Source organism: Proteus genomosp. 6 (assembly GCF_040139785.1).
Lineage (GTDB): Bacteria > Pseudomonadota > Gammaproteobacteria > Enterobacterales > Enterobacteriaceae > Proteus.
This window is the reverse complement of the sequence record NZ_JBEEVJ010000005.1, coordinates 115,343-173,013: the sequence shown is the minus strand read 5'-3', so window position 1 is coordinate 173,013 and position 57,671 is coordinate 115,343. Positions and strand designations below refer to the sequence as shown.

55 protein-coding genes and 1 tRNA gene (2 of these 56 running past the window's edge) are annotated in these 57,671 nt (G+C 38.1%); 19 read left to right on the top strand and 37 right to left on the bottom strand.

The features are described from left to right. The 4 genes in view from ABN212_RS08435 to ABN212_RS08420 are tightly spaced (at most 53 nt apart) and all read right to left on the bottom strand, a layout consistent with a single transcriptional unit that may run on beyond the window. Nucleotides 1-31 carry the beginning of a YcgN family cysteine cluster protein gene (locus ABN212_RS08435; RefSeq protein ID WP_088495473.1) on the bottom strand. Its footprint begins 413 nt before the window's first position, so 31 of the gene's 444 nt are visible here — the first part of the coding sequence; the start codon lies at nt 29-31; the stop codon falls past the left edge of the window. Nucleotides 32-67: 36 nt separating this feature from the next. Then, nucleotides 68-724, bottom strand: coding sequence for a fumarylacetoacetate hydrolase family protein (locus ABN212_RS08430; protein WP_198620001.1), 657 nt, complete (start codon nt 722-724; stop codon nt 68-70). 53 nt (nt 725-777) lie between these two features. Further along, entirely contained in the window at nt 778-1,905 is a 1,128-nt protein-coding gene (locus ABN212_RS08425; protein ID WP_109372251.1) for a lytic murein transglycosylase, read from the bottom strand. A gap of 24 nt (nt 1,906-1,929) precedes the next feature. Next, nucleotides 1,930-2,217, bottom strand: coding sequence for a YcgL domain-containing protein (locus tag ABN212_RS08420; RefSeq protein WP_069369136.1), 288 nt, complete (start codon nt 2,215-2,217; stop codon nt 1,930-1,932). Between the two features lie 133 nt (nt 2,218-2,350). Here ABN212_RS08420 and minC point away from each other — a divergent pair, with 133 nt between their 5' ends. Genes minC through minE form a run of 3 tightly spaced genes read left to right on the top strand, consistent with a single transcriptional unit; the run spans nt 2,351 to nt 4,160 of the window. Further along, entirely contained in the window at nt 2,351-3,052 is a 702-nt protein-coding gene (gene minC, locus ABN212_RS08415; RefSeq protein ID WP_109372250.1) for a septum site-determining protein MinC, read from the top strand. Between the two features lie 22 nt (nt 3,053-3,074). After that, complete coding sequence (minD, locus tag ABN212_RS08410; protein WP_109372249.1) at nt 3,075-3,887, top strand: septum site-determining protein MinD; 813 nt, start codon at nt 3,075-3,077, stop codon at nt 3,885-3,887. A gap of 3 nt (nt 3,888-3,890) precedes the next feature. Next, entirely contained in the window at nt 3,891-4,160 is a 270-nt protein-coding gene (minE, locus tag ABN212_RS08405) for a cell division topological specificity factor MinE (protein WP_023582089.1), read from the top strand. A 356-nt stretch (nt 4,161-4,516) separates the two neighbouring features. On the opposite strand, the gene rnd is transcribed toward minE, so the two are convergent. The 5 genes from rnd to ABN212_RS08380 all read right to left on the bottom strand — a co-directional run bounded on the left by rnd (nt 4,517) and on the right by ABN212_RS08380 (nt 11,146). Beyond that, the gene (gene rnd, locus ABN212_RS08400; RefSeq protein WP_198619999.1) at nt 4,517-5,635 is read right to left on the bottom strand and encodes a ribonuclease D; all 1,119 of its coding nucleotides are present in this window, start codon (nt 5,633-5,635) and stop codon (nt 4,517-4,519) included. 99 nt (nt 5,636-5,734) lie between these two features. Further along, nucleotides 5,735-7,423 (bottom strand): long-chain-fatty-acid--CoA ligase FadD, encoded by a 1,689-nt coding sequence (fadD, locus tag ABN212_RS08395; RefSeq protein WP_349443102.1) that lies wholly within the window; start codon nt 7,421-7,423, stop codon nt 5,735-5,737. 301 nt (nt 7,424-7,724) lie between these two features. Next, nucleotides 7,725-8,321 carry a Slp family lipoprotein gene (locus tag ABN212_RS08390; protein ID WP_198619998.1) on the bottom strand — a complete coding sequence of 199 codons (597 nt, stop codon included), beginning with the start codon at nt 8,319-8,321 and terminating at the stop codon, nt 7,725-7,727. Nucleotides 8,322-8,408: 87 nt separating this feature from the next. Next, nucleotides 8,409-9,110 carry a tRNA (adenosine(37)-N6)-threonylcarbamoyltransferase complex dimerization subunit type 1 TsaB gene (gene tsaB, locus ABN212_RS08385; RefSeq protein WP_109372245.1) on the bottom strand — a complete coding sequence of 234 codons (702 nt, stop codon included), beginning with the start codon at nt 9,108-9,110 and terminating at the stop codon, nt 8,409-8,411. A 92-nt stretch (nt 9,111-9,202) separates the two neighbouring features. Continuing rightward, nucleotides 9,203-11,146 carry an ATP-dependent DNA helicase gene (locus tag ABN212_RS08380; RefSeq protein WP_349443101.1) on the bottom strand — a complete coding sequence of 648 codons (1,944 nt, stop codon included), beginning with the start codon at nt 11,144-11,146 and terminating at the stop codon, nt 9,203-9,205. 85 nt (nt 11,147-11,231) lie between these two features. On the opposite strand from ABN212_RS08380, the gene ABN212_RS08375 reads away from it, so the two are divergent. Continuing rightward, complete coding sequence (locus ABN212_RS08375) at nt 11,232-11,576, top strand: RidA family protein (protein ID WP_349443100.1); 345 nt, start codon at nt 11,232-11,234, stop codon at nt 11,574-11,576. Nucleotides 11,577-11,714: 138 nt separating this feature from the next. Here the strand turns inward: ABN212_RS08375 and mdtI are convergent, their stop codons facing one another. The 3 genes from mdtI to zwf all read right to left on the bottom strand — a co-directional run bounded on the left by mdtI (nt 11,715) and on the right by zwf (nt 14,533). Continuing rightward, a complete protein-coding gene (gene mdtI, locus ABN212_RS08370; protein ID WP_198619995.1) occupies nt 11,715-12,047 on the bottom strand; it encodes a multidrug/spermidine efflux SMR transporter subunit MdtI in 333 nt (110 codons plus the stop codon). A 2-nt stretch (nt 12,048-12,049) separates the two neighbouring features. Further along, entirely contained in the window at nt 12,050-12,490 is a 441-nt protein-coding gene (gene mdtJ / locus ABN212_RS08365) for a multidrug/spermidine efflux SMR transporter subunit MdtJ (protein ID WP_075671146.1), read from the bottom strand. Between the two features lie 567 nt (nt 12,491-13,057). After that, the gene (gene zwf / locus ABN212_RS08360) at nt 13,058-14,533 is read right to left on the bottom strand and encodes a glucose-6-phosphate dehydrogenase (protein ID WP_088495462.1); all 1,476 of its coding nucleotides are present in this window, start codon (nt 14,531-14,533) and stop codon (nt 13,058-13,060) included. A gap of 351 nt (nt 14,534-14,884) precedes the next feature. Between zwf and ABN212_RS08355 the strand changes: the two genes are divergently transcribed. Together ABN212_RS08355 and pyk are read left to right on the top strand one after the other, a co-directional pair. Then, nucleotides 14,885-15,727 (top strand): MurR/RpiR family transcriptional regulator, encoded by an 843-nt coding sequence (locus ABN212_RS08355; RefSeq protein WP_099075468.1) that lies wholly within the window; start codon nt 14,885-14,887, stop codon nt 15,725-15,727. Nucleotides 15,728-15,958: 231 nt separating this feature from the next. Beyond that, complete coding sequence (gene pyk / locus ABN212_RS08350) at nt 15,959-17,401, top strand: pyruvate kinase (protein WP_088495460.1); 1,443 nt, start codon at nt 15,959-15,961, stop codon at nt 17,399-17,401. A gap of 80 nt (nt 17,402-17,481) precedes the next feature. Here the strand turns inward: pyk and lpxM are convergent, their stop codons facing one another. The 3 genes from lpxM to znuA form a co-directional block, all read right to left on the bottom strand. Further along, nucleotides 17,482-18,456, bottom strand: a complete 975-nt coding sequence (gene lpxM / locus ABN212_RS08345; protein WP_198619994.1) for a lauroyl-Kdo(2)-lipid IV(A) myristoyltransferase — start codon at nt 18,454-18,456, stop codon at nt 17,482-17,484. A 105-nt stretch (nt 18,457-18,561) separates the two neighbouring features. Further along, on the bottom strand, nt 18,562-19,887 hold the full coding sequence (gene mepM / locus ABN212_RS08340) for a murein DD-endopeptidase MepM (protein WP_109372239.1): 1,326 nt from the start codon (nt 19,885-19,887) through the stop codon (nt 18,562-18,564). Between the two features lie 12 nt (nt 19,888-19,899). Then, on the bottom strand, nt 19,900-20,844 hold the full coding sequence (gene znuA / locus ABN212_RS08335; protein WP_198625671.1) for a zinc ABC transporter substrate-binding protein ZnuA: 945 nt from the start codon (nt 20,842-20,844) through the stop codon (nt 19,900-19,902). Between the two features lie 74 nt (nt 20,845-20,918). Here znuA and znuC point away from each other — a divergent pair, with 74 nt between their 5' ends. Both znuC and znuB read left to right on the top strand, forming a co-directional pair. Next, nucleotides 20,919-21,644, top strand: coding sequence for a zinc ABC transporter ATP-binding protein ZnuC (gene znuC, locus ABN212_RS08330; RefSeq protein WP_088495457.1), 726 nt, complete (start codon nt 20,919-20,921; stop codon nt 21,642-21,644). Further along, nucleotides 21,637-22,422: a zinc ABC transporter permease subunit ZnuB gene (znuB, locus tag ABN212_RS08325; protein ID WP_196532616.1), complete on the top strand. Its 786-nt coding sequence runs from the start codon at nt 21,637-21,639 to the stop codon at nt 22,420-22,422. Before znuC ends, znuB begins: the two co-directional genes overlap by 8 nt. Nucleotides 22,423-22,516: 94 nt before the next feature. Here the strand turns inward: znuB and ruvB are convergent, their stop codons facing one another. The 6 genes from ruvB to aspS all read right to left on the bottom strand — a co-directional run bounded on the left by ruvB (nt 22,517) and on the right by aspS (nt 27,912). Further along, nucleotides 22,517-23,524, bottom strand: coding sequence for a Holliday junction branch migration DNA helicase RuvB (gene ruvB / locus ABN212_RS08320; RefSeq protein WP_099075472.1), 1,008 nt, complete (start codon nt 23,522-23,524; stop codon nt 22,517-22,519). Between the two features lie 12 nt (nt 23,525-23,536). Continuing rightward, nucleotides 23,537-24,157: a Holliday junction branch migration protein RuvA gene (ruvA, locus tag ABN212_RS08315; RefSeq protein ID WP_075671063.1), complete on the bottom strand. Its 621-nt coding sequence runs from the start codon at nt 24,155-24,157 to the stop codon at nt 23,537-23,539. 103 nt (nt 24,158-24,260) lie between these two features. Continuing rightward, nucleotides 24,261-24,782: a crossover junction endodeoxyribonuclease RuvC gene (gene ruvC / locus ABN212_RS08310; RefSeq protein ID WP_006536599.1), complete on the bottom strand. Its 522-nt coding sequence runs from the start codon at nt 24,780-24,782 to the stop codon at nt 24,261-24,263. Nucleotides 24,783-24,906: 124 nt separating this feature from the next. Beyond that, entirely contained in the window at nt 24,907-25,662 is a 756-nt protein-coding gene (locus ABN212_RS08305; RefSeq protein ID WP_023582074.1) for a YebC/PmpR family DNA-binding transcriptional regulator, read from the bottom strand. A 27-nt stretch (nt 25,663-25,689) separates the two neighbouring features. Next, nucleotides 25,690-26,124 carry a dihydroneopterin triphosphate diphosphatase gene (gene nudB, locus ABN212_RS08300; RefSeq protein ID WP_196532615.1) on the bottom strand — a complete coding sequence of 145 codons (435 nt, stop codon included), beginning with the start codon at nt 26,122-26,124 and terminating at the stop codon, nt 25,690-25,692. Between the two features lie 3 nt (nt 26,125-26,127). Continuing rightward, nucleotides 26,128-27,912 carry an aspartate--tRNA ligase gene (aspS, locus tag ABN212_RS08295; RefSeq protein WP_109372234.1) on the bottom strand — a complete coding sequence of 595 codons (1,785 nt, stop codon included), beginning with the start codon at nt 27,910-27,912 and terminating at the stop codon, nt 26,128-26,130. Nucleotides 27,913-28,179: 267 nt separating this feature from the next. Between aspS and ABN212_RS08290 the strand changes: the two genes are divergently transcribed. The 5 genes from ABN212_RS08290 to ABN212_RS08270 all read left to right on the top strand — a co-directional run bounded on the left by ABN212_RS08290 (nt 28,180) and on the right by ABN212_RS08270 (nt 33,244). Continuing rightward, nucleotides 28,180-28,578: an MAPEG family protein gene (locus tag ABN212_RS08290; protein ID WP_023582071.1), complete on the top strand. Its 399-nt coding sequence runs from the start codon at nt 28,180-28,182 to the stop codon at nt 28,576-28,578. Between the two features lie 187 nt (nt 28,579-28,765). Then, nucleotides 28,766-29,518, top strand: a complete 753-nt coding sequence (gene cmoA, locus ABN212_RS08285) for a carboxy-S-adenosyl-L-methionine synthase CmoA (RefSeq protein WP_198625673.1) — start codon at nt 28,766-28,768, stop codon at nt 29,516-29,518. Then, entirely contained in the window at nt 29,518-30,492 is a 975-nt protein-coding gene (gene cmoB, locus ABN212_RS08280) for a tRNA 5-methoxyuridine(34)/uridine 5-oxyacetic acid(34) synthase CmoB (RefSeq protein WP_109372232.1), read from the top strand. The genes cmoA and cmoB overlap by 1 nt, the downstream gene beginning before the upstream one ends. 126 nt (nt 30,493-30,618) lie before the next feature. Beyond that, entirely contained in the window at nt 30,619-31,434 is an 816-nt protein-coding gene (locus ABN212_RS08275) for a hypothetical protein (protein ID WP_109372231.1), read from the top strand. A gap of 235 nt (nt 31,435-31,669) precedes the next feature. Continuing rightward, nucleotides 31,670-33,244 (top strand): ATP-binding cassette domain-containing protein, encoded by a 1,575-nt coding sequence (locus ABN212_RS08270; protein WP_349443135.1) that lies wholly within the window; start codon nt 31,670-31,672, stop codon nt 33,242-33,244. 50 nt (nt 33,245-33,294) lie between these two features. Here ABN212_RS08270 and cutC read toward each other — a convergent pair whose 3' ends face one another. Both cutC and ABN212_RS08260 read right to left on the bottom strand, forming a co-directional pair. Then, a complete protein-coding gene (gene cutC, locus ABN212_RS08265) occupies nt 33,295-34,047 on the bottom strand; it encodes a copper homeostasis protein CutC (protein WP_109372229.1) in 753 nt (250 codons plus the stop codon). 91 nt (nt 34,048-34,138) lie between these two features. Beyond that, nucleotides 34,139-34,756: a VOC family protein gene (locus ABN212_RS08260; protein ID WP_198619986.1), complete on the bottom strand. Its 618-nt coding sequence runs from the start codon at nt 34,754-34,756 to the stop codon at nt 34,139-34,141. Nucleotides 34,757-34,928: 172 nt separating this feature from the next. On the opposite strand from ABN212_RS08260, the gene argS reads away from it, so the two are divergent. Further along, nucleotides 34,929-36,659 (top strand): arginine--tRNA ligase, encoded by a 1,731-nt coding sequence (argS, locus tag ABN212_RS08255; protein ID WP_198619985.1) that lies wholly within the window; start codon nt 34,929-34,931, stop codon nt 36,657-36,659. A gap of 142 nt (nt 36,660-36,801) precedes the next feature. Here the strand turns inward: argS and ABN212_RS08250 are convergent, their stop codons facing one another. The 3 genes from ABN212_RS08250 to ABN212_RS08240 all read right to left on the bottom strand — a co-directional run bounded on the left by ABN212_RS08250 (nt 36,802) and on the right by ABN212_RS08240 (nt 40,375). Continuing rightward, nucleotides 36,802-37,074, bottom strand: a complete 273-nt coding sequence (locus ABN212_RS08250) for a hypothetical protein (RefSeq protein ID WP_198619984.1) — start codon at nt 37,072-37,074, stop codon at nt 36,802-36,804. 1,024 nt (nt 37,075-38,098) lie between these two features. Beyond that, nucleotides 38,099-39,634 (bottom strand): murein biosynthesis integral membrane protein MurJ, encoded by a 1,536-nt coding sequence (murJ, locus tag ABN212_RS08245; protein WP_198619983.1) that lies wholly within the window; start codon nt 39,632-39,634, stop codon nt 38,099-38,101. Between the two features lie 144 nt (nt 39,635-39,778). Beyond that, nucleotides 39,779-40,375, bottom strand: coding sequence for a TetR/AcrR family transcriptional regulator (locus tag ABN212_RS08240; RefSeq protein ID WP_196532607.1), 597 nt, complete (start codon nt 40,373-40,375; stop codon nt 39,779-39,781). Between the two features lie 104 nt (nt 40,376-40,479). On the opposite strand from ABN212_RS08240, the gene ABN212_RS08235 reads away from it, so the two are divergent. Beyond that, a complete protein-coding gene (locus tag ABN212_RS08235) occupies nt 40,480-41,127 on the top strand; it encodes a GNAT family N-acetyltransferase (protein WP_198632171.1) in 648 nt (215 codons plus the stop codon). A gap of 95 nt (nt 41,128-41,222) precedes the next feature. On the opposite strand, the gene rimJ is transcribed toward ABN212_RS08235, so the two are convergent. Then, on the bottom strand, nt 41,223-41,804 hold the full coding sequence (gene rimJ / locus ABN212_RS08230) for a ribosomal protein S5-alanine N-acetyltransferase (RefSeq protein ID WP_109372222.1): 582 nt from the start codon (nt 41,802-41,804) through the stop codon (nt 41,223-41,225). A gap of 197 nt (nt 41,805-42,001) precedes the next feature. Between rimJ and mdtH the strand changes: the two genes are divergently transcribed. Both mdtH and ABN212_RS08220 read left to right on the top strand, forming a co-directional pair. After that, entirely contained in the window at nt 42,002-43,204 is a 1,203-nt protein-coding gene (mdtH, locus tag ABN212_RS08225; protein ID WP_198619981.1) for a multidrug efflux MFS transporter MdtH, read from the top strand. Nucleotides 43,205-43,246: 42 nt separating this feature from the next. Further along, the gene (locus tag ABN212_RS08220; protein WP_198619980.1) at nt 43,247-43,801 is read left to right on the top strand and encodes a lipoprotein; all 555 of its coding nucleotides are present in this window, start codon (nt 43,247-43,249) and stop codon (nt 43,799-43,801) included. 109 nt (nt 43,802-43,910) lie between these two features. Here the strand turns inward: ABN212_RS08220 and ABN212_RS08215 are convergent, their stop codons facing one another. The 4 genes from ABN212_RS08215 to ghrA all read right to left on the bottom strand — a co-directional run bounded on the left by ABN212_RS08215 (nt 43,911) and on the right by ghrA (nt 49,593). Beyond that, nucleotides 43,911-44,483 carry a TorD/DmsD family molecular chaperone gene (locus ABN212_RS08215; protein WP_198629999.1) on the bottom strand — a complete coding sequence of 191 codons (573 nt, stop codon included), beginning with the start codon at nt 44,481-44,483 and terminating at the stop codon, nt 43,911-43,913. 215 nt (nt 44,484-44,698) lie between these two features. Beyond that, nucleotides 44,699-45,307 (bottom strand): 2OG-Fe(II) oxygenase, encoded by a 609-nt coding sequence (locus ABN212_RS08210; protein WP_198619978.1) that lies wholly within the window; start codon nt 45,305-45,307, stop codon nt 44,699-44,701. A gap of 237 nt (nt 45,308-45,544) precedes the next feature. Beyond that, nucleotides 45,545-48,454 carry a hypothetical protein gene (locus ABN212_RS08205; protein WP_349443099.1) on the bottom strand — a complete coding sequence of 970 codons (2,910 nt, stop codon included), beginning with the start codon at nt 48,452-48,454 and terminating at the stop codon, nt 45,545-45,547. 197 nt (nt 48,455-48,651) lie between these two features. After that, nucleotides 48,652-49,593 (bottom strand): glyoxylate/hydroxypyruvate reductase GhrA, encoded by a 942-nt coding sequence (gene ghrA, locus ABN212_RS08200; RefSeq protein ID WP_198632174.1) that lies wholly within the window; start codon nt 49,591-49,593, stop codon nt 48,652-48,654. A 317-nt stretch (nt 49,594-49,910) separates the two neighbouring features. Between ghrA and ABN212_RS08195 the strand changes: the two genes are divergently transcribed. Then, a tRNA-Ser gene (locus ABN212_RS08195) sits at nt 49,911-49,998 on the top strand. Between the two features lie 579 nt (nt 49,999-50,577). Continuing rightward, a complete protein-coding gene (dauA, locus tag ABN212_RS08190) occupies nt 50,578-52,278 on the top strand; it encodes a C4-dicarboxylic acid transporter DauA (RefSeq protein ID WP_196532601.1) in 1,701 nt (566 codons plus the stop codon). Nucleotides 52,279-52,364: 86 nt separating this feature from the next. On the opposite strand, the gene ABN212_RS08185 is transcribed toward dauA, so the two are convergent. The 6 genes in view from ABN212_RS08185 to hemA are tightly spaced (at most 57 nt apart) and all read right to left on the bottom strand, a layout consistent with a single transcriptional unit that may run on beyond the window. After that, nucleotides 52,365-53,288 carry a TIGR01212 family radical SAM protein gene (locus ABN212_RS08185; RefSeq protein WP_349443098.1) on the bottom strand — a complete coding sequence of 308 codons (924 nt, stop codon included), beginning with the start codon at nt 53,286-53,288 and terminating at the stop codon, nt 52,365-52,367. Between the two features lie 8 nt (nt 53,289-53,296). Next, nucleotides 53,297-54,151, bottom strand: a complete 855-nt coding sequence (gene kdsA, locus ABN212_RS08180) for a 3-deoxy-8-phosphooctulonate synthase (protein WP_109372214.1) — start codon at nt 54,149-54,151, stop codon at nt 53,297-53,299. 57 nt (nt 54,152-54,208) lie between these two features. Next, entirely contained in the window at nt 54,209-55,018 is an 810-nt protein-coding gene (gene sirB1 / locus ABN212_RS08175; RefSeq protein ID WP_036913468.1) for an invasion regulator SirB1, read from the bottom strand. Beyond that, nucleotides 55,002-55,850, bottom strand: coding sequence for a peptide chain release factor N(5)-glutamine methyltransferase (prmC, locus tag ABN212_RS08170; protein ID WP_349443097.1), 849 nt, complete (start codon nt 55,848-55,850; stop codon nt 55,002-55,004). Before prmC ends, sirB1 begins: the two co-directional genes overlap by 17 nt. Next, nucleotides 55,850-56,932 carry a peptide chain release factor 1 gene (gene prfA / locus ABN212_RS08165; protein WP_109372211.1) on the bottom strand — a complete coding sequence of 361 codons (1,083 nt, stop codon included), beginning with the start codon at nt 56,930-56,932 and terminating at the stop codon, nt 55,850-55,852. Before prfA ends, prmC begins: the two co-directional genes overlap by 1 nt. Before the next feature lie 28 nt (nt 56,933-56,960). Continuing rightward, a protein-coding gene (hemA, locus tag ABN212_RS08160; protein ID WP_109372210.1) for a glutamyl-tRNA reductase crosses the window boundary here: on the bottom strand, nt 56,961-57,671 show its 3' portion. The gene runs 552 nt beyond the window's last position; the window shows 711 of its 1,263 coding nt (coding positions 553-1,263); its start codon lies beyond the right edge, outside the window — the gene reads right to left on this strand; it ends in the stop codon at nt 56,961-56,963.

The window sequence follows — 57,671 nt, the reverse complement described above, 5'->3', positions numbered from 1 at the left end:
ATGTTTTAGTCTGCCAAAAAGCCTGTGTCATCTCTACGTTATTACCTTATTGCTCATCTAATACGAATTAAATAACCCGCGTTGTCAGCTGATGTTCATTAACACTTAATACCAACATATCGCCTGATTCTAGAGGACCAACACCTTCAGGTGTCCCCGTTAAAATCACATCACCAGGACGTAGAGTAAAAAAGCGAGACATATAGCTGATAAGGGGTAAAACAGGGGTTAGCATATCACGACTGTTACCCTGCTGACGAATCTCGTCATTAACACGTAACATTAAATCCGCATTTTGCGGGTCGCCAAATGAATTGACAGGGATAAAACCTGATAATGGTGCAGAGCCATCAAACGCTTTACTTTTTTCCCATGGTTGCCCTGCTTTTTTCAATTTACCTTGTAAGTCACGTAATGTGAGATCAAGACCAAGACCGAAACCCGCAATTGCACGATCAACCCTATCTTCGTTAGCTTGCTTAAGTGGCTGACCGATAAGTACCGCTAATTCAATTTCGTGATGAACCGCTCCCATATCTTTTGGGATAGAAATAGGTTGGCGAATATCACACATTGCTGTTTCTGGTTTGATAAAAATCACAGGCTCTTCTGAGCGAACGGACCCCATCTCTTTAATGTGATTTGCATAGTTACTGCCAACGCAAATCACTTTATTGACAGGAAAATCAAGTAACGCACCTTCCCAATCACGATGTTGATACATAATGTGTTCCTTTTAGGTAAATTGCTGTGTTTTATTTCACTATAAAAACGCGATTAGCTCGCGTTAGGTAGTGAATTTATTTTATTAGCAACACCATCAGCCATTGTGACAATGCTGAGGGCAAAAAAGTAAGAGCTGTTCCAATGCATAATCGTACGGAAGTTCTGTGTTACTAAATAGCTTCTGTGCAAATCATCATCAGGAATGATTAACCATACAGTCATAGCATCGTTCAATTGGCTATTTACAGGTAATTGAACACCCAACGCTTTCCATTGAGCGACCGTTTTTTTCTGTTCGGTCTTAATGCCTTCAAGCTGTTGGTTAAAATCTACCGATAAAGTAACCTGTTCTCCCCAAGGAAGTCCACTTTTCCAACCTTCAGTCGCTAAATAGTTAGCAGCCGAAGCAAATGCGTCTTCTTGAGTATTCCAAATATCGATTTTTCCATCACCATTGCCATCTGCGGCATAAGTTAGGAAGGAAGATGGCATAAACTGAGTTTGCCCCATAGCACCCGCCCAAGAGCCTTTGAGACGCTGTCCTTGAGGGATATGTCCTTCTTCAATAATCTCTAATGCTGCCATCAATTGACGAGCAAAAAGTTCTTCTCGACGGCCTTCAAACGCAAGCGTTGCAAGTGCAGAGACAACATCTTCTTTGCCTTGCACCTTACCAAAGCCACTCTCAAGTCCCCATAACGCAACAATATAGTTTGCAGGCACACCATATTTTTTGCTGATTTGTTCTAGGGTATCTTGATTCTCTTGATAAAGCTTAGCCCCTTGGTTTAAACGCCCATTGGTGACAATGCGCGGTAAATAAACATCGAGTGTGATTTTCTTTTCCGGTTGATTACGGTCTGATTTAATCACTCGTTCAATAAAATGTGCTTCTGAAAAAGCAAAATCTATTGTTTCTTGTTTATATCCCAATTGAGCTGCTTTCAATTTTAACGCTTCAACATAAGCAGGAAATTGTGCAGAAGTACGAGTTTCTTTAGGAAACGCTTGTTCTAACGATGCAACATTCACTTGTTTCCATCGAGGCATTTTTTGTGTTTCAACTGCCTTTTCCTCTGGTGCAGTAATTTGCCTTTCAGCCAATTTTTGTTGGCTATGAGTACACGCAGATAACATTAAACCGGAAACAATCACAGCGATGAATGAATATTTGAACATTTATGCTCCTTTTATCTCGATGATTTATTCAGTTTTTTCTGATTTTTTTAATTCATCTAAATAAGCATTTAACATACTTTCGACAGGGGGTGGAACTTGTAAGTAAAAACCCTGTTCAACTAATGCTTTTTTGACTTTTTCAATGTCAGCATGCGCTAAACGCTGTCTATCCGCGAGATTAAGCAACATTGAAAATTGTGGTTCGCCAAAACTTTGTAATAATTCGTCCGGAATTCGAGAGAAATCATCCTTTTTTTCGATGTATAAATAAGTTTGATCACGTTTGGTACTACGGTAAATTGCACAAATCATTTTCATTAAACTCTAATTATTAAAATAAGCGACTTGCCTGAATATTTTAGTAAATATAACATGCTTATATACTTTCGTAATATCGTCTCTGGTTTTTTGTGCCAGATTATAAAAAATTTACTGAGTCAGATAGATGTCAAACACGCCCATTGAGTTAAAAGGCAGTAATTTTACCCTTTCAGTACTCCATTTAAACGATGGAACACCGAAAGTTATTCGTCAGGCTATTTCAGAAAAAATTGCACAAGCGCCTCAATTTCTGAAAAACGCACCTGTGGTTATCAATGTCTCTGCTTTAGCAGATGAAAATATTGATTTTAAAAAACTGAGGCGAATTGTAGAAGATGCTGGCTTACGAGTCGTGGGAATTAGTGGTAGTTCAAACGCTCAACAGAAAGAAGCGATAATTGCCGCACAGTTACCTATCTTAAATGAAGGTAAAATAGTTAAGCCAAGCACTCAGGCAAATAACGATAAAACGAATGAAGCACCGACAGTTGTTCGTCAAAAAACAAAAATCATCCATACACCTGTGCGTTCAGGTCAGCGTATTTATGCTCAAAATAGCGATTTAGTCGTTATCAGTAATGTAAGTGCAGGCGCTGAATTAATTGCTGATGGTAATGTTCATGTCTACGGTGTGTTACGTGGACGTGTGCTTGCAGGAGCATCGGGTGATCAAGAGAGTCATATTTTTTGTACACATCTGTCTGCTGAACTTGTTTCTATTGCTGGTCAATATTGGCTAAGCGACCAAATTCCTACAGACTTTGTTGGTAAATCAGTACAACTGAGTTTGCAAGAGAATGAATTAACAATCGAGAACTTAATTTAGAGCATCGACAAGGAATCACTCCATGGCACGCATTATTGTTGTTACGTCAGGTAAAGGTGGGGTTGGTAAAACAACTTCCAGCGCGGCCATTTCTACCGGCCTCGCTCAAAAAGGTCATAAGACGGTTGTTATCGACTTTGACATTGGGTTGCGTAATCTAGACCTTATCATGGGTTGTGAACGTAGAGTTGTTTATGATTTTGTTAATGTTATTCAGGGTGATGCTTCTTTAAATCAAGCATTGATTAAAGATAAGCGTACAGAAAATCTATTTATTCTCCCTGCTTCACAAACAAGAGATAAAGACGCGCTCACTCGTGATGGTGTCGAACAAGTATTAGATGAACTTGATGAAATGGGTTTTGATTTTATTATCTGTGATTCACCTGCGGGTATCGAAAGTGGCGCTTTGATGGCTCTTTATTTCGCAGATGAAGCTGTTATCACCACAAACCCTGAAGTGTCATCAGTACGTGACTCCGACCGTATTTTAGGCATTCTTGCCTCGAAATCACGTCGTGCTGAACGTGGTGAAGAACCAATTAAAGAACATCTGCTATTAACACGTTATAACCCCGGTCGTGTTAACCGTGGTGATATGTTAAGTATGGAAGATGTCCTTGAAATTCTATGCATTCCACTCTTGGGTGTTATTCCAGAAGATCAATCTGTTTTACGTTCATCTAACCAAGGTGAACCTGTTATTTTAGATAGCGAGTCTGATGCGGGTAAAGCCTATTCAGATACAGTAAATCGTTTGTTAGGTGAAGAACATCCATTCCGTTTTATTGAAGAAGAGAAAAAAGGCTTTCTGAAACGCCTTTTTGGGGGGTAAAAGATGGCTTTACTAGATTTTTTCCTGTCGCGTAAAAAGTCGACAGCTAATATTGCCAAGGAGCGTCTACAAATTATCGTAGCAGAACGCCGCCGTGGTGATAGCGAGCCAGCTTATTTACCTGATATGAAAAGAGATTTATTAGGTGTCATCTGCAAATATGTGCAGATAGATCCAGAGATGCTTTCAGTTCAATTTGAACAAAAAGGTGATGATATCTCTGTATTAGAGCTAAATGTGACTTTACCTGAGAGTGAAGAACCTACAAAGTAAATCATATTTTACGCTTTATATAAGTCATTATTCACAGAGCCAGCCATGAACTATAATTAATTTGATTGGCTCTGTGTTTAATTATATACAAATTGAATACACCTGAATGCGCAAATAGCGCTATATCTCGTTGCTATTTTGATCATTGGTGATAAGTCAAAGGAGTTTTTTTATTCCGTTATAACGTTTATTTTACGCCCTGTTTATTTAGCTTATTAATCCGTATCACCTATTTTTTATAGGCGATTTTTTTGTGCGCAAAAAATAAGAGCCTCAAAAGAGACTCCTATTTATTGAACTAATGATACCGACTTCATTTCAAGTATTTGCTATTAGAAAATAAGCCGTTAACAAATTTAGGAATATTGTGCCAAAATTTCAGTGACTTTTTCTTCTAATAAGGCTTTACGCCAGCGTGAAGTAAGCTCAGGTTGCCCTTCTCTTATTTTCCAATGAACACTCAATAATTGATTTATTTGTCTTCTTGAGGCTAATAATTCAGGGTTATAACGCTTGTCTTCACTAATTTCTTGAATAACCGATTTGATTGCTTTAAACGCTTTTTTATAGTTTGGTTGTTCAATTAAATTGCCAATAGGCTCTGGGCAATCTTCATCTTTAATTTCTTTTGCCTTAGCAACAAAATCTAATAAGCGACGACCATGACAACGAATTTCTTGACCAGAAAGCGATAACGCATCTAATTCTGCTAGTGATGAAGGAAAATAACGAGCAACAGACCATAAATGTTCTTCTCTTACAACGAAGTTTAATGCCATATCACGAGATTTAGCTTGATTTAAACGCCACTGAGCAAGCATTTGTAAGCATGCTAGCTGTTGGCCTTTTAATTGCCATGCATTGCTAATATCACGATAGGCAAGCTCTGGTACAACCGTTTCTTGTCGACGTTCTGCAATCATGTTGCATTCATCTGCAATGGCATCCATATAGCCTGCTTCTTCAGCTTCTTTAATTAATTTTTCAGCTAAAGGTAGCAAATAGAAAACATCACCACTGGCATATTGGCACTGTTTTTCAGTTAAAGGTCGCGCTAGCCAATCTGTTCGAGATTCACTTTTATCGAGTGCAACATTTTCATATTTCTCAACTAATGTCGCAAAACCACAAGAAATAGGATGACCTAAGAATGCAGCAACGACTTGAGTGTCAATCATAGGTGTTGGAACACAGCCAAACTGGTGAGAAAAGACTTCGAGATCTTCACTTCCCGCATGGAGAAACTTCATAATGTCTGAGTTTGTTAGTAGCTCAACAAAAGGAGCCCAATCCTTAATTGCTAACGGATCAATAAGAGAGATCTGCTTACCGTCATACATCTGGATCAAACCAAGATGTGGGTAATAGGTTCGTATGCGGACAAACTCTGTATCTAAAGCTATTTGTGAAGCCTCAGAAGCGGCTTTACAGGCGGTATCTAATGCAGTGTCTGTCGTAATCAATTGATAATTCAAAACAGGTTTCTCTTATTTTTATGTCTAATGACTTTTTTATGTAATCACAAAAACGCCGGTATAAACCGGCGAAATTGAAAAAGGTTATTGAGTGTTGTATCAAGATTCAGTTGAGGTTTTCAACTCTTTTTCTTCATTTCTTAACTCTCTGCGTAAAATTTTACCAACATTTGATTTTGGTAATTCATCGCGGAACTCAATAATTTTAGGTACTTTATAACCTGTTAGGTAACGACGACAGTGTGTTTTTATCTCATCTTCTGTTAATGATGGATCTTTTTTCACAATGAAAACTTTAACTGCTTCACCTGAGTTTTTACTCGGTACGCCAATTGCAGCTGATTCTAAAACCTTAGGATGCGCCGTGACAACTTCTTCGACTTCATTAGGGTATACATTAAAGCCTGAAACTAAGATCATATCTTTTTTGCGATCAATGATACGAATAAAGCCTTCGTCATCCATTGTAGCAATATCACCAGTTGCAACCCAACCATCATGTAAAACTTCATCAGTTGCATCAGGACGATTCCAATAACCTTTCATTACTTGAGGACCACGAACCCACATTTCACCGCCTACAGTGCGGTCAACTTCGTTACCTTCATCATCCATAAACTTCACATCCGTTGAAGGTACAGGTAAGCCAATACTACCACTGTATTTTTTCAAATTATAAGGGTTACCAGTGACTAAAGGAGAACATTCAGTCAAACCATAACCTTCTAACAAATGTTTACCCGTTAACTCTTCCCACTCTTTAGCAACACTATTTTGAACGGGCATACCACCGCCAACAGAGAGGTTTAGTTTGGAAAAATCAAGCTGACGGAATTCTGGATTTTGTAACCAAGCATTAAATAAAGTATTTACGCCAGTAATTGCCGTGACAGGGTAACGTCCTAGCTCTTTAATTGTGCCTTTCACATCACGAGGGTTGGTAATAAGTAAATTTTTACCACCAATTTCAATAAAGAGCAGACAGTTTACGGTTAAAGCAAAAACGTGATATAGCGGTAACGCTGTAACCACCAGCTCTTTACCTACATTTAGTGCAGGTACATAAGCCGCTTTTGCTTGCTCAAGATTTGCCAACATATTGCGGTGCGTTAACATAGCACCTTTAGCAATACCTGTTGTTCCCCCTGTGTATTGCAAGAAAGCTAGGTCACTTCCTGTAATTTCAGGTTTGATATATTGCATACGATAACCAAAATGCATTGCTCTACGGAATGAAATGGCATCAGGCAAGTTATATTTAGGCACTAATCGTTTGATATATTTAACAACAAAGTCGACTAATGTTGCTTTAGGACGAGATAGCTGATCACCCATTCGGGTTAAAATAACGTGTTTAATACTGGTATTAAATACGATTTTTTCGAGCGTATGCGCAAAGTTAGAGACTATTACAATGGCATTTGCACCACTGTCATTTAATTGATGTTCAAGTTCTCTTGGTGTGTAAAGTGGGTTTACGTTTACGACAACCATGCCTGCACGAAGAATACCGAAAAGCGCGATAGGATATTGCAGTAAATTAGGCATCATTAAGGCAACACGATCACCTTTTTTTAATCCTAAGCCGTTTTGCAAGTATGCTGCAAAAGCACGGCTACGCTCTTCAAGTTTGCGATAAGTCATGACCTCGCCCATATTGATAAAGGCGGGTTGATCTGCGTAATTTGCGACAGCGTTTTCAAGCATCTCAGCAAGGGATGCAAAACGGTCCGGGTCAATTTCAGCCGGAACATCTGCCGGATAACGTTTAAGCCAGACTTTTTCCAAAGTAGTACTCCTGATTAATCGCACTTCTTGGGTTAATATTATGTTTCATTTTTAACAAAGTATTAACTCATCCTACCAGCACAAACAATTTTCTGTTGTGAAGATGCGAAGTGTGTCACTAAATATTTTATTTTTAGATTAACAAAAAAGAAGGCGGTCAAAACCGCCCTCTCTTTTATTTTTATTCAACTTTAATAACTCTATTAGATAGTTACCTAATATATTATAGATATTGATTATACACCGTTTCTCACAAATGGAGATAAAATATTATTTTGTCATGGAATCTAATACCCATTTTTTATTCTAAAACGGGCACAACCTGACCGGTTCCATATGGATATCCACCGTAACCGCCATATCCATGATGATAACCCCAATATGGGCCATCTCCATAATATCCCCATGTCATAACAGGTGCTGGCATAATGACTTGTTGTGTCAGCGTCCAACGTTTCATGCCCGTCACATCAATACGTAAAAATGGATAACTCGCTTCACCGACTTTGCCAGTTTCAACACCTTTAATAGTACCAACTACTGTTACATACTGATTTTTATAATCGGTAGGATCTAAGAAATGCATAACATTCGCATAGAGACGACCAATAGAAGGCTGTTGCAATTCGGGCGCAGCATCATATTGAGAAAGAGGCATAACAGCAATTTCTAGCTGTGTTGATGATTGAAGATTTTTAACATCAATCACACGTCCACCAAAACGCCCTTCTTGGCCAATATAAAGCTCAGGTGCAACAAAAACTCCATTTAAATCAGTAACAGGCGTTGCTGATGTACCTTTTATTGATTCAGGTATAGAGACGCATCCCGCCAGAAACAAAGCACCAGATAGAAATAGCGCTTTGCTTACCAAACGGTAGTTTAATTGTCTGTTCATAAACCACCTCATTGCAAGTCATTATTGACGTTACTCTATAGTACTATTATAGCTTTACTCTTCGATTTCTAATAGATACTCACAAATCTATTCACGACCGGGCAATTTTTTCCACGTCACTTCATTACGTAAATACACAGGCTCAGCGTCTTCAACTTTGGTTGCTTTACCTTCATGCCAAGCGGTTACAGCAAGGGGTAACATATCTTGTGCAGCAGGTAATGTAATCTCAGTTTCAACAACAGTGAAAGACAACGCTTTTTTTAAATCAGGATAAGCTTGCCAGCCTGTACCTGCCATTGCCCATGTTCCTGTTGTTGATTGTAATGCTTCAATAAACTGCTCAGGTTTCATCACCGCTTCAGTGTCTTCCCCCACCCAAGCACCTGCATCATTACGCTGATATTGAGCGCAATAGATTTCACCCATACGCGCATCGATTGCCACGAGAACTTGTTTAATACCCGTTGTTCTAAAGACACCTTCAGCCATTGTGGCAAGTGATGAAATACCAATCATGGGCAACTCAGCACCTAACGCAATACCTTGTGCAACACCAACACCAATACGAACGCCAGTAAAGCTCCCTGGGCCTCGTCCAAAAGCAAGTGCATCTAATGATTGCAATGTGATGTTTGCTTCTTCTAAGGCGCTTTTCACCATAGGTAAAATCTTTTGTGTATGTTCACGAGGTGAGATTTCAAAACGTGAAGCAACAACGCCTTCATTCCAAACTGCAACTGAACAAGATTCTGTTGCAGTATCAATTGCTAAAATTCGCAGTGACACGCCATAACTCCGGCAAATTCGATAATTAAAAGAGGAATAATAATATCATAATAGTGTTCAACAGAATAAACACACATTCTGTGCGATCGCTATTATGAATCCGATATTTCTTGTATTTCATTCTGCTGTGCGCGTTGGCTCAAAAATTTCATTGTTTTTTCGAGTGAACGCGTTCGTGGTGATGGTGGCAGACTACTTAAAAAAACCTCGCCATATGCACGAGAAACCAATCTATCATCACAAACTATAATTGCACCATAATCGTGTACATCACGAATTAATCGCCCGACACCTTGTTTTAAACTAATAACAGCATCAGGAATTTGGACATCTTTAAAGGCATCTCCGCCCCGCAACTCACAATCTTCAATACGTGCTCTTAATAAAGGATCATCAGGTGCTGTAAAGGGTAATTTATCAATAATCACACAAGACAATGTATCTCCACGCACATCAACACCTTCCCAAAAACTTTGAGTCGCCACTAAAAGCGCATTTCCTGATGAGATAAATTTTTGCAGTAATTGCGTTTTACTCATCTCTCCTTGCATCAATACGGGTAATGGCAAACTGGCTTTGAATTCTTCGGCAAGTCCACGCATCATGGCATGTGAAGTACAGAGGAAAAAACAGCGACCTTGGTTTTTTAAAATAACAGGCGTGAGCATAGTGGCTAAACGTTTCGCCGTATAAGATTGATTTAATGGTGGCAAATAACGTGGTACACAGAGTAATGTTTGACGTTGATAATCAAACGGACTGTTTAAAATCAGTGTTGTCGCATTTTCTAAACCGAGCCTGTCTGTGTAATAAGACATCTGTTCATTTACAGAAAGTGTTGCAGAGGTAAACACCCAACTACTTTTATGTGATTTGATAAGCTCACGAAATTTATCGGCCACAGAAAGTGGCGTAATGGCCAGTAAAAAATGGCGACCATAACTTTCAAACCAGTAGCTATAACCCGGAATTGTGGTATCAATCAGGCGTTTTAAGCGATTGCGATAAACGGTGGCGCGTTCAAAAGCACTATCAAGTAATTGGCTTCGCCCTAACGAAAGTTTCATTACGTCATAGCTCAGTTCTAAGGCATCATCCAGTAACGTAAGAAAACGTTTTGTTTCACCACCTTGCAATAGCTCACGTAAATTTCCACGATACCCCGTATCACCTAACGCTAAGCGAAAATCCATCACCATTTGCGTTAATCTATCAGCGCTTTTTTGCAACTGAACTTGATCACGGACTTCTGTGCGATAAGCAACTGTCATGTCTCTGGCGAGATCAAAAAGCTGTCTACTGGTAAGTTGTTGACCAAAATAGTGACTAGCGATATCTGGAATTTGATGGGCTTCATCAAAGATCATAATTTCAGCTTCCGGAATTAGCTCACCAAAACCAGTATCTTTAACGACAGTATCCGCCATAAATAAATGGTGATTAACCACCACAATATCCGCATCCATTGCTTTTTTACGTGCACTTAAAACATAACACTCTTTATAGCGAGGGCAATCACTGCCTAAACAGTTATCGTTAGTACTTGTGACTAAAGGCCAAACACGACTGTCTTCAGCCACGCTATGACAACGGCTCACATCACCATCTTCTGTCTGCGTTGACCATTGACGCACATACATTACATCAGACAAAACTTCGGCCTCGAGATCACCACCACTCAGCATTTGCTGATCAAGCCTTTCCAAGCAGAGATAGTTAGAACGCCCTTTTAATAACGCCGTATTACCATCATAATTAATCGCTTCAATGATCGTGGGTAAATCTCGACTATATAATTGATCTTGCAAGGCTTTAGAGCCTGTTGAGATAATCGTTTTTTTACCCGAACGCAACGCGGGCACAAGATAAGCATACGTTTTTCCTGTCCCTGTACCCGCTTCAGCGATAAGTACACCTTGCTTATCAATAGTTTCCTCTATTGATTTCGCCATTTGTCGTTGAGCTTCACGGGGATGAAATCCTGGAATAGTTCGGGTTAAAATCCCGTTTTCTGCAAAATCGTCTGACACAGGCATACTCTTTTTATAAAATAAGACGTAAATTATGCCAGTGGATAACCAAAAGTACCACCTATGCCGTTAATACAAAGGAGAACTCATAATGACAATTAAACGTATCGACCCTGAAGATCGCTGGTCTGAAGCTGTTATTCATAACGACACAATTTATTACACTGCGGTGCCAGAAAATTTATCGGGCGATATTATTGAACAAACAGCAAACACATTAGCGGCAATTGACGTTTTGTTACAACGTGTAGGTTCTGATAAAACTAAAATTCTTGATGCAACCATTTTTTTAGCTAATAAAGAGGATTTTGCAGGAATGAATCAAGCGTGGGATGCATGGGTTGCCAAAGGTAGCGCACCAGTGCGTTGTACTGTACAAGCACAATTAATGCACCCTGAATATAAAGTTGAAATTAAGATTATTGCGGCTATATAAATAGGTATTATTTATTGACCTGTTACGTTTATATAAAAAAGCTGAATTCATAAGAACTCAGCTTTTTAATGTCACTTATTTGCTGTAATAATTAGATTTTTTGTTTTATCAATATCTCATTTATTAAGTTAATTAGATTTAGGCAAATTTAATCATTATCATACCAACCAGTAATAATATAATTCCACCCCATCCTTTATAATTGAGTCGTTGATTAAATAAGATCCAACCCGCGGCAATGGTTGCAATAATTCCGAATGCTCCCCAAAGTGCATAAGCAACAGAAAGCTCTATCCCTTTGACTGCCATTGCCAGTGCACTAAAGGCACCTAATACACAAAACAGTGATAATATTCCTAATCCCATTCGGCTAAAACCGTTAGACATTTTTAAGAATATATTCGCGACAATCTCGAGCACTACGGCAAGTATCAGAAACGCACCATGCCACCATTCAAATTGAGCTAACATAATTAAGCCTCCTTGATATTGGCAGGAATTGGCTTATTCGCTCCTTTTACAGCACTGGCAACGTGCTTGGCTTTACCGGCAATACTTTTTACCGATTCTGTTGTTTTCTTAGCAACAGCCGATTTTTTAGTACCTGATTTTATAAGCGTGATCCCTGCAATTAACATTGCTAGACCACCTAATTTTAATGGTGAAAGTGATTCACCAAACCACAGAACGCTGAATGTCGTAATAATGACAATTCCAATACCTTCCCACAGTGCATATGCTACACCTAATGCCACTTTTTTAACGGCTATGGCTAAAAAGATATAGGAAGTGGCAATCATTAACCACATCACTATCATACCGGTGTAACCACCGCTTACACTGGCGTACTTCATCGATAAAGTACCGATAACTTCACAAACAATAGCTAATGCTAAAAATATCCAATAAATCATTTTTTCATCTCTCATACACATTTGAAATACGCCGAAACGTTTCTTGCGCAGAAGATAGAGAATATGTAGATAGTCTTTCTGGCGGCAATAGTAGCCAAACGTTAAGGCAACGTCATTTCCTGATAACTCAGGAATTAAGATGAGAGATTTCTATAATGCGCCACACCAGTAGTGTTCGCTGGATAAAATAGCAGAAAGGAATAACTTATAGGTAGAACGTTTAACTTTGACGCTTTTGGCGCTAGTCATGATTATTTATTCTTTCATCGCACAGACCATCCGCACGATATACTCCGAACCCTCATATAAGATGGTTAAATGTTACATGATATTTCTATCACGCCAAATTATTTAAAGCAATGCTTTTGAGGAAAATTTTTTAGTTAATTGGTTGGTTTTGTTTAAGTTTTAATTTCCAACTTAAATTAGATTGCATAGTTAATCAGTAGTTTTACGATCCTTCAGCGGTTTTATTCATCTAAAGCGCTGTATCTATGCTTAGAGGTAAAAAATACCCAGCAAAGCTGGGTATCTTAATCGTCGAATAAACAATAAAGACGTTATTGATTATTCAATTTCATTCCAAGAACGACCATCACGAGTGATCATTGCAACAGATGCAACAGGCCCCCATGTACCAGCTTGATAGGGTTTAGGTAGCTCATTATCGCATTCCCATGCATTGATAATTGAATCAACCCATTTCCATGCTTCTTCCACTTCGTCACGACGCACGAATAGCGCTTGAATGCCACGCATGGCTTCTAACAATAAACGCTCATAAGCATCCGCTAAATGCGTTTGGTTGAATGTTTCAGAGAAACTCAAGTCCAGCTTAGTTGTTTGTAAACGGTGTTTATGATCAAGACCAGGTGCTTTGTTTAGCACTTCAATATCGATACCTTCATCTGGCTGTAAACGGATAGTCAGCTTATTTTGAGGTAACTCTTGATAAGTCTCACTGAAAATATTCAGCGCAGGCTTTTTAAAATAAACCACAACTTCTGAACATTTACTTGGTAGGCGTTTACCTGTTCTTAAATAGAACGGAACACCTGCCCAACGCCAGTTATCGATATCAGCGCGGATTGCCACAAATGTTTCTGTATTGCTGGTTTTATTGGCACCTTCTTCATCAAGATAACCAGGTACTTTTTTACCTTGTACAAAACCACCCGTATATTGTCCACGAACTGTTTTTTCGCGAATATTTGTGTTATCAATACGACGCAGTGAACGTAAAACTTTCACTTTTTCTTGACGAATGCTGTCAGCTGTTAAGTCAGCTGGCGGGGACATTGCAATCATAGTCAGGATTTGTAATAGGTGATTTTGCACCATATCTCGCATTTGACCTGCTTGATCGAAGTATCCCCAACGCCCTTCAATGCCCACTTCTTCCGCAACCGTAATTTGGACATGATCAATCGTTTTATTGTCCCAGTTGTTAACAAACAGTGAGTTTGCAAAGCGCAATGCTAATAGGTTTAAAACGGTTTCTTTACCTAAATAGTGGTCAATACGATAAATTTGAGTCTCTTTAAAGTATTTCGCCACGCTATCGTTAATAGAAACAGAAGACGCTAAATCTGTCCCTAATGGTTTTTCCATTACGACACGATTAGGCTCTTTATTTAATTTTGCATGACCTAGTCCCTGACACATTGCGCTAAAGGTACTTGGAGGCATAGCAAAATAATAGATAGCGGGTAATTTATCTTGTTTTAGATGCTTTGATAACTCAATGAAATGGTCGGTTTCATTAACATCAAGATTACAAAAATCTAAGCGATCACTTAAACGCTGCCAAATTTCAGGGTTAATTTCTTCTTTTAAAAAGGTTTTTAACGCTTCATGAGCGACATTTTTATATGCCTCAACATCCCAATCAGCACGACCGACACCAATAATGCGAGAGTCAGGGTGAATATATCCTGCTTTCTCCAATTGATATAATGATGGAATGAGCTTACGGCGTGCTAGATCCCCTTTCGTACCGAAGATAACCAGATCACAGGCCTGAGCAGTCGATATCGCTGCCATAGAACGTCTCCTCATGATGAGATTTTGTAATTTTGTTACAGAATTTTGTATTAATGTACTCTTTTGGATGTATTCAGTAAATACACTTGCACATATTAGTCTTTAACTTACCACACATATTGTAATGCTTCATTTTATGCCTAGCGTTTTATCCTTTCTTGTAACTTTACAACAGTTTTGTTTCTTGTTTTCAGCTTTGAAAGTTAGACACACGTCATACTTTAACGAAAAAAGCCCTGTTTACCGATGGTTTACACTGCAAGCCTTGTTCTTTGCGTAGTATATTTTCATAAAACCGTTATAGATTTCTCCTTTTATTGAAATTGGCAAAGCCAAGGATCTGTATATTTAATGAATATATTGGAAAGGGTTCAGTCTAATCTGGACATCTTGAGTAAATCAGAAAAAAAAGTCGCAGAGGCTGTTTTAACTGCGCCACAAACAGTTATCCATTCAAGCATTGCCTTAATGGCTAAAACGGCTGATGTCAGTGAGCCGACTGTTAATCGATTTTGCCGACGTATGGCAACAAAAGGATTTCCTGATTTCAAATTACAATTAGCACAAAGCATTGCCAACGGTACGCCTTATGTAAATCGTAATATTGATGATTCCGATACTGTCTCTTCTTATACCAATAAAATTTTTGAATCAGCAATGGCAGGACTTGAAAACGTTAAAAACAATATTGATATCGCAGCGATCAATCGTGCAGTTGATATTTTGACGCAAGCTAAAAAAATCTCTTTTTTTGGTTTAGGTGCATCAGCAGCCGTTGCTCACGATGCCATGAATAAGTTTTCTCGTTTTAATATTCCTGTCACTTATTTTGATGATGTTGTTATGCAACGTATGAGTTGCATAAATAGTACTGATGGTGATGTGGTCGTTATTATTTCACATACAGGACGTACTAAAAATTTAGTTGAAATTGCCAAAATCGCACGCGAAAACGATGCAGCGGTTATTGCTATTACAACCCCAGGCTCTCTTTTAGCCTCTGAAGCAACCCTTCCCATCTTGCTTGATGTACCTGAAGATACTGATATTTACATGCCAATGATCTCCCGCCTTGCACAACTCACTATTATTGATGTTCTTGCAACAGGATTTATTTTACGCCGAGGACCAAAATTCAGAGATAACTTGAAGCGCGTCAAAGAAGCTTTACGTGATTCACGGTTTGATAAGTAATCGTTTTTAATTATTCTGTTAGTATAGTCACACTTCCAATTGTGCCCCTGACTAGATAAGTTTTTGAAAAATGGTAGCATATCTGCGAGCTAACTCTCGCATATAATGAAAACAGTAGTGTATGTTGCAATTAGCTTGAAACGTTTCACTTAACATATTGGGTAAAACACAGTCTGATTTCTGTTTTATCCAATTGCCAACACCTTTCGTTCAAGGTCAACGGAGTAATACATGTCCAGACGGCTCAGAAGAACAAAAATTGTTACCACCTTAGGCCCAGCAACAGATCGTGATAATAACTTAGAAAAAATTATTATTGCTGGCGCGAATGTTGTTCGATTAAATTTCTCTCATGGTTCTGCGGAAGATCATCTTGCTCGTGCTAATCGTACGCGTGAAATTGCAGCAAGATTAGGTCGCCATGTTGCTATTCTCGGGGATTTACAAGGCCCTAAAATCCGTGTATCGACCTTTAAAGACGGAAAAGTTTTCCTGAATGTCGGTGATAAATTCTTGCTTGATGCGGCGCTAGAAAAAGGCGAAGGCAATCAAAATCAAGTGGGTATTGATTATAAAGGCTTACCAGCCGATGTGGTTCCAGGCGATATTTTACTTCTTGATGATGGTCGCGTTCAGTTAAAAGTCCTTAAAGTGGATGGTTTAAAAGTCTTTACTGAAGTGACTGTGGGCGGTCCTTTATCTAACAATAAAGGGATTAACAAACTGGGTGGTGGTCTCTCCGCTGATGCGTTAACAGAAAAAGATAAGCAAGATATCATCACTGCTGCAAAAATTGGTGTTGATTACCTTGCCGTTTCATTCCCAAGAACTGGCGAAGATCTTAACCTTGCCCGCCGTTTAGCCCGTGATGCTGGCTGTGAATGCCAAATCGTTTCAAAAGTAGAACGAGCTGAAGCGGTTGCTAATGATGAAATCATTGATGAAATCATTCTAGCTTCAGATGTGGTGATGGTTGCTCGTGGCGATTTAGGCGTTGAAATTGGTGATCCTGAGTTGGTTGGCGTACAGAAAAAATTAATTCGTCGTGCTCGTCAGCTTAATCGTGTCGTTATCACTGCGACTCAAATGATGGAGTCCATGATAACAAATCCAATGCCAACTCGTGCCGAAGTAATGGACGTTGCTAACGCCGTATTAGATGGTACTGATGCTGTTATGCTTTCAGCAGAAACAGCTGCTGGACAATATCCAGCAGAAACAGTCGCTTCAATGGCGCAAGTCTGCTTAGGTGCTGAGAAAATGCCAGCTGCCAATGTTTCTAAGCACCGTTTAGATATGGTGTTTGATACAGTGGAAGAAGCCATTGCAATGTCTACAATGTATGCAGCTAACCATATGAAAGGCGTTAATGCGATTATTGCGATGACTGAATCAGGTCGTACTGCACGCATGATGTCTCGTATCAGTACAGGCTTACCTATTTTCTCAATGTCTCGTCATGAGAAAACATTGAATCAGACTGCACTTTATCGTGGCGTAACCCCCGTTTATTGCAGTACTCACACTGACGGTATTGCCGCTGCTAATGAAGCAATTGGTCGTTTGCGCGATAAAGGTTTCTTAGTTTCAGGTGATTTAGTGCTAGTCACTCAAGGTGACCAAATGGGCACAGTCGGTAGCACCAATACATGCCGTATTTTGACTGTTGAATAACTCAGAGTCTTAAATATTAATAACAAAATGGGCACTTTATTAAGTGCCCATTTTTTATTTGGTTATTTCTTGTGCAAGAACTAGTCTAGGATATTCTCACGTGCATAAGGCTCTATTTCACCCTCTTTACGTGTCTTAAGTAATTTTAAGATCCACGTATATTGCTCTGGCGTTGGTGTCACTAGTGCTTCTAACTCTTCATTCATTCTGCGTGCAATGTACGCATCATCTTTATCTTCAATATCATCCATTGGTTCACGAACAATAATACTAAGCTGATGTGTTTTATGACAATACACTGGGAACAACGGTACGATAGCAGCTCGGCATACTTTCATTAACCGCCCAATCGCGGGTAATGTCGCTTTATAAGTACCGAAAAAATCGACAAATTGGCTATGCTCTGCACCGTGATCTTGGTCGGGCAGATAATAGCCCCAGTAACCTTGTCGCACAGAAGAAATAAAAGGCTTAATACCTGCTTCGCGTGAATGTAATCGACCATCAAAATGATGACGTGCTTTATTCCATAAATAATCAGCAACAGGATCTTTTTGGTGGTGAAACATCGCGGCCATCTTCTGACCTGTTGATGCTAATAGCATTGCAGGGATATCAACTGCCCAGCCATGAGGCACCATAAAAATGACATTACGGCCTTGCGCTTTAAAACGCTCAATAATTTCTAGCCCCTGCCAAGATGTGCGTTTTAATATACGCTCAGGGCCTCTTAAACAAAGCTCTGCTAACATCACAAAGGATTGGGGGGCAGTTTCAAACATACTGTCGAGTACATTTTCACGTTGCGTTTTATTCCATGTTGGAAAACAGTATCTCAAGTTGATATCTGCACGACGTCTTGCGCTTTTCGCTTTACGTCCAACAAAACGGCCAATAGAAGCAAGAAAGGGATCACGCCATTTTACTGGCATATAAGCCAATACACTTAATACACCTGCACCTAGCCAAGTTCCCCAATGACGAGGATGCAAATACGCACGGTGAAAAGTGGGCACATAACCCGCTTTGCTATCTGTATCTTTTTCTTTATTCATCAGATAATTCTCTGAATTGATACCCCTAATAGGCGTAAAAAACATTAAAACAAAAACGGATGATATCAATCATCCGCTTTTATGTCTTTAAAATCGTGTTTATTGTCAATCGGCTAGCACTAACTGAGGTTTAATCTCTTTTACTTTAGCAAGATATTCTTGTTTATCTTTACCTGTTAAACCGTCAGCGCGAGGCAATGTTGCCGTTAATGGATTGACTGCTTGTTGGTTGATCCACATTTCATAATGTAAATGAGGCCCCGTAGAACGCCCTGTATTTCCTGATAACGCAATTCTATCGCCACGCTTAACACGCTGTCCTGGTTTTACCAATAATTGACGTAAGTGCATATAACGTGTTGTGTATTGGCTACCATGACGAATAGCGATAAAGTTACCTGCGGCACCACTGTATTTAGCCACAATAACTTCACCATCTCCTGTTGCTAATACTGGAGTACCTACTGGCATCGCAAAATCAACACCTTTATGTGCAGCTAAACGCCCCGTAACAGGGTTAATACGACGAGGGTTAAATTGAGAGGAAACTCTAAATTGCTTCACAGTTGGGAAACGCATAAATCCACGTTCTAATCCACCCGCTTGGCTATCGTAGAAACGACCATCTTCAGCAAGGAACGCATAATAATCTTTACCCGCACTACGTAAACGGACACCAACTAGCTCACTTTGCTCGGTACGCCCATCAAGCACTTCACGAGAAAATAGTGCCGCAAATTGGTCACCACTTTGTAATTTTTTAAAGTCCACTTGCCACTGTAATGCTTTGGTAACGGCGCGTGCTTCAGCATTGGTTAAACCTGCATTTGTTGCACTGACAGAAAAACTCCCACGAATAACACCTGTGGTTACACTGTTCTTCCATTCACCTTTTTGAAACTCTTTTGTTTCTTTAAAACCCGTTTCGGTACGGGTATAAACGCGAGTTTCGCGACGAGAAACACCCCAGCTTAATTCTTGAAGCAATCCATTATCATCAAGTTCCCAGCTAATAGGTTGCCCTATTTTGAGGTTTCTAAGATCTTTATTTTGATTAGAGATAGTCGCGATATCCGCAGAATCAATACCAAACTGAGTCAGAATTGAACTTAATGAATCGCCACTAGAAACAATATAAGTATGGGGAACTTGCGCAACCGCAGTGCTTGTATCAGTGCCATCATCAGTATCAACTAATCCTTCATTGGTAAGCTGATCACTACTATCAGTGATAATGTCATCGGTATTTTCGCCTTGATTGGCAAGAGGCATTTGAATGCTGACTGGAACTTCTCGGCTTTGCTCATTTTGAAGTACCACAGGCCGCCAAATTGCGACGGCCAAGGTTGCTGCAGTTAACGAACCAAGCATGATCTTATGTGGGAGTGGTAAACTTAAATATACCTGTGCAATGGATTTCTTCTGCTGCACGCTCTTAATTCCTTATTGTGTTTCATTCAGGCAGCTCGCATATTGGTTAGCTAGTTGGGTAAGGAATTTTACATAGCTCTCTTGAGTTAGAGCAATCCCACTTCCTAGGGGGTCTAATACACCCATTTTAACCCCAGTGCCTTTCGCCACTGTTTCTATTACTGTCGGCCTAAATTGTGGCTCAGCAAAAATGCAGGTTGCTTTTTGCTCAACCAACTGTGTTCGTATTTGATGTAATTTCTGCGCACCTGGCTGTATTTCAGGGTTGATCGTAAAATGACCTAACGGCTTTAAATTATAATGTTTTTCGAAGTAGCCATAAGCATCATGAAAGACAAAATAACCCTTATTTCTCACAGGCGACAGAATATTAACAAGATTCTTATCAGTTTGCTTGAGTTGTTCGCTGAATTTACCTAGGTTTACGTCCAGAAGTTCTTTTTTATCTGGATAGAGTGTAATTAACCTTTGGTGGATCTGTTTTGCAGACGACAACGCAATTTCTGGTGATAACCAGATGTGCATATTATAATCACCATGAGAATGATGTTCGTGATTTTCCTCATGTTTATGCACATTGTCATCATCATCTTTCAATAAAAGTGACTTTATTTCGTCAGTTTCCGCTAAAGCCAACTTATGATTGTCAGTAAGTCTGTTTAATGGCTTATCTAAAAATACTTCCATATCAGGCCCCACCCATACCATCAGGTCTGCGGAAGTAATTTTTTTCAAATCAGAGGGTTTTAATGCATAATCGTGTGGAGATGCCCCATCTGGTAATAAAACCTCCGTTGGTGTTACTCCATCAGCGATAGCCGCAGCAATAAATCCTAGTGGTCTGATGGAAACGACAACATCAGCCTGCACTGAAGCACTGAATGAGCTTATCATCGCTGTCGTTAAAAATGATTTCAATAAAAAACGATGCGCAAATTTGTTGTTTTTATGTAACATAGGAAGAATTCTCGTGAATCATCATTGGAAATGTTATATTATAACGTTTCAATGATTCTGCAAGTGCTAATTTTATGTCTGACTTGATTTGTTTAAAATCGGTTTGTGTTTCTTTTGGTGAAAGAGAAATTTTAAAAGATATCTCTTTTGATCTAAAAGCAGGCCGTATTCTTACTTTACTTGGCCCTAATGGTGCAGGTAAATCTACGGTTATCCGTTTAGTTCTTGGTTTATTAAATCCAACCTCAGGAAAAGTTGAGCGTCAAAACGCGCTACGAGTGGGCTATGTACCACAAAAACTCTATCTTGATCCCACAATGCCACTCACCGTTAAACGGTTTATGACACTAAAACCGGGTGTTCATGATAAAGATATTCTCCCTGCTTTAGAACGCGTTAATGCGGCTAAATTAATCGATCAACCTATGCAGAAACTTTCTGGTGGTGAGTCTCAACGTGTATTGTTAGCAAGAGCGTTGCTTAATCAGCCCCAACTTTTAGTTTTAGATGAACCCACTCAAGGTGTTGATGTTAATGGTCAATTAGCACTTTATGATTTAATTAATCAGCTTCGTCATGAATTAGGTTGTGCCATATTGATGGTTTCTCATGATCTTCATCTTGTGATGGCAAAAACAGACGAAGTCCTCTGTTTAAATGGTCATATTTGCTGTTCGGGTACACCTGACGTTGTTTCTTCTCACCCTGAATTTATTGCCATGTTTGGAAGCCGTGGTGCTGAACAACTTGGTATTTATCGTCATCATCACCAGCATAGTAAGGAGTGTCGTCATGATTGAGTTGCTGTTACCGGGTTGGATTGCCGGTATGCTCTTAGCAATGGCGGCGGGCCCTTTGGGCTCTTTTGTCGTTTGGCGTCGTATGTCTTATTTTGGTGATACTTTAGCTCACGCCTCACTACTTGGTGTTGCTTTTGGTTTGCTGTTTAACATCGAGCCTTTTTATGCTGTGATTGCAGTCACGCTTCTCCTCGCTATTTTGTTGGTCTGGTTAGAATTAAAACCTCAACTTTCTGTTGATACTCTTTTAGGGATCATGGCACACAGTGCGCTTTCTTTAGGGCTTGTGGTTGTTAGTTTAATGTCGAATGTACGTGTTGATTTAATGGCTTATCTGTTTGGTGATTTGCTGTCTGTAAACTATCAAGACGTTATCAGTATTTTTATTGGTGTTGTGATTGTTTTATTTGTGATTATTCGCTCATGGCGTCCACTACTTTCCATGACAATTAATCAAGATATGGCATTTGTTGATGGTGTGAATATTCAACGAGAACGCTTAAAGCTAATGATGATCACCGCATTAACCATTGGTTTAGCCATGAAGTTTGTCGGTGCGCTGATCATTACCTCGTTACTGATCATCCCTGCTGCAACAGCACGTCGTTTTGCTCGTTCTCCAGAACAAATGGCTCTGATTGCAATCGCGGTTGGTATGTTAGCCATTACAGGCGGTTTAACCTTCTCAGCTTTCTATGACACTCCAGCTGGCCCGTCTGTAGTTTTAGCTGCGAGTTGCCTATTTATCTTGAGTTTATTTTCACCTACTAAACAGTAAGATAACAAATTAAGTTTGGATAAAAAAATACCCCTCGTTGTTAATTATTTCACCGAGGGGTATTTTTTATCTATTTTCTAATGATGATAAAAAATTAATCTTCCATAATTCGATTAAAATGACGATAGGCATGATTAGTGGCAACACGGCCTCGTGGTGTGCGCTGAATAAAACCTTGCTGAATTAAATAAGGCTCTAATACATCTTCTATGGTTTCACGCTCTTCACCAATAGCTGCTGCAAGGTTATCTAATCCTACGGGGCCACCCATAAATTTATCAATGATGGCAAAAAGGAGTTTACGATCTAAATAATCAAAGCCTGCCGCATCCACATTCAACATATCAAGCGCTTTAGAAGCAATCTCTTCATCAATGGCACCATTACCCTTTACTTGGGCAAAGTCTCTCACACGGCGCAATAATCGGTTAGTAATACGCGGTGTGCCTCGTGAACGCATCGCAATTTGACGAGCACCTTCGTCTGTCATCTCTAATCCCATAAAACTGGCACTACGAGAAACAATATGTTGAAGATCGTCAACATTATAAAACTCAAGACGTTGAACAATACCAAAACGGTCACGCAATGGCGATGTTAAAGAGCCAGCTCTTGTGGTTGCACCCACTAAGGTAAATGGAGGTAGGTCAATTTTAATTGAACGAGCCGCAGGCCCTTCACCAATCATGATATCAAGTTGATAATCTTCCATTGCTGGATAAAGAATTTCTTCAACAACGGGTGAAAGACGATGAATTTCATCAATAAATAATACGTCGTGAGGCTCAAGATTAGTTAGCATTGCAGCTAGATCACCCGCTTTTTCAAGCACAGGACCTGATGTCGTGCGTAAATTAACCCCCATTTCATTAGCAATGATATTTGCCAATGTGGTTTTACCTAATCCAGGAGGTCCAAAGATAAGCAAATGATCGAGCGCATCATGACGCAATTTAGCCGCCTGAATAAAAATCTCCATTTGTTCACGAACTTGCGGTTGCCCAACATATTCGGCAAGAGATTTAGGACGTATCGCCCTATCAATAATTTCTTCTTCAGGTTGTTGAATTTCTGCTGAAATCAGGCGATCTGCTTCAATCACAATGTGTTACTCCTAAATAGCCGCGCGCAACGCTTCTTTGATAAGCGTCTCGCTATCTGTACCCAGTTTTGCCACTTTGCTGATCATTTTTGCAGCTTCTTGTGGTTTATAGCCTAATGCGATTAATGCAGCAGAGGCTTCGGCTTCAATATCTGCCGCTTTTGGTGCTTTAGGTGAAGTACTTTCTGGTAATTCGATGTCACTATTTTCGAATAAATCACCATTAAGACCTTTAAAGCGATCTTTCATTTCAACAACTAAACGCTCAGCTGTTTTCTTACCTACACCCGGTAATTTCACTAGTGAAGTGATAGATTCATTTTCAATCGCGGTTACAAATTGGCGAGCAGACATGCCAGATAGAATGGCTAATGCGAGTTTAGGCCCTACACCATTCACTTTAATTAATTCACGAAAGAGTGCGCGCTCTTGTTTTTGGTTAAAACCATAGAGTAATTGAGCATCTTCACGTACGATAAATTGCGTGTAGATAATGGCTTCTTGACCAATATCAGGCAATTCATAAAAACAGGTCATTGGCATATTGATTTCATAACCCACACCATTACCTGCCTCGATCAGCACCACTGGTGGCTGTTTTTCAAGAATAATTCCTCTGATACGACCTATCACCCTAACGCCTCCGCAAATATAATTACGTCAAGTTTATAACATAAAAAAAGCTGGACGTATATCCAGCCTGTAAAAAACCAAAGACATTTACCAAGATAACAACTTATCTTAACCGACCTCGTGTTAACACTAATCGAGGATCACCCACACGTAATAAATTTTGGTTAAAATGACAATGCGTGATAGCAATCGCCAAAGCATCAGCAGCATCTGATTGTGGTGCCGCAGATAGTTTTAGTATTGAGCGCACCATATGTTGTACTTGGCTTTTTTCAGCGGCACCCGTACCCACAACGGTTTGTTTAACTTGGCGAGCCGCATATTCAAAAACAGGTAAATCATTGTTTACGGCTGCGAGTATCGCTACACCTCGCGCTTGCCCCAGTTTTAATGCGGAGTCAGCATTTTTAGCCATAAACACTTGTTCAACGGCAAACACATCCGGCGAAAACTGAGTAATAATTTCGCTAACACCAGCATAAATACGCTTAAGTCGATTGGGGAGATCGGGAACTTGTGTACGAATACAACCGCTTCCCAAATAGATAAGTTGACGCCCTTGCTGTCGAATTACGCCATAGCCTGTAACACGCGAACCGGGGTCTATACCTAGAATGATAGCCATATCAATTCCTGTTGCCGATATGGTCGATGGCGAGAGAAAAGAGCAAAAAAATCTGCTCTGCTCTTCTCTTCGCACTTTTAATAACAGCGTTAAACACCGTTATTTTCGATAATCGTTAGAACGATTACAGGATATCTTCCAGTTGTTTTGCAACTTCGTCTGAGATATCACCGTTGTGATATACTTCTTGCACGTCATCACTGTCTTCTAACATATCGATAAGACGCATTAATTTTGGTGCTGTTTCAATATCTAATTCAGCTTTAGTCGATGGGATCATTGAAACTTCTGCTGATTCAGCAACAAAACCTGCTGCATCCATTGCATCTTTTACTTCACCAAAAGATTCTGGTGTAGTGTAAACATCAATAGCGCCATCATCAAAGGTTTCAACGTCGTCAGCACCTGCTTCTAACGCAGCTTCCATAACGGCATCTTCATCAACACCTGGTGCGTATGAAATTACACCTTTTTTGGTAAACAGATAAGATACAGAACCATCAGTTCCTAAGTTACCACCTGTTTTGGTAAATGCATGGCGAACATCGGAAACAGTACGGTTACGATTATCACTTAAGCATTCAACCATCACAGCAGTACCTGCTGGGCCATAGCCTTCATAAATGATGGTTTCCATATTATCGTTTTCATCATTACCCACACCTCGTGCAATTGCACGATTTAAGGTGTCACGAGTCATGTTGTTCGATAATGCTTTATCAACTGCCGCACGTAAACGCGGGTTAGTTGCAGGATCACCACCACCTAAACGTGCTGCTGTAACTAGTTCACGGATGATTTTAGTGAAAATTTTACCGCGTTTCGCATCTTGCGCTGCTTTACGGTGTTTTGTATTGGCCCATTTACTATGACCTGCCATGAAATATCTCCAAACGTGGTCTAATCATTAAATAACAAATTCTTCAATCGCTTGCTGATTACTGGCGGATTTTGTTAATTTTGCCGCCAGTGACGCGTCTAACCATTGGTATTGCGAATGCTCAGTTAGCACAATATCTCGCTCTGCGGGCAGTGCTAACGTAAACCAATGTTCCTGACAATGAGTAACATCTGGTGCATAACGATGCCGAAAATGTGCAAAAATTTCAAAAAGAATTGAGCGATGGCAATCCACCAGCTCAAGATTTTCTTTTATGATATCAATTCCAACTTCTTCTTGCACTTCACGCAACGCCGTTTGAAAAGGCGTTTCACCCTCTTCTAAACTGCCAGTCACAGATTGCCAGAAATCAGGATCATCTCGACGCTTTAGCATAAGCACCCGTTTGGTCTTTTTTGCATAAATAACAACTAAAACGGATATCGGGCGCTTATATTTCATCATTTACTCTTTATCTTCGCTAACTTCTTTTTGAGTGACTGCAATCGCTAACTCTTTTAAAGAATCTTCATTAGCAAAGCTTGGTGCATTAGTCATTAAACACGCAGCGGCTGTTGTTTTAGGGAAAGCAATAACATCACGGATGTTATCAGTACCTGTCAGCAACATCACTAAACGGTCTAAACCAAATGCTAAACCTGCATGTGGTGGAGTACCAAATTTAAGTGCATCTAATAAGAAACCAAATTTCTCTTGTTGCTCATTCGGTGTAATACCTAAAATGCTAAATACCGCTTGCTGCATTTCATTACGGTGAATACGCACTGAACCGCCACCCACTTCATAACCATTAATCACCATATCATAAGCATTTGCCACAGCACCTACCGGATGTGCAGTCAATTCAGCTGGTGATAAGTCTTTTGGTGAAGTAAATGGATGGTGCATCGCACTTAAGCTACCAGTTTCTTCATCTTCTTCAAACATTGGGAAGTCGATAACCCACAATGGTTTCCATGCATTTAAATCAGTCAGTTCAAGATCACGACCGACTTTTAGACGCAGAGCGCCCATCGCATCACTCATTGTGCCTTTACGACCCGCACCAAAGAAGATTAAATCGCCATCTGTTGCGCCAGTTGTTTCCAAAATAGCGTTAACAACATCGTTAGTCAGGAATTTAGCGATAGGGCTTTGTACACCTTCAATGCCTTTCGCGCTTTCGTTGACTTTCATCCACGCAAGACCTTTAGCGCCGTAAATACCAACAAACTGTGTATATTCGTCAATATTTTTACGGGTTAATGCTGCACCACCCGGTACACGCAATGCGATAACACGGCATTTTTCATCGTTGGCAGCTTGTGCAAATACGCTAAACTCAACATCTTTGACTAAATCAGCGATGTCTTTAAGTTCCATTGGGTTACGTAAATCTGGTTTGTCTGAACCATAACGACGCATTGCTTCAGCAAAAGTCATTACTGGGAACGCACCTAAATCGACATTAAGAATATCTAACCATAATGCATGGATCATACGCTCCATCACTTCGCGCACTTGATCTGCACTCATGAAAGAGGTTTCAACATCGATCTGGGTAAATTCAGGCTGACGGTCAGCACGTAAGTCTTCATCGCGGAAGCATTTTACGATTTGATAGTAACGATCAAAGCCAGACATCATTAACAGCTGTTTAAAAAGCTGTGGTGATTGAGGTAATGCGTAGAATTTACCTTTATGTACACGACTTGGCACTAAATAGTCACGCGCACCTTCTGGTGTCGCTTTAGTCAGCATAGGGGTTTCAACATCAAGGAAACCTTCACCATCCATAAAACGGCGAACAAAGCTTGTGATTTTAGCACGGGTTTTTAAGCGATCTGACATTTCAGGGCGACGCAGGTCTAAATAACGATATGTTAAACGACGCTCTTCGGTATTTGTTTGATTGCTATCTAACGGTAATGGCTCTGAACGGTTAAAAATAGACAGAGATTCTGCCGCTAACTCAATTTCACCTGTTGCCATATTTTTATTAACTTGGCTATCAGGACGAGCGCGTACTGTTCCTGTGACTTGAATACAAAATTCATTACGCAGTTCTGAAGCCTGAGAAAATGCCTCTTTCTGCTCTGGGTCAAAGAAGACTTGAACAATACCTTCGCGATCTCGCATATCAATAAAGATAAGTCCACCTAAGTCACGGCGACGGTTAACCCAACCACAAAGAGTCACTTTTTGGCCCACATGGGCGCTATTCAACTGCCCACAATAATTAGTACGCATACAATATCCTTTTACTCAGCTTGTTGTGCTTTCTGCTGCGGAAATTTTGGCAATAGTCTTTTTCGAGTAGTGTCAAAAAAAAAGGCAGACATTATAACGAAAATTCTTCCTGGAGATAAGAGTATAGACCTAGTTTATATGATACATCTTTTCAAGGATTTGCTAATCCCCAAACAATTAATTAATAATAATTATTTATAGCGACAGAAGTCGCTTTGAGGTTTATCATTAAATTCGCCGTTTTTTGGCTTTGGCAATGGAGAAAAGATGGTTAGCTCGCTTTACATCGTACTGGGCGCACTATTATTGATTAAATTGTCCCTCAATGTCGTAAAACTCAGAACACAATATCGGGTTGCTTATGGCGATGGTGGCTTTTATGAATTACAAACAGCCATCCGTGTTCACGGCAATGCGGTAGAATATATTCCGATTTCCATGATCTTATTACTGGTCATGGAAATGAATGGTGCTTTTGTTTGGATGGTGCACATCTGTGGCTCAATTTTAATCGCAGGTCGCTTTTTACACTCTTATGGATTAAAACACCGTGAACTTCGCTGGCGCCGTTCAGGTATGGCAGCCACTTATTTATCGATGGTATTGATGATCATTGCTAATATTTATTTCCTTCCTTGGATACAAATCTTTTCCTTTTATTACTAAGTCCTCGCGGGAATAACATGATCATCCATGATCAAAACCGACATCCTTGCTGTTGTGTCTAATAACGGCAAGGTATCAAAAAGGTTTATTTATTTTTTCCAATTTCTTTCTAAATAATGCAACTTTGTGAGCACCGTCGCTTCTGGTAGAATGCTTGCTTCTTTTATTCCTTAAACCTATTTTAGTTATGTCGAATTCAAAATCATCACAACAAGACAGCTTATTTGCGACACCTATTGCTAACCTTGGTGACTGGCGCTTTGATGAAAAAGTCGCTGAAGTGTTTCCTGATATGATAAAACGCTCAGTACCAGGTTATTCTAATATCATCTCCATGATTGGTATGCTTGCAGGTCGCTTTGTTACGCCCAATAGCCAAGTCTATGATTTAGGCTGTTCTTTAGGTGCAGCAACCCTTTCCATGCGTCGTAATATTGATGCTGCTGGCTGTAAAATTATTGGTGTTGATAATTCACCTGCCATGGTAGAACGCTGTCAGCGCCATATTGATGCCTATAAAGCAGATACACCCGTTGATATTATTGAAGGTGATATTCTTGATATCGAAATTAATAATGCCTCAATGGTAGTGCTTAATTTCACCTTACAATTCTTAGCGCCGAACGATCGCCAAATATTATTAAACCGAATTTACCAAGGTCTTAATCCCGGTGGCGTGTTAGTGCTTTCTGAAAAATTCAGTTTTGAAGATAAAGAAATTGGTGAGTTGTTGTTTAATATGCACCATGATTTCAAACGTGCTAACGGTTACAGCGAATTAGAAATTAGCCAAAAACGTAGCATGTTAGAAAATGTTATGCTGACCGATTCTGTTGAAACGCATAAAGCTCGCTTACATAATGCAGGTTTTCCACATACAGAAGTTTGGTTCCAATGTTTTAATTTCGGCTCTCTTTTAGCGATTAAAGGCAATAATTAATGATTAATTTTGGCTCGTTTTATCAACTTATTGCGCAAGATGAGCGCTTATTTCATTGGTTAGATACATTACCGGCTCAATTATCAGAATGGCGATCAAATGCGTTACACGGTCACTTTTCTTCTTGGGAAAGAATGCTCGATGGTTTGCCAGAAATTACGCCTACTGAGATTGATTTGAAAAATGGTGTGATTGCTCAACACACTCCAGCATTAAGTGCTGGCGAGCAACTAGGATTAAGTAACGTTTTAAAAAATTTAATGCCGTGGCGTAAAGGTCCATTTTCACTTTATGGCGTCAATATCGATACAGAATGGCGCTCTGATTGGAAATGGGATCGTGTTTTACCCCATCTTTCACCGCTTGAGGGTCGTTTAGTATTAGATGTTGGTTGTGGCAGTGGCTATCATATGTGGCGGATGTTAGGTGAAGGCGCAGAATTTGTTGTAGGGATCGATCCTACTCAACTTTTCTTATGCCAATTTGAAGCTGTCAGAAAATTATTAGGTAATGACCAACGCGCACATTTAATTCCTGTTGGTATTGAGCAAATGCCAGAATTAAATGCCTTCGATACTGTATTCTCAATGGGTGTACTTTATCATCGCCGTTCACCACTTGATCATTTATGGCAATTAAAAAACCAATTAGTTTCTGGTGGCGAATTAGTGTTAGAAAGCCTTGTTGTTGATGGTGATGAATTTCAATGCCTGATCCCTGGTGAGCGTTATGCACAAATGCGTAACGTGTACTTTATTCCATCTGCAAAAATGCTAAAGGTTTGGCTAGAAAAATGTGGTTTTAAAGATGTGCGTATTGTTGATGAAAATACGACATCACTTGATGAGCAACGTAAAACAGATTGGATGGTAACAGATTCATTAGATGCTTTTTTAGATGCTGATGATAAAACAAAAACTGTTGAAGGTTATCCCGCACCAAAACGTGCCATATTAATTGCCACTAAGCCTTAATTTTTTATCTAAATTTAAAGGGGTATCAAGTTATTAAATATCCCTTTCTTTCATAATATTCATCTTGTTTTTTATTAAAGACACTTTATACGCCCCTTATTTGCAGATGAACGATTAAAGAAAATTATGGCAAAGACACCAAAGAGCAAAGTTGCTACCCAAAAGGAAATAACACAAAAAAAACAACACGCTCTTTTGCAAAAAAATAAGCGTCAGCAATATGATGATCCTATTTTTTCGTCCTTTATAGAAACCACATCAGCAAAACGCCCTCCACTAACGCCATTACAACAAGGGGTACAACTCTTTTTTTCATTATTTGACTATGCCACACAGCTTTTATATATCGCTTTTATTATTACCGTTTGGTGGTTTCCTGAACATTTCTCAGTTCAAACAATTTATAATCTAACCGTTTTATTTTTATTTGAATTTATTCTCGTGCATTCAGGTGTTTTTATGGCTGCATTTGCTCGTACTAAGCTTGTTTTTGCTCTTATTCCTTTTTATGGGATATTCGCTCTTATTATCAATAGTATGATTATGGGTGATGAAAACCTGATTATTTGGCTTTATGCTGTAATTGTTGCTAATCGAATTATCAGTGGTTATCAAGTGAAAACTAAAGAAGAAATGGGAAAGAATTTATTCTATTCTGCACTATTAGTTTTAAATTTTATGCTGTGCCTTTTTTCTGTCATGATTTTTAAGTTTCTAGTCCCTTACGGTGGATTAACGCCCCAATATTTAAATGAAATTAACTATCTCTATTTAATTCCACAGCACAGCGATTATTTTAATGTTCCACATATTGGTATGGCTTACGGCACATTATTCTACGGTATTCCTTTAGCTTGCATTGCCTATATTAATATATCATCGATTTATAAACGTATAATGTTTAGAATAAAAGCACATAAAATAAGAACCACACAAAGATAACCTTATTCGGCGCTTGTTGTTTATCTTTATTCATGTTTAAATACGCGCGTTATCACTCCAATTATTTCTCTTTTTAAGAAGGCACTTCCCTACGATGAACTAAATTCTGCCAGAAAATTATTTCAAATACCTTTTAGGTATTCATTTTCTGTTACTGGCAGACAATAATTTATTTCGTCGCATCTAGAAAAAAGATCTCGGCTGTCTGCCACCTATTTCTCTTAGGAGGTCGATGATGACAATAGCCTGTCATTTTTCACAACTTACTGTCGAATTTAATCAACAAGCTCTTTTTCCACCATTAACTCGCTCACTGACTTGTCAGCAAAATGCATTAATTGGCCATAACGGTAAAGGAAAGTCTGTACTATTAAGATTATTAGCACAAAAAATATTACCGACTTCGGGTCAAATTAATTGGAATATGCCTTTTGTTCACGTTGATCAATTAACGCGATTACAGGGTGATACACTTGCTCAAGCGTTAGATGTTCATGAAATTTATCAAGCATTCCAACGCGTTGATGACGGTATTGCCACATTAGAAGATATTGAGTTACTCGATGGCAAATGGCAACTCCCTGTCATGTGGCAGAATTTATTAGATTCAGCACAACTTCCCGTCGCATTAGATACCCCTATTGCGCATCTAAGTGGTGGAGAACAAACACGTTTAGCACTTTGTCGCGCTTTTTTATGTGAAGAGAGCTTTCTACTGTTAGATGAGCCAGATAACCATCTTGATTATCAAGGACAACAATGGCTAATAAAACAATTAGCTCAGCACAAAGCTGGCTCTCTTATTGTTAGCCACAATCGAAACCTGCTTTCGTATGCTGATACCATTCTTGAGTTAAGTGAGAAAGGCTTATCAGAATATGGTGGAAATTATACGTTATATGAGGCACAAAAAAGTGCGGAAATAACATCATTGGAAGCCGCAAGTGATCGACTAAACAGCCAAATTAAAAATGAGAAACGCCAGCAACAAGCAACATTGCAAAAAGCAGCACAACGGAAACGACAAGGCGAATCAATTAGGCAAAGTGGCTCTCAGTGCCTACTTTTACTGGATATGCAAAAAAACAGAGCAGAACAACGCCAATCTGCCGTAGCAAAACGACATCAACGCGTAATTGATGATATGCAATCTCAAAAGCAAGGTATCGATGAGGAAAAAGCACATGTTCATCAGCAAAAAATGGTATTGAATTATCAAAGTGATGGCCATCGTTTAAATGTATTTGTTAATAATCTTCAACTTCCATATGGTTATCAGCACCCTATTTCATTTTCAGCTTACGGCAATGAGCATTGGCATATTAAAGGTAAAAATGGCTGTGGAAAATCAACATTACTAAAATGCTTGATCGAACAATTTGTACCACTTTCTGGTGAGTTTCGTCTCAACAAAGACTATTGTTACCTTGACCAACATCTTGCTTTACTTGATAAAACATTGCCAGTTGCACAAGCACTACACCAATATCAACCCGCGATTTCTGTCGAGCAATGGCGAACTCGTCTTGGAATGTTGAGAATTAGAGGTGATAAATCTTTACTACCACTTGAAAAACTCAGTGGTGGCGAGCAATTAAAAGCAACGTTATTGGCTTTAACACACAGCCCAAAACCACCAGCAGTATTATTACTTGATGAGCCAGATAATCACCTTGATATCGAATCCAAACAACTATTGGAAAATCTACTTGTTGAATATCAAGGCACATTGTTACTGGTTTCGCATGATGAAGCCTTTGTTGAACGCTGTGGTATTACACATACGCTGTTATTAGGCGAACTTATATAAAAAAACTGCGCCATAAAAGGCGCAGTTTTAAAATATTTAATCCGTATCAATCAAGATGCTAATGGCGCATAAATACTCATAATATCTTTCATCGCTTCAACTGTATCTTCATCCACACAGTAATGCGTAAACTCATCAACCTCACTGTCAGAGCTCATAGTTACCCCCGCTTTTCGATAAATCATGGTTGAAGGTGCCACTTTTCCTGCTGAGCTATGAATTTCTTTCAATCCTGCATCTAGGAATTTTTGGATATTGCTGAGTCTTACACCAGCGCCCGCCATAATTATAGGGCCTTGTGTTTTTTCATTTAACGTGCGTAATAATGGCAAACCTAATTCTGCATTCGCCTGCTGTCCTGAGGTTAAAATACGAGCAACACCTAGCTGAGTCAGTTGTTCTAGCGCTAATAATGGATTAATGCACATATCAAAAGCACGATGAAAAGTAATGGCTAATGGACCTGCAAGCTCCATTAAAATTTCCATTTTAGGCAAATCAATATGCCCTTCTTCATTTAAAAGACCAACAACGGCACCTGAAAATCCCATATCACGGATCAAACTAATATCATTTTTCATTGCTGAAAAATCAGCTTGTGTATAACAAAAATCACCACCACGCGGGCGAACGATAGGATGAACGGGAATACGAACCAGATCCCTGACTTGTCGTAGCATTCCAAAGCTTGGTGTAATACCACCTTCTGCTGGACTCGTGCACAGCTCTATTCTGTCTGCGCCTGCTCGTTCTGCTACCAACGCACATTCAGCGCCAAAACAACAAATCTCCAATGTAGCCATATCATCCCTCTCCATCCTTAATAAAGAAAGTAATCAGAAAATAAATATCATTTCTTAGCGATTACTAACAATAGTTGTCGAATCTTGTAATTCATTCAATTCTGCCATCAGAATTTTGTGCTGACACAAGCAAACTATTTTCTGAAAGTGTCGAACAACACTCACTTTCAACGATTTCAAGTAACGAATAAGGATGATACTTCACGGTGACTTTTCCATTAGAAATAGCCACCGTTGGATTGGGTAAACGTTCTTTCTCACCTTTAGGTTCGCTGATTTTTAAGCTAACACTCTCAGGTAACGTTTCGGGTAAAAAAGACATCACTTTATCCACTAAAAAAGCGGGTTCAACGGAGATCACTTGCTCAATATGCTCCCAACCTTGGTATTCATATTTTTTATTTGTGGGGAAAGGCAATTCAACAATCGAAACAGATTGATTTAGAATAGTTAGCGGTATTTCTAATTGAAATAGATATATTGGGCGCCCATTAATCACATTATCAGAAATACACTTTCCACACTGGCTTAATCCTGTTCGCCACTGCTCCGCTAATGCTAAATCGTGACAACGTAACGATACGTGATCAGTGTGATAGATGGATAAATCTATGCCCAAACTATTGACAAATAGTGTCATATTTTCTTCAAACAAAGAAAGCTCGTGAGTTAAATCATTTAATTGAGGAATTGAAGAAAATAACACCATTTTGAATAACCTTAATGAAAAAACAGAGAAAAAACCTTAAAGATAAGGCCTAGATGGTAGCATGTTCTAGCCGGAATATGTTATAAATTCAAGGTTAATCCTAATTCTTTATAAGAAACCTGTCAGACTTTTGTCGTCAGGTTTTATTTTCTCAATAATTTAAGGTAACCCGGTGAATATTCAGGCTTTTCTTTCAGAAAAAATCAGTGTGGCAATGTGTGCTGCTGGCGCACCCGCTGATAGCGAACCTCTTGTCCGTCAGTCAGCCAAAGTACAATTTGGTGACTATCAGGCAAATGGTGTCATGGGAGCTGCAAAAAAAATGGGGATCCCACCCCGACAACTCGCAGAAAAGATCCTAGAAAAGCTCGATATTACAGATGTTGCAGATAAAGTTGAAATCGCAGGCCCAGGTTTCATCAATATCTTTTTATCTCCACAATGGGTTGCAAAGCAAGCTGAAGACGCATTAGCAGATGAACATCTAAACGTAACACCCGTCGAACCTCAAACTATTGTTATCGACTATTCATCTCCGAACGTTGCAAAACAGATGCACGTTGGTCACTTACGCTCAACCATTATTGGTGATGCAAGTGCGCGTACTTTATCTTTCTTAGGTCATAATGTTATTCGTGCTAATCACCTTGGTGATTGGGGTACGCAATTTGGTATGTTGATTGCGTATTTAGAGAAAAAACAGAATGAAAATGCCGCTGATATGGCGTTATCTGATCTCGAAGAGTTCTATCGTGAAGCGAAAAAACACTATGATGAAGATGAAGTATTCGCAGAGCGTGCCCGTAATTACGTAGTGAAATTACAAAGTGGTGATGAATACTGCCGTACAATGTGGCGTAAATTAGTTGATATCACCATGCAACAAAACCAAGTGACTTATCAACGTCTTAACGTCACATTAACCGAAGACGACATTATGGGTGAAAGTCTTTATAACCCAATGTTGGCAGGTATTGTTGCCGATTTAAAAGCAAAAGGTCTTGCAGTAGAAAGTGAAGGCGCAACGGTTGTTTTCCTTGACGAATATAAAAACAAGGAAGGCGAACCTATGGGTGTTATCGTTCAGAAAAAAGACGGTGGCTACCTATATACAACGACAGATATTGCTTGTGCAAAATACCGTCACGATACATTACATGCTGACCGTGTGCTTTATTATATCGACTCTCGTCAGCACCAGCATTTAATGCAAGCTTGGACAATCGTTCGTAAAGCAGGCTACATCCCTGATTCAATGTCACTCGAACACCATATGTTCGGTATGATGTTAGGTAAAGATGGTCGTCCGTTTAAAACTCGTTCTGGCGGCACTATTCGTTTAACCGACTTGCTGGACGAAGCTCAAGAAAGAGCCCGCGCATTAATCGCTGAAAAAAATCCAGATATGGATAAAGACGAATTAAATAATGTTGCTCGCGTTGTGGGTATTGGTGCTGTTAAATACGCTGATTTATCTAAAAACCGTACCACAGATTACATCTTTGATTGGGATCTGATGTTAAGTTTTGAAGGTAACACAGCACCGTATATGCAATATGCTTATACTCGTGTTGCTTCAATCTTCAAACGTGCAGAAATTGATGAAAATGCGTTAACTCAACCTATCGCACTAACCCAATCTCATGAAAGACAGCTTGCATTACGTTTAGTCCAGTTTGATGAGACGATTATGCAAGTTTCTCGTGAAGGAACGCCTCACGTTATGTGTGCTTATCTTTACGATCTGGCACAAGCTTTCTCTGGCTTTTATGAAAACTGCCCTATCTTATCTGCTGAAGATGAAAACACTCGCCAAAGTCGTCTAAAACTAGCTCGTTTAACCGCAAGAACCTTAAAACAAGGTTTGGATACTTTAGGTATTGAAACAGTAGATAGAATGTAATTTATCTCTATTTTCAAATAGTAGTGATAAAAAAACCGATGGTATTAACCATCGGTTTTTTATTATGCGTTAAATTTTAATTCAAGATAGCTAAAAACATTACAAACAATGGTTTAATAAAACTTCCAATGCTATTTAATCATTAATCTTCGTTAGCAGTTATAACATCCTGACACAATAGCCCTCTAATATCTTTTACCTCAATCCAACCATCGACACTGTCTATTGGCTTACTAGGGCTGTATAAGCGGTCATTGACGTCTTTAGCGGTGAAAGCAAGCTTCTCATTAGTTTTGTCGAATACGCCAATACAGTTAACTGGAGTGAGTCTTGAGGTATTAATTTTTCCGTCAGCAGTACAACCTGCAAGAAATAACGTAGCTAGTGATACAGAAATGATAATTGCTTTTTTCATAGTAGCTCCTTGACACTCTTATTTTTATTTTTACCAAAAATCACGCAGTGATTATTTAGTGGTCTTTAAACTAGAAATACCTAATGATTTATAACTACTTTGAGTATAACGAATAAATAGAGAAATATTTGAGTTATTGAGCTATTAATAAAAAAATAAGAGATATTGAGAAGGACTAGAAAAGAGAGGGAAAAACAGAAAACAACGGCGGATAAATGAAAATAATAATTAGTGTACCATACTGAATTTTCAGTAATCTAATTATCTATTAATAATAGATTTAGCATTAATTTCATTATTCACGCGACTTATTGTTTACTGCTTATCCCCAGCAATCGTGTTACCTATTTGAAGCGCAGACAAAATAGATATGATCACTTTCAGTAGTACTGAACGATAACAAGCAAATAACTTTACAGTCACGGTTAATCTACCTGAATAAAGAAATAATAATATGTCTTAAATCAAAAAAATTAAATGTTTTAAAATATACTGCAATATTTTGAAATATTTGCAATATCTCATCATTAAGTAAGAAATATTTAACAGATGTGTCAATTTTTAAACCTATACGACATAAGAGAGTTTATCTAAAAAAAGATAATTCGTCAAACCGTAAGTGCTTAGAATATAGTGTCTATTTTTTTACTTTATGTAGAATCCCACTGCTAGTAAACAAATTGTCTAAAGATATTCGATATGATTAATGTTTAGATAAACTTATCAATAACGATTAAAAAACACTTTCAGATGCCGAAAAACTGTATAAATCATTTAGAAATTGGAAAAAAAATTTAATAAAAAAAATAGTGAGAAAAAAGATTTTTGCTTTTTTTCTCACTATTTTTTCTTTCTAAGGGTAGCCAGATCCGCGTAACTAAATGCGAGAAGTGTGATCTATATAACATTATAAATAGTCTAAAAATAGAGAAAGGATCTAAATGAAGAGAATTACATTGATAAAAATATTGTTAATTTTGCAACTCCTCGCTTTTATACAAAAACGAGGAGTCCATGTTATCAGTTATAAAGCACGTAGTGAGAAATGGCGAGGTCTAAACCCTAGTGCATACAGCGCAACAAAATAACTTCCTGCTCCAGCTACTACAACTAACAACAAGCGTAAGATGCGCATTAGCATATTGCCAGTATCCCAACTTGGCATGATCCACAACATTCCAACTAATACTGCCCCCATTACGGCAAGCGCAATAACAAGTTTTAATAAGAACACTGGCCAGCCAGCCAAAGGCTGATAGATATTTTTCTTACGGATCTGCCAAAACAACATAGAGGCATTAAAACAAGCCGCAATACCTATTGAAAGTGCAAGCCCCACATGTTTCAAGCTACCAATGAATGCAAGGTTCATTAATTGTGTGAGAATTAATGTCGCAATCGCAATTTTTACTGGTGTTTTAATATCCTGACGAGAATAAAACCCTGGTGCTAAGATTTTTATGATAATCAGTCCCATTAACCCAACACAGTAAGCGATTAGCGCTTGTTGTGTCATTAGTGCATCATGAGCATTGAAATTACCATACTGGAATAAAGACGCTGTTAAAGGCCCAGATAATATCGCTAAACCAATAGTACAAGGCAGTGCTAATAAGAAGCACAGTCTTAATCCCCAATCCATTAATTTTCTATATTCTTCAGTATTACCACTGGCAAAACTCTTAGATAATGAAGGAAGTAAAATTGTACCTAATGCAACGCCTAATACCCCTGTCGGTAGTTCCATCAAACGATCTGCGTAATACATCCAAGAAACTGAACCAGAGACTAAGAAGGAAGCGAAAATAGTATTGATAATTAACGATATTTGGCTAACCGAAACCCCTAAAATAGCAGGTCCCATCAGTTTCATCACACGCCAAACACCGCTATTTTTAAATGAAATACGTGGCAAAACAAGCATACCGATTTTTTTCAAATGCGGTAATTGATAACCCAGTTGTAATATTCCCCCAGCAACAACCGCCCACGCCAATGCCATAATAGGAGGATTACAATAAGGTGCGACCACTAAAGCGAAAAAGATCATGCTGACATTGAGTAGCGTTGGTGCAAAAGCGGGTACTGAAAAACGATTCCAAGTATTTAAAATAGAGCCCGTCAATGAAGCCAGTGAAATAAGAAAAATATAAGGAAAGGTGATCCGTAATAGATCGGTCGTTAATTGAAATTTATCAGGTGAACTACTAAAACCCGGTGCTGTAACATAAATCACCCAAGGCGCAGCAATAATACCAATCACGGTGACCACGGCTAAAATAAGCGTCAGCATACCCGAAACGTAAGCAATAAAGGTACGCGTTGCCTCCTCACCTTGCTGATTTTTATATTCTGCCAAGATTGGAACAAATGCTTGAGAAAATGCCCCTTCTGCAAAAATACGCCGCAATAAGTTTGGCAATTTAAAAGCAACAAAAAAGGCATCTGTTGCCATACCTGCGCCAAAAATACGCGCAATAATTGCATCACGAATAAATCCCAGTACCCGTGAAAATAAGGTCATAGAACTCACCGCAGCAAGTGATTTAAGTAAATTCATAAAGTCATTCTAATTTTTGTTGAATGGAATAAAAAGAAAGGGACTATACTCCGTCTCTAACATCGAAAAATCAATCTTCAATTAGCTAAGAATATGCTGACTCTGCTTATCTTCGACTAATCCAAGCGATTAAAAAATAGCTATTTATGGCTTTGTCAGCATTTTTCTCAACATCGATTCCAACATAACGTGATCCTCACCCTCATTAAATTCAGGATCGATAATATTTCTTCCCATAGAGCCATCTGCGATGACTAACAGCCATGTTGCAATTTTCTCTGGCTCAAGTGTTGAGTCTATCTGCCCTTTTTTAATACCGTTTTTCAGCATCGCAATCAAACGCTGTTTGTTGTTTCTTTCATTTTCAATAAAAATCTCGTGAATGCTCGCATTACGCGATGCTTCAGCAAAAATTTCAATACTAATGCGCGCATATTCGGGGTGATTATAAAGCGCTATAATTTCCTTCATTAAATCGATGATTGCTTGAATACACTCTTCTTCGGCTTCATAGCGACAAAAGATATCGTCAAACAGTTGTGCATCTTCTAATGCAATCGCCTCAATAATCGAATTCTTATTCGGAAAGTAATGAAATACATTCCCAGGGCTCATACCTGCTTCATGACAGATTTCTGCTGTTGATGTGGAGTGAAAACCTTTTACAGCAAAGCAACGTATTGCAGCATCAATAATATGCTTCATTTTCGCTTTTTGTTTTTCAGTAACAGTCTTGTTCATAACATTAAAAATCTCTGGACAAAATAAATTAGACTGATTAGTCTACAATAAACTAGACCAAACAGTCTAAAAAGTTAACCCTATTATTGCAGAGTAACGATATCATGCAATTACTTAATGAACACTATCAGCTTCGTGTTGCAGAACCTTCAGATACTCCTGAAATTATTCAATTATTTACACAAGCATTTCGTTTTAAATTGAACGCATTTAATATTGATAGCACTAATCCTAACCAACGTCGGCAATTAGAGGCTATTTGGAATTCATTAGCATGTAAAAAAAATAGCCAACAATTTGTTGTCATTGATGATGGAAAGATAATTGCCACATTTTGTGTGGTGATAAAAGAAAACGACTTTATTTCAAATCCCTTTATTAAAACACCTTTCTTGGATCATTGGCGTTTTGGTATCGCTCATTATATTAAGCAAAAGATTTTCTTTTCTTTATTTGATTATATACCAAATGAAAATGAGGCTTATTTGGCTCATATTGCCGTTTTATCATCATATCAAGGACATGGTATTGCTTACGCTATACTTGATTGGATAACCCAATATAGTAAAGATGTTCTGAGAAAAGCGTTTTTATCACTTTATGTCGATATTCATCATGAAGGTGCACTTTATTTGTATCAAAAGAATGGGTTTTATATTGAAAAAGAGGAATCATCACGCTTAACACAGTCTATTTTCCATATTCAACATTGGTACTATATGTTGAAAAAAACCGACTTAATGACCTATTAAATATCTCTATTATCATTAAAGAGTGGCTAAAAGCACTGACATAAGGCATTTTTAATATAATTATAAACAGTGCTTTTCTTCCATGATGACCAATATTAACGTTTAAAATAAGTTCGCGTTGTTAATGCAGTTAGTACGTGATCTCGCCACTCTTGATTAATTTGTAGATAGTTTTTGGCGTACCCTTCCCGTTCAAAACCATGTTTAGCTAATAGGTTTCCACTGCGTAAATTATGAGGCATATAATTCGCCATAATACGATGCATCCCTTGCTGTCGTTGCATATAACGAAGTGTTTCCGTTAAGGCTTCCGACATATAGCCCTGACCTTGCCATTTTTCACCCACTGAATACCCTAGAAAACAAGCATTAAAAGCGCCGCGCATAACATTGCTGTAATTAGCAACACCAATAATTTCATCTTCATTTTGTGTTAATAGCAGAAAATGAAAAGCACTTTCTTGTCGGTGCAGTTCGTTCATATATTGTAAGCGGTGTTCCCAACCAGAGGGTAGGTAATGTGTTTTATCTCTTACGGGTTCCCACGGAATTAAAAAGCGACGATTTAATGTATAATAATCGGCCAATCTTTCAGCATCTCTCTCATATGCTAAACGAATTACCATTCTTTGTGTTTCAAAACGAATTTTAGGAATTCCGCCACGATAACCAAACATTACGATCTCATTATCCTTTGATATAAATAAGCCTAATTCTGAAGCAACTCTTCTTATTCTGCCACTAACCTTAATAAAAAAATATCATCTTTAATTTACTAGGAATTATGTACATTTAGAGACAGAATAGTCGAAGAAATAAATTATTTCATTCCCCCCTTATTTTATTTAAATTATTTGCTTATTGATGGTGAGTAATGGCGCTGGTAACACAAGCCCGTACTTTGGGTAAATACTTTCTCCTCGTTGACAATATGTTAGTTGTCTTAGGTTTTTTCGTCGTTTTTCCGCTTATTTCTATTCGTTTCGTCGAACAATTAGGTTGGGCTGGTGTTATTGTCGGCTTTGCTTTAGGGCTTAGACAATTAGTACAACAAGGCCTTGGTATTTTTGGTGGTGCTATTGCAGACCGTTTTGGTGCAAAACCAATGATAATAACAGGCATGTTATTACGAGCTTCAGGTTTTGCTTTAATGGCAATGGCAGATCAACCTTGGATACTTTGGTTATCTTGCATTTTATCTGCATTAGGTGGGACTTTATTTGATCCACCTCGCACAGCGCTAGTTATCAAATTAACCCGTCCTTATGAACGCGGTCGTTTTTACTCTTTATTATTAATGCAAGATAGCGCCGGTGCCGTTATTGGTGCACTCATTGGTAGCTGGTTATTACAGTATGATTTTCATTTAGTCTGCTGGGTCGGTGCTGGTGTTTTTGTTATCGCCGCCTTATTTAATGCTTGGTTATTACCCGCTTACCGTATATCCACAACCCGAACACCAATTAAAGAAGGATTAAAACGCGTATTTCTTGATAAGCGCTTTGTCAGTTATGTCTTAACGCTGACAGGTTATTTTGTATTATCTGTTCAAGTCATGTTGATGTTTCCTATTATCGTCAATGATATTGCGGGTACGCCAACTGCCGTAAAATGGATGTATGCTATTGAAGCCCTGCTTTCTTTAACATTGCTTTATCCTATTGCGCGCTGGAGTGAGAAACGCTTTAAATTAGAACAACGTTTAATGGCGGGCTTATTTTTAATGAGCATCAGCATGTTCCCTGTTGGTATGATCCATTCATTACAAAGCATCTTCTTGATTATTGGCCTGTTCTATCTTGGTACTATTACCGCAGAGCCTGCTCGCGAAACATTAAGTGCATCACTTGCTGATCCTCGCGCTCGTGGTAGTTATATGGGCTTTAGCCGATTAGGCTTAGCATTTGGTGGTGCAATTGGATATACCGGTGGTGGATGGATGTATGATTTAGGTAATCAATTTGATATGCCTGAATTACCTTGGTTCTTACTAGGAACCGTAGGTTTAATAACACTTTATGCATTACATCGCCAATTTAATCGTAAAAAAATAGAAACAGCCATGCTTACTCCCTAAAGATCGGTTAAACTCTTAGTTATCAATGATCAAGGAGTGTTTATGAAAGTAATTTTTCTAACAGCTATATTAGTATTAACAAGCTTAGTCACAGGGTGTGATCAGCTCAAGCAATTTGATGTAAGTGAAAATCTTATTAATGACTATATCAGCCAAAAAATAAATCTCCAGAAACATATTGGTGAAGATGAAGTTGTATCCGCTGATATTAAATTGAGCAATCTTTCCATTCAAATTGGTCGTACTGAACCGGGTAAAATTAGTCTTTCTGGTACAACTGACCTAACAATTAATTCATTCTTTGGCAAGACAAACGCTAAAGTTGAGCTTACGTTATCAGGCCAACCTTCTTATCAAGCTGATAAAGGAGCGATATACATAAAATCAATGGCTATTGATAGTTACAAAGTCTCTCCAGAAAAAATGGATGCAGTGGTTGTAGCATTAAAACCTTATTTAGAGACAACCATCGCAACTTACTTTGATAATCAACCTGTTTATGTTCTTAATCCAGAAAAAAACAGTGCTGAAGCAGCCGCGTTTAAACTGGCTAAAGGAATTGAAGTTAAACCAGGTAAATTTGTGATCCAACTCTAATAGTTACGCGAGTTGATTAAAAATATTTATCGTGATTAATGAGAAAGGCAAACCTAATGGTTTGCCTTTTTTATGAATAATAAAATACTTTTACAAAGAAATATTTATATTACTCTGCATCTATCTCATCACTATCTTCATCATCAGAGAGTTCTTCGCGTAATGCTGATAATGCACCACGCGCAATACCTGCTAATGTGCGATAAAAACCACTTGTTGCATGAGCTTCTACTTTACCTAAAAATGTTCCAGCCCAAGGTAGCAGGTATTCATCAAATAATTGTATTTGTGCTAATACTTCATCTTCCGCAGAGTTATCTTCAAGCCATGAAGCAGCAAGCAATAAAGCGCCAAAACTGTCTGTTGCACTTTCAGCAACAGGCATCCCTCTTGTGACTAAGAATTGGCGAATATCGTCTTCTTTGATCTCTTCATAATCATGGGCATAAACAGACACCGTTGGTGCTTCACCACCAAAAAGAGATTGATAATCAGCTTCAACAATAGCCAAATCTTTGACACTATTTTTTAACGTATTAAAGAGTTCATCTTGCTCTAATGGCCACAGCTGACTCAGTTTCCCTTCACTAATCATTTTTATAATTGGCGCTAAGATTGGATCATTGGGTTCACGTTGAAATAATGTACCTAAAAGACGACAAACAATCGAAAACTCATTCATTTTATTTTTACCCCATAAAGTTTGGCGTTATTGTGCTTTTAATAGTAAGAAAATCAACTTTTTTCGTCATATCTCTTTTATTGTTAATATTAATCTTACTATCTCTAATCACTTAAAACAGAAAAAGCGCGCTCTTATTATTAAGTCTTTTACTTAATATAAGAAACGCGCCTAATCCCATGCTATTTTCCAACAGCAATTATTTTGCCAATTAATTAGCTGGCGATATCTAAAAAGTTATCTCGCACGCCATTTACTCTAAACCAACCAGCAATACTGACTCTCTCTTTATTAGTAGGAAGGACTTCATGAGGAAACTGCTCCGAAAGAAAAACAACCAAACGCCCACCCTTTGGTGCCACAGTTGCCAGTTCTTTATCTTCCAAATCATAAATAACTAACTCACCACCGTCTTCTTTTGTCCAAGCCTCATTAAGATACAACACGGTAGTTAAACGGCGAGTGACATTTTCTTTAAATGCATCGAGGTGTTTTTTATAAAAAGCGCCTTTCTCATAACAGGCAAAATGTGCTTCGTATTCAAAAAGACCTAAATAAAACTCTCGGTTAACGGCACGCTGAATAGACTCCATTTGCATTAAGTAATGCTGAACGGGTATTCCCATTTCAGGTTCTAGCCAACGTATTTTATCACTTCGAATTGTTGTTTCTGCAAGTCGATTCTCATGACGACCAATACGCGCTTGTTGTGCATTGCCATCAAAACAAGCGCGCAATTGTTGAACAGCCTCTGGTGTGAGGAAATCATCCCATACACACCATCCTTTCTCTGCTATTTGCTCAAGAAGTTCTGCTATATTCATTAAGTATATTGTCTGATAAACATGGGAAACTACCTTATATCACCAAGTTAAGCAAAATGACAATTTAATAAACTTATCTTTTCGATAACATCAATTAATTAGAGATAAATCTCATAAAAATCAAAAATAATAGATCAAACAAAACTTAACACTGCTTATCTTTTTCAAACCCTCATTTTTTCAAGGGTGATTTTATAAGTTACATTACACTAATAATAAACAAAATGAATGATTTACTTAGTAATAATAACTAGTTGATATTTTATCCATTCGCTCTTCATCTTCATTATAAATATAATTAATATTACCTTTAACTTGAGTATGTATAATCGCTTTTTTATTTCCTAATCGCACAAACCCTGTCGGCAATGTCTTCTTTTTGTACGAAAGTTCACTAACAGACATAATATCTGTAGAGGCAATTTGATATTCAACCTGAGTAAACTGCTGTTTATATCTAGTATATAAATCATCCAGTTTTTCTTTGATTTTATTTAAATCAATCTGTTCAGAATTTCTACTCTCTTCAACAAATTGATTTATTTCATTTTGTAAATCAGAACGCAGTGAGCGCCCCTGTCTATTTAGCTGATAATTTGCTGTAAAATAAGGCTTAAATTTTTCATTCATATTATCTTTTGTTTGAGATGACAATGTCTCTTTTCTTTCCTTTAATGAGGATAAAAAACGATCAATGTTATATTGTCTATTTTCTTTTGTTATTTGATCCTGAAAAATATCTTCTTTACTTTGAGATAGAACAGTAATAGGTTTTTTATTACTATCATCTTTTAATTTATTAATTGCTTTTTTATCTGATGATAAATTTAAATAGATGCTATCCAATTTAGATATACTATTAGAAAGATGATATCCCTCTGGATATTTTTCTAATAATCTATTTATTTTTAATACTCTTTTATAAATTCCTTTTATATCTTTTTTATCTTGATCCAATTTTTCTGCACTTATTAATTTTTCGCTTTTAAAAAGCGTAAAACTTAATAAGCTATTTATTCTTTTTTTCACCATTAATTCGAAATCTTTTACGGACGTTAATGGATACCACTGAATAACATTATCAGCATTCGTTGTAGAAGGCGTAAACTTCAAATCACGATAAATATCAACACCAAGTTCTAATAAGTTGAGATCAAGCCTTTTTGTTTTTTTTGTAATATCTGTTTTACCATAATCGATAAATTTATTAATATTTAAATTTAACTTTAATAAATTGAAAATAAAGTTTATACCAATAGCATTTCTGGGCACGGTTAGTTCCATATTGGGATTAACCATGACATCAACATCAAAACTCACTTCACTTCTTCCCTCAACTCCCATTGAGATGCTTATGCCTTGATCAATTTCAAGGGTAGATTTATCGATTAATTCATTTTCACTTTGATTTAACCCTTGATTAATAAATTCTGAAATATTATTAATATCAAGACTAAATGAAAAATTAGATTTTTTAGTATAAGTGGCACTTAATAAAGCACTTGCCATGACTGGAGTAACAAAGCCATAGTCAACATTTTCTAAATCCCATCTTTTTTCATACCCACCAATGCCCGCAGATAAGCCTGCAACAAAAAGATTCTTATTATTATTAATAAAAGAAAAAGTGATCTTATTATCTTCACTTTTTGATAATGTGATAGAGTGCGACTTTACATAAGAAGCTAATAGAAAGGCGTTAATCCCTATATTATTTGGCAGTTGAAAAGCATTAATACCAAAAAAAGCTTTAACATCATTATGGTGGTTAATTGTAATATTTTCTTTCTCTTTAAGGTCTTTTACTAATGAATAAATCACATCACCTTGTGTTACACCATTTTTGACACCTTTAACTATACGATTTAACACATCATAGCTTTTTCCTATATTTTCTTTAATACCATATAATGCCATTGGCTTGCTGTTATATGCAGAGGTTGAAGAATTAATAAGCTGTTTTATATTACAAAATAATCCTCTAAAACCAGGATCAACAGCTTTTGCAATATTTTTCATCATTGCTTTATATTTTTTTAATGCATATTGCTCTTTAGCTTTACTAATATGTAATCTAGAATTATCAATAAAAGAAGAGAAAAAAGGAATATGTTGGCTACTGAAATTACCTATTGTTTGAGTAGCAAATGGCTGCCCAGAATGATAATTATTATAATTATTTTCACCTACCATTGAGTAAAATGATAAGGGTGGATCCTGTTTTAAACGAGTAACCTCATACTGATAATCTTTAACCGCAAAAATATTCAAAGGGTCAAGGTAGTATATTTTTATTTTATTACCTTTATCCACAACGAGTTGGATTTGATTTAATATTGGTTTTATTGCTAATATTTTATCTGTATTCTTTAATGGAATTTTTATTTTATGCTTTTCAATTTTAATATCATGTTCAGTTTTAGCACTGTCAGTTTGATCATCTGTTAATTTTAATATCGCAGGCAATCCAGATGTAAAAAGTTGGTTATCTTTAACTTCAATTGTAATATTTAGACCTTCACGATTAATTTTTAATATATTATTCTCTTTTGATTCCGCAATATTATTTATACTTGATAATTCTGGCTGTAGGTTATCGTCAACTATATATTTTTCATATTCAACGATAAAGTTACTCCCAATAGTATTTGATGAGACATCATTTAAACTATATTCATTTTCGACTCTGTTAAATTTAATTTTATAAAGATCACTACTATTATCTATATTGCTATATTTATTTCCAATCAAAAACCCATTATGATCAACATAAAGCTCTTTGAACTTCATATTATCACCACTTTGAGACTCTATATTAAAAACATTATATTTAAACCCTCCTTTAAAGTGTTTTTGATATAATCCTGTAAATAAGTCATGTGTTTTACCTTTAATTAAAATTAAGGAACCATCATCTGAAAGTGTGATCCCCATATTATTAAATAAAGGTGTATTTGTTGATCCTAAATATACATAGTTATTAGCATTATTTAAGCTAAATTGCTTTCCTCTTTTTTGTTTATCATGATTTTTATGGTAGGTACTATTACTATTAGCTAGCCCTTTTATTGAAGGTTTCTCTTTTTTCCCATAAAAAGTACCCATTGGCATTAATTTACTGGGTATCGCATTTATTTTATTAATCATGTCGACCTCATTACATTCAAATCATGAGGTAATAATTAATAAGATAATCTGCAAACGATATCTTTTTACAACCAGATTTTTATGACATTATATAATAATCAAAAAAAGTACTTTTTTTGAAAGCTCAGACAAAAAAATAGGCAACAAACTAAAGTTTGCTGCCTATTATCTAAAATTAAAATATAAATAAAATAGACTTAGTAACCACTCTTCATATCAACAACACCAAAAGGTGCTTCTCCATTTTCAATTCTCTGAATATTTTCAACAATCGTATCCATAGCAATATTCGGAATGGTGAAAGCCGCAATATGTGGCGTAATAGAAATACGAGGATGAGTCCAGAATGGGTGCATACCCGCTAAAGGCTCCTGAGCAAAAACATCAAGTGTTGCATCAGCAATATAGCCTTGATCTATGGCTTCTAATAAATCTTGATCGACTAAATGCGCACCACGAGCAAGATTAATTAAATAAGAAGACGGTTTTAATTGCTCAAAGAGTGAAAAATTCAAGATACCATGCGTTTCAGGCGTATAAGGCAATAAGTTAATCAGCAAATTACACTCTTTGAGAAAATTACTGAGTTGCTCTTTGCCATAAAAACTTTCAACATTTTTAATTTGTTTTTCACTGCGACTCCAGCAACGAACTTTAAAACCTAATTCCGCAAGTTTAGTTGCGACACTACCGCCTAAAGCGCCAGCACCTAAAACACCAATCACAAAATTATCATAAGAGTGTGCAGGAAGCTGTTTCCATAAACGTTGTGATTGTTGGCGTTTATAATCATCCATACGGCGAAAGTAATACATCACTTTAGCAATGGCATATTCTTGCATTTGAAGCCCCATACCAGTGTCTTCTAAACGCATAACAGGAACACCTGTTGGCAATGTGCCGGGCTTTTGCTGTTCTTGTTTTAAAATAGCATCAACACCTGCCCCTAACGCAAAAATACCTTTAAGGTGATTACGACTTGCAAGCATTTCATAAGGAGGAAGCCAAACCATGGCGTAATCAGCAGGTTGATTATCGCTAGGTTCCCAAATGCGTATATTGGCATCAGGCAAACGCGCCTTCATACCGTTGATCCATGTTTCTGCGTCAAAAAAAGGATGATAATAAATAATATTCATTTTGCCTTCCTCCAGCATTTTTATCATAGGGTGCGAGGGTTGCGTTCTTATTTCAAGTCTCTTTGTATAAGTTGTTAATAAAAATGTTGAGAATGTTAACCAGTTAACGAAAATATCCATTCTTTTTTCAATACGCCAATCTATACGTGTATTGGTTTACTGTATAATTTGTCTAGCATTTGTGCATATTGTTTTTTATTTGACTGCTTAATAGAAAAGTTAAAGGAAAAATGCATTTAGCTGTTGACGCTTATGCTCCTTTTCCCTATAGTAGCGCCCCGTTGAGAGATGTTAAGTACATATCCAACAAACAATACGGTGAGATGTCCGAGAGGCTGAAGGAGCACGCCTGGAAAGTGTGTATACGGCAACGTATCGAGGGTTCGAATCCCTCTCTCACCGCCATATTCTAAGATAGAGCCTAGTTTTTTAGCTAGGCTCTATTTTTTTGTTCTAAAAACATACACTTTTAGTCTCGTTTTTCTTCACTGAGTTATTTATATCCATCACTCTTCTTTTTTTGATTAGATTATGGTTAGTATACAAAGCATTTTTTATTTTACTTTTTTGCTTAATCGTTTTATTTAATAATTCCTTATCACTTAATAATCTCTGATAATTAATTTTAATGAATCAAAACAACTTATCTAGTTGTTATTTATGTCTATCCGATTTTTATGACATAAAAAGGTTTTTATTATCCTATCTATAAACGACATTTATTCTAAAATAAAACGCTTTTTATAGTTTTAAAATAAATTTAAACTTTATTTTCAAGCAAGCAACAGAATAAATACAATAAGATACATTACATTATCTATTTATGTTAACTTATTAGTTTAATTGATTTTATTTCTACTAAGCCTTAAGATATGCATTAATAATTTGATGTATCACATTATTATCAGCGAATAAAAGCGATATCCTCTCTTTTCCTTATCGCCGTTATTCGGCATCTGACTTCTTATTTTGGTTTAATCCTAAATGAAAACTCATAAAGTTAACCGGGTTCGCCCCTTTAGTGCATTTATTGATGCATGTGTAAAAGAGCCTTACTCTTTTGCGCGTTTATTAAAAGATATTATTGCAGGGATCACCGTCGGAATTATCGCGATACCTTTAGCCATGGCTCTGGCAATTGGTAGCGGTGTTCCTCCGCAATACGGTCTTTATACCGCAGCTATTGCCGGTATAGTTATTGCTGTTTCTGGTGGCTCACGATACAGCGTTTCAGGCCCTACTGCCGCATTTGTTGTGATCCTTTATCCTGTATCACAACAATTTGGTTTAAGTGGCTTATTGATTGCTACGCTTATGTCTGGCGTGATCTTAGTGGTTATGGGATTAGCTCGTTTTGGTAAGCTTATCGAGTATATTCCTGTTTCTGTAACACTTGGATTTACCTCAGGGATTGCTATTACAATTGCCACGATGCAAGTAAAAGACTTTTTTGGTCTTGAATTAGCACATGTGCCAGAAACCTATATAGATAAAGTTATTGCTTTAGGCTCTGCATTACCGACTATTCATATTGGTGATACGCTTATTGGTCTGACAACTCTGTTTGTTTTAATTTATTGGCCTAAGCTGAATTTACGTTTACCTGGGCACCTACCTGCTTTAATCGCAGGTACTGCGGTAATGGGTATTGTGAATATGTTCGGTCATGACGTTGCAACAATTGGCTCGCAATTTAGCTATATGCTTCCTAATGGTACAACAGGGCAAGGTATTCCACCTATTTTGCCCCAATTTGTTTTACCTTGGAATTTACCAAGCTCAGGTTCATCACTTGAATTAAATTGGAGCACTGTCTCTGCTTTATTACCCGCAGCCTTTTCAATGGCAATGTTAGGTGCAATTGAATCGTTATTATGTGCGGTTGTACTTGATGGCATGACAGGCAAAAAACATCACTCTAATGGTGAATTAGTGGGACAAGGGATTGGTAATATTGTCGCACCTTTCTTTGGTGGTATTACAGCGACTGCCGCTATTGCTCGTTCAGCAGCTAACGTGCGTGCGGGCGCAACATCGCCAGTTTCTGCTATTGTTCACTCGTTGTTGGTGTTGCTAACTTTACTTGTATTAGCTCCTTTTCTTTCTTATTTACCTTTAGCCGCAATGTCAGCATTGCTGTTAATTGTTGCATGGAATATGAGCGAAGCACGTAAAGTTATTGATCTTATTCGACATGCCCCTAAAGACGATATTATTGTCTTAGTATTATGCTTATCGCTCACCGTTCTCTTTGATATGGTGATTGCAATTACTATCGGTATTGTGTTGGCGTCACTGTTATTTATGCGTCGTATTGCCAATATGACCAAAATAACTGAATCCCCTTATACTGATGATGATAAGCAGTTATTAGTTGTGCGTGTTAATGGTCCATTATTCTTTGCCGCCGCTGAACGTATCTTTAATGAGTTACGTGAACGTAGTAAAGGTTATAAAACCGTTATTATGCAATGGGATGCTGTTCCTGTATTAGATGCAGGGGGATTACATGCGTTCCAGCATTTCGTTACTGATGTAAAACACGATACCCATGTGATTGTGTGTGATATACCTTTCCAGCCATTAAAGACACTGGCTAGAGCAAGAGTCACGCCAATTGAAGGTACACTGAATTTTTATCCTTCATTGCAAAAAGCATTGGATGATCTGGAATTAATTCAGTAGTTGTTTATATTTTTAAGATAAAAAATTAACGCCTTTAATCAATATTAAATAAAGATTAAGGGCGTTTTTAATTATGAGTAATTCACTTAATAAGGAATAAATGCTTTACCTATTCCACTTCCTTGCACACCTTTTTTTAATAAATCTTGATAAAGTGCATTCATACCCAACCAATGGTTTTCACACCACTCTGGGGCTAATAAAGTGGGTTTTCTGGCACTGGCACATACGCGGTGATAAATAATCTCAGGAGGAGTATGGCGGATCATCTCACCCGCGGTATAGACATATTGTTCTTGTGTTAATGCGTTTATTCGCCCCGCTTTCCACGCTTTAGCTATCGTACTGCCTTCGACAATATGTAAAGGATGCAATTTAAGCCCATCAGTGCCTGTCTCAACCACACGCTCTAATGTTTGCATATTAAGCAGATGATCTTCTCGTGGCAGTCCAACAATAAGATGTGTGCATACTGTTAAACCACGACGGCGAGCTTCGCGAGTCGTCGCTTGATAACATTGAAAATCATGTCCACGATTAATATGCTTTAATGTTTTATCATGAGCCGTTTGTAAACCGAGTTCTAACCATACTTCATAGCCTTTATCACGATAACCTTGTAATAAATCTAATACGCTAACAGGAACACAATCTGGTCGAGTTCCCACACATAACCCCACCATATCTGCTTGTAATAATGCGGTTTCATATAAGGTACGTAAGTATTCTACTTCGGCATAAGTACTGGTATAGGCTTGAAAATAAGCAAGATAACGGTGCGCGCGGTTAATATTTTTAGCTTGTAATGCAATTTGTTCTTCAATGGAGTGATATTGCGTTTGCTCATCAGCAAAAGAAGAGACATTACAAAAAGTACAGCCACCTCGCCCCAATGTGCCATCTCGATTAGGACAGTTGAAACCGCCATGAAGGGTGATTTTATGAATTTTTTCGTGATAACGGCGCTGAAGATCAGCGCCGAACATATTAACAACCGTATGAAGTTGCATAATGCATTTTATTTGCTGGTATCTAGCTCTGGGAAACTTTTTACCACTTCATCAATCGCTTTAATTTGCGCTAGGAAAGGCTCTAATTTAGCCAGTGGTAACGCTGATGGGCCATCACAACGAGCATTATCTGGATCTGGATGAGCTTCAAGGAATAGACCTGCAAGACCAACCGCCATACCTGCACGAGCTAATTCTGCAACTTGTGCACGGCGTCCACCTGATGCTGCACCAAATGGGTCACGGCATTGCAGTGAATGTGTTACGTCAAAAATAACGGGTGCGCCTTGAGAAGCCTGCATCATAACGTGGAAACCTAACATATCAACTACTAAGTTATCGTAGCCAAAGTTACTGCCGCGATCACATAGAATAACTTGGTCGTTGCCGCCTTCTTTAAATTTATCGACGATATTCCCCATTTGACCAGGGCTTACAAACTGAGGTTTTTTCACGTTGATCACAGCACCCGTTTTTGCCATCGCTTCAACAAGATCAGTTTGACGAGCTAAAAATGCAGGTAATTGAATAACATCGACAACTTCTGATACAGGCTGAGCTTGTGCCGCTTCATGAACGTCAGTAATAATTTTAACGCCAAAAGTTTCTTTTAACTCTTGGAAAATTTTCATCCCTTCTTCTAAGCCCGGACCACGGTAAGAGTGGATTGAAGAACGGTTTGCTTTATCAAAAGAGGCTTTGAATACATAAGGAATATTCAGTTTTTGAGTGACAGTGACGTAATGCTCACAAATACGCATGGCTAAATCGCGCGATTCTAATACATTCATGCCACCAAAAAGCACAAATGGCAGGTCGTTTGCTACCTTGATATCACCAATATTCACCACTTTATGTTGCATATTTATCCCTATACTGTTTGTAATGTACTGTGTTAATTAAGTACGTTTCTTAAATTTTTAATGGAGAACAATAGGATTTTGTTCTATCGAATGAATTTGGATTTTGATCATCTCTGAAATAGGATCTTCAGGGCATTGCTCAACAAAATAGTTTAGGTCAGATATTGCCACATGGTTGCACTCTAACTGAGCAAAAATAAGTCCGCGATCACGTATTTCGTAAGGATCTTCAGGATCAAACATTAATACCGTTTCACTGGCTTTTAATGCTTGCTCCATATTCTTTTCTTCCATTAAAGAAACTTTCAATGTATCCAAAAGTTTACGAATAATAGAACTGTATTCTGATTCTTCTAAATCTGCCTCTAATAGTACAGAAGAGCTACCTACATTCCCTTTTAACCAAACTTCTAAGGTATGTTGCGATAGATATTCACCATTTATTGGGTTTAAAAATAGCGGTTGTTCATTAGGAATATCTATTCTGATAATAAGTTGTGTAGGAAAGATAACTGGTACTAACGGTAAATTTAACGCTTGTGCGATATAAATAAGAATCGAACCCAGTGAAACAGGAGAGCCTACATGAGTCGCTAATACTTTATCTAACCATAAAGTATCAGAAAGGCAATATTTGCCACTTGCACCACTAAAGTGCCACTGCTTATAAAACAGTTTTAGCAGTGCTTCTATCTGCTCTTTAGTATTTCCTTGTTGAGGAATTTCAGCTTCTGCTTGTTCAACTAACTGCGCCAGTTGATAACCAACAGAAGTGGTTGGAAAATCAGGTCGAATAGCCTGAGAGATAAGGATCATGCCCTTAACTAAAGGGGCTTTATTAAATTCGTAATCAGCTATGGTTTCTATCATAATTCCAACGACCTACTGTCACTCGCTCATTACCGCCATAATCACGGAAAGTTTCCACACAGCAGTAACCCTTATCAATAAAAATATTGCGTACACCTTCGCCTTGTTGCCAACCGTGTTCCAGTAATACCCATCCATTATCAGTTAAAAACTGTCGAGCAGTTTCAATGATAATTTCGATATCAGCAAACCCATTTTTGCCAGCAACTAATGCAGTTAAAGGTTCAAAACGAACATCCCCTTGATGAATATGCTCATCATTTTCATCTATGTAAGGAGGATTACTGATTATCATACCAAATTGATACCCAGAGAGTGAACTAAACCAACAACTTTCCATAAATTCTGTGTTGGTTAATGCTAAATTGGTCGCATTCTCTTGTGCTAATGCCACGGCTTCAGTTTGAAAATCCACACCAATAATATGACAATCTGGGCGCTCAGATGCCATTGCGAGCGCAATAGCACCTGTTCCTGTTCCTAAATCAAGAATTTTTGTTGGTTCCAATGGGAGTTTTTCTAACGCTTTTTCAACAAGACATTCGGTATCAGGACGGGGGATTAATGTTGCGGGTGACACTTTTAACGGCAATGACCAAAACTCCCTTTCACCCACTAAATACGCGATGGGCTCACCTTTAATGCGTCGAGCAAGTAATTGTGACAATTGCGCTAACTCGTCTGACGAAAGTGCCGTTTCATTAAAGGCAATTAAATAAGTACGGGTACGTTGTGTTACGTACCCAAGTAAAATCTCAGCATCGCGTTTAGGGCTGTCACTTTCAATTAATTGCAAGGCTGCTTCACGCAGCCATTGTTCATAATTCATTAATTCAACTCAGAAAGTGCAGAAAGCTGATCCGCTTGATATTCGGTCACGATAGGCTGAATTAATGGATCTAACTTTCCTTCCATCACTTCATCTAAGCGATAAAATGTGAGGTTGATACGGTGATCAGTTACACGACCTTGCGGGAAGTTGTACGTTCTGATTCGGTCAGAACGGTCACCAGAACCCAATAAGTTACGACGTTCAGAAGCTTCTGCTTCTTGGCGTTTTTGCATTTCAGCCGCACGAATACGTGCACCTAATACAGACATCGCTTTAGCTTTATTTTTGTGCTGTGAACGTTCATCCTGACATTCCACCACAATTCCTGTTGGAATATGCGTAATACGGATAGCAGAATCAGTGGTGTTAACGTGCTGCCCCCCCGCCCCTGAAGAACGGAATGTATCTATACGTAAGTCACTTGGACTGATTTCAGGTAATTCAGCTTCTGGCACTTCAGCTAATACGGCAACCGTACAAGCAGAAGTATGAATACGGCCTTGAGATTCTGTTTCTGGTACACGTTGAACACGGTGACCGCCTGATTCAAATTTCAATACACCATAAGCGCCATCACCCACGACTTTTGCAATAACTTCTTTATAGCCACCATGCTCACCTTCGTTAGCATTCATGACTTCAATACGCCAGCGACGTGATTCTGCATAACGGCTATACATACGGAATAAATCACCCGCAAATAATGCAGCTTCATCGCCGCCTGTTCCTGCACGAATTTCAAGGAAACAGTTAAATTCATCATCAGGATCTTTAGGTAACAACAGTACTTGTAACTGTTGTTCTAAATCATCATTTAATGCTCGCGCTTCTTTCAGCTCTTCTTGTGCCATCTCTTTCATTTCAGGATCATCAAGCATCATTTCTGCTGCTTCGATGTCGTCTTGCACTTGTCGCCATTGGCTAAAACAAGCCGTGACGTCTGTTAATTGAGAGTATTCTTTTGAAAGCGCACGAAAACGCTCCTGAGAGGCAATAACATCAGCTTCTGACAGAAGTGCCTGAATTTCTTCATAACGCTCTTGTAGAGCTTCCAACTTAGCGACAATAGAAGGCTTCATTCGTAGATTAAGATCCTGTTAGACAAAGTTAATTATGGGTAATACCCAAACTTTCACGTAATAGATTCAGGCGTTCAATATCACCATCACTGGCAGCCTGTTGAAGAGATTTTGTTGGTGTGTGAATAAGGCGATTCATCAATTGATGAGAGAGCTGTTGGATAACTTTTTCTGCATCCGCTCCGTTTTGTATCAATGTGATAGCTTTTTCTGTCATTTCTGCACGTAACATTTCAGCGCTGTCTCGATATTCTCGAATCGCACCCACAGCACCTTGTGCCCGTAGCCAATCCATAAATTGCCCACTTTCTTGCTGGACAATATGTTCTGCTTGAATTGCTGCTGCTTGGCGTTGTTCTCGGTTATGTTGAATAATCGCTTCTAAATCATCAACGCTATAAAGATAAACGTTATTTAGCTTTTCAACATCTTGTTCAATATCACGAGGAACTGCAATATCCACCAGCAACATTGGCTGATTACGACGTTTTTTAAGCGCCCTTTCAACCATTCCTTTACCAATAATGGGTAATGGGCTTGCCGTAGAACTAATGACAATATCCGCTTGTGAAAGACATTCATCAATCTCTGATAATGTAATCACTTCGGCATCAACTTCATTAGCTAAACGTTGAGCACGCTCTTTTGTTCGATTCGCAATGATGATTTTTTTGACTTGATGTTCACGCAGATGACGAGCGACTAACTCTATTGTCTCGCCAGCGCCCACTAACAAAAT

Excerpts from the sequence above, each read along its gene's own strand:
- lpxM (WP_198619994.1), bottom strand. The coding sequence starts at position 18,456 with ATGAATAAAGAAAAAGATACAGATAGCAAAGCGGGTTATGTGCCCACT.
- ABN212_RS08270 (WP_349443135.1), top strand. The coding sequence starts at position 31,670 with ATGACAATAGCCTGTCATTTTTCACAACTTACTGTCGAATTTAATCAA.
- dauA (WP_196532601.1), top strand. The coding sequence starts at position 50,578 with ATGAAAACTCATAAAGTTAACCGGGTTCGCCCCTTTAGTGCATTTATT.
- ABN212_RS08390 (WP_198619998.1), bottom strand. The coding sequence starts at position 8,321 with ATGAACAGACAATTAAACTACCGTTTGGTAAGCAAAGCGCTATTTCTA.
- murJ (WP_198619983.1), bottom strand. The coding sequence starts at position 39,634 with ATGAATTTACTTAAATCACTTGCTGCGGTGAGTTCTATGACCTTATTT.
- mdtH (WP_198619981.1), top strand. The coding sequence starts at position 42,002 with ATGGCGCTGGTAACACAAGCCCGTACTTTGGGTAAATACTTTCTCCTC.
- ABN212_RS08205 (WP_349443099.1), bottom strand. The coding sequence starts at position 48,454 with ATGATTAATAAAATAAATGCGATACCCAGTAAATTAATGCCAATGGGT.
- mdtJ (WP_075671146.1), bottom strand. The coding sequence starts at position 12,490 with ATGATTTATTGGATATTTTTAGCATTAGCTATTGTTTGTGAAGTTATC.
- nudB (WP_196532615.1), bottom strand. The coding sequence starts at position 26,124 with ATGAAATATAAGCGCCCGATATCCGTTTTAGTTGTTATTTATGCAAAA.
- kdsA (WP_109372214.1), bottom strand. The coding sequence starts at position 54,151 with ATGCAACATAAAGTGGTGAATATTGGTGATATCAAGGTAGCAAACGAC.
- aspS (WP_109372234.1), bottom strand. The coding sequence starts at position 27,912 with ATGCGTACTAATTATTGTGGGCAGTTGAATAGCGCCCATGTGGGCCAA.
- minE (WP_023582089.1), top strand. The coding sequence starts at position 3,891 with ATGGCTTTACTAGATTTTTTCCTGTCGCGTAAAAAGTCGACAGCTAAT.
- ABN212_RS08275 (WP_109372231.1), top strand. The coding sequence starts at position 30,619 with ATGGCAAAGACACCAAAGAGCAAAGTTGCTACCCAAAAGGAAATAACA.
- ABN212_RS08240 (WP_196532607.1), bottom strand. The coding sequence starts at position 40,375 with ATGAACAAGACTGTTACTGAAAAACAAAAAGCGAAAATGAAGCATATT.
- ruvC (WP_006536599.1), bottom strand. The coding sequence starts at position 24,782 with ATGGCTATCATTCTAGGTATAGACCCCGGTTCGCGTGTTACAGGCTAT.
- ABN212_RS08355 (WP_099075468.1), top strand. The coding sequence starts at position 14,885 with ATGAATATATTGGAAAGGGTTCAGTCTAATCTGGACATCTTGAGTAAA.
- prfA (WP_109372211.1), bottom strand. The coding sequence starts at position 56,932 with ATGAAGCCTTCTATTGTCGCTAAGTTGGAAGCTCTACAAGAGCGTTAT.
- cutC (WP_109372229.1), bottom strand. The coding sequence starts at position 34,047 with ATGGCTACATTGGAGATTTGTTGTTTTGGCGCTGAATGTGCGTTGGTA.
- ABN212_RS08290 (WP_023582071.1), top strand. The coding sequence starts at position 28,180 with ATGGTTAGCTCGCTTTACATCGTACTGGGCGCACTATTATTGATTAAA.
- ABN212_RS08380 (WP_349443101.1), bottom strand. The coding sequence starts at position 11,146 with ATGCCTGTGTCAGACGATTTTGCAGAAAACGGGATTTTAACCCGAACT.
- ABN212_RS08305 (WP_023582074.1), bottom strand. The coding sequence starts at position 25,662 with ATGGCAGGTCATAGTAAATGGGCCAATACAAAACACCGTAAAGCAGCG.
- minD (WP_109372249.1), top strand. The coding sequence starts at position 3,075 with ATGGCACGCATTATTGTTGTTACGTCAGGTAAAGGTGGGGTTGGTAAA.
- zwf (WP_088495462.1), bottom strand. The coding sequence starts at position 14,533 with ATGGCAGCGATATCGACTGCTCAGGCCTGTGATCTGGTTATCTTCGGT.
- ABN212_RS08210 (WP_198619978.1), bottom strand. The coding sequence starts at position 45,307 with ATGAATATAGCAGAACTTCTTGAGCAAATAGCAGAGAAAGGATGGTGT.
- pyk (WP_088495460.1), top strand. The coding sequence starts at position 15,959 with ATGTCCAGACGGCTCAGAAGAACAAAAATTGTTACCACCTTAGGCCCA.
- mdtI (WP_198619995.1), bottom strand. The coding sequence starts at position 12,047 with ATGTTAGCTCAATTTGAATGGTGGCATGGTGCGTTTCTGATACTTGCC.
- ABN212_RS08430 (WP_198620001.1), bottom strand. The coding sequence starts at position 724 with ATGTATCAACATCGTGATTGGGAAGGTGCGTTACTTGATTTTCCTGTC.
- ABN212_RS08220 (WP_198619980.1), top strand. The coding sequence starts at position 43,247 with ATGAAAGTAATTTTTCTAACAGCTATATTAGTATTAACAAGCTTAGTC.
- ABN212_RS08235 (WP_198632171.1), top strand. The coding sequence starts at position 40,480 with ATGCAATTACTTAATGAACACTATCAGCTTCGTGTTGCAGAACCTTCA.
- znuC (WP_088495457.1), top strand. The coding sequence starts at position 20,919 with ATGTCTGACTTGATTTGTTTAAAATCGGTTTGTGTTTCTTTTGGTGAA.
- ghrA (WP_198632174.1), bottom strand. The coding sequence starts at position 49,593 with ATGAATATTATTTATTATCATCCTTTTTTTGACGCAGAAACATGGATC.
- ABN212_RS08215 (WP_198629999.1), bottom strand. The coding sequence starts at position 44,483 with ATGAATGAGTTTTCGATTGTTTGTCGTCTTTTAGGTACATTATTTCAA.
- rimJ (WP_109372222.1), bottom strand. The coding sequence starts at position 41,804 with ATGTTTGGTTATCGTGGCGGAATTCCTAAAATTCGTTTTGAAACACAA.
- ABN212_RS08185 (WP_349443098.1), bottom strand. The coding sequence starts at position 53,288 with ATGCAACTTCATACGGTTGTTAATATGTTCGGCGCTGATCTTCAGCGC.
- znuB (WP_196532616.1), top strand. The coding sequence starts at position 21,637 with ATGATTGAGTTGCTGTTACCGGGTTGGATTGCCGGTATGCTCTTAGCA.
- minC (WP_109372250.1), top strand. The coding sequence starts at position 2,351 with ATGTCAAACACGCCCATTGAGTTAAAAGGCAGTAATTTTACCCTTTCA.
- cmoA (WP_198625673.1), top strand. The coding sequence starts at position 28,766 with ATGTCGAATTCAAAATCATCACAACAAGACAGCTTATTTGCGACACCT.
- ABN212_RS08375 (WP_349443100.1), top strand. The coding sequence starts at position 11,232 with ATGACAATTAAACGTATCGACCCTGAAGATCGCTGGTCTGAAGCTGTT.
- ABN212_RS08425 (WP_109372251.1), bottom strand. The coding sequence starts at position 1,905 with ATGTTCAAATATTCATTCATCGCTGTGATTGTTTCCGGTTTAATGTTA.
- cmoB (WP_109372232.1), top strand. The coding sequence starts at position 29,518 with ATGATTAATTTTGGCTCGTTTTATCAACTTATTGCGCAAGATGAGCGC.
- prmC (WP_349443097.1), bottom strand. The coding sequence starts at position 55,850 with ATGAATTATGAACAATGGCTGCGTGAAGCAGCCTTGCAATTAATTGAA.
- znuA (WP_198625671.1), bottom strand. The coding sequence starts at position 20,844 with ATGTTACATAAAAACAACAAATTTGCGCATCGTTTTTTATTGAAATCA.
- ABN212_RS08260 (WP_198619986.1), bottom strand. The coding sequence starts at position 34,756 with ATGGTGTTATTTTCTTCAATTCCTCAATTAAATGATTTAACTCACGAG.
- ABN212_RS08420 (WP_069369136.1), bottom strand. The coding sequence starts at position 2,217 with ATGATTTGTGCAATTTACCGTAGTACCAAACGTGATCAAACTTATTTA.
- ABN212_RS08250 (WP_198619984.1), bottom strand. The coding sequence starts at position 37,074 with ATGAAAAAAGCAATTATCATTTCTGTATCACTAGCTACGTTATTTCTT.